Below are 53,630 nucleotides of genomic sequence, written 5' to 3'. Positions count from 1 at the left end.
CGAACCGTCGATGCGATCTTGCGGGCGACGGTCTCGGGGCTGCCGACATACTGGCTGCCGTTGCGAACCTCGCTCAGGAACGCCTCGCGGGTGATCGGCGGCCAGCCGCGTTCGCGCCCGATGCGGTCGTGCAGGGCCTTGTAGCCGGTGAAGGCGGCCTCGCGGGCCTCCTCATCTGTCGCGGCGATAAGCCCCGGCGAATGCACGCCGAGCGGCTTTGCGGTGCGGCCAAGCTGGGTTGCGGCATCGTGATAGAGGTTCACGAAGGGTTTGAACCTCCGCGGATCGCCCCCGATGATCGCCAGCACCATCGGCAGGTCATGGCGCACGGCGCGGACCACGGATTCCGGGCTGCCACCAACGCCGATCCAGGCCTTGACGCCGTGGTCACCTGCGGGGGGATAGACGGCTTCAACCGCCACCGGTTTGCGATGGCTGCCCTGCCAGTTGACCGACCCGCCGCGATTGACGGCGGTAAAGAGGTCGAGCTTTTCCTCGAAAAGCGTCTCGTATTGGTCAAGCTCATAGCCGAAAAGCGGATAGCTTTCGACAAAGGACCCGCGACCGAGGATCACCTCGCCCCGCCCGCCGGAAATGGCGTTGAGGGTCGAAAAGCGCTGGTACAGCCGGATGGGGTCGTCGGTGGACAGAACCGTCACCGCCGTCCCCAGACGGATACGATCCGTCTGGGCTGCGATATTGGCCAGCAGGATCTCGGGCGCCGAGATCGCGAAATCGTCGCGATGGTGTTCGCCAAGGGCGATCACATCCACGCCCACCTGATCGGCCAGCACGGCCTCTGCCACCACGTCGCGCAGGACCTGATCCTGCGGCTTGAGGGCGCCGGTCGCATCGCGCGTCACGTCGCCGAATGTATCGAGACCGAATTCCATGATGTCTCACTCCTGTTGCGTTGCCCCGAAGGTAAGGATTCATGCCGCGTCTGTCGCCCTGCGCGGATGCACAGTCGCCATGCGTTTCAGACATCGCAGCCGGTTCAGCTGTGGCCTTCGTCCTTGAGCAGAAGTCCAAGGGCGCCGATCGTCAGCACGACGCCCACAAGAACCACCGCAGGCGGCACCGGGCGGCCAAGCGCGATCTCCCAGAGCAGAACCCAGCTTGGCACGAGGTAGGTATAGGCCATGACCTTGGCCGCAGGCAGGCGCAGCGTCGCGAATTGCACAAGAACAAAGGACAGGGCGCTGGCCGCGACCGAGACATAGACAAGGCAGATCCAGACGATGGCAGGCAGGTTCGCCCAGTCGGTCGCCATGACCGTGCGCCATCCGTAAAGACAGAGCAGCAGGAACCCCGCGACCATCATGCCGAAGGTAAAGACCACGGCAGGCTCGCCCCGGTTCAGCCGGCGGATCATCGGGGCGTAAAGCGCATGGGCCGCGCAGCCCCAGAAGTAGATCCATTCACCTCGGCCGATTTGCAGGCGCATTGCGCTGGCCAGATCGCCGCGAAAGATCACCCAGACCGCACCCGCCGCCCCGATTGTCAGTGCTAGGGCCATGCGGGCGGTAACCTTCTGGCGCAGGACGACCCAGCCGAACCCCGCCGCCATCAGCGGTGTGAGCGTAAAGACCGCCGCCGCCGAGACCGGGGCCGCGGTCTTCAACCCCTCGAACATCAGCACGAAGTAGATGGCGAGCAGGCCACCCAGAACCAAGTAGCGCCACGGCGCGGCCATTGCCTTGCGGTCGATCTTGCCCGATGCACTGGCCGCCGCCCCGACCAGCGCGCCGGCCAGTGCAAAGCGTGGTACCGTCAGCGCAGCCGGGTCTATCAGGGGGGCCGCCATCGCGCCCAGCGAAAACGACCCCGCGACCAGCGCCGAAAAGGCCAGCATGGCCAGATGCCCGGCCTGCCGGGGCGCGAGCGTCATGCCGATGCCCAACCCGCCGCCGCCGCGCGCAGATGGGTCAGGAAGCTCTGCACCTTGAGCGTCCGGTGCAGATCGACATGGGTCACAATCCACAAGGGTGAATCCCAATCGGACTGCGGGGGCATCACCTCGACCAGACCCGGGTCGGTCGAGCCGATGCGGAATGGCAGGAACCCGATGCCAAGGCCCGCGCGCACGGCCTCATATGCCGCTTCGGATTCGGTGATGCGGAAGGTGATCGCCTCGTCGGGTACATGGGCACGCAGCCAGCGGTAAAAGGGCGCACGGCTTTCAGGGTTGTCATGGCAGATCAGCCTGTGGCGGGCAAGATCCTCGATGCCGGTCGGGGTGCCATGCGCCTCGACATAGGTGCGGCTGGCGTAAAGCGCCGTGCGCAGGCGGGTCAGCGGCTGCACGACATAATCAGGCTCTTGAGGCTGGCTGCCCGCGCGGATGGCCACATGCGCCTCGCCATAGTCAAGACGGAACACCCGCATGTCGGTCAGAAACCGGATCAGGACCTGGGGGTGGGCCGCCTCGAACCCGGCAAAGACCGGGCTGATCAGATCGGCAATCCCGGTGATCGCCGTGACCAGAAGCTCGCCCGAGACAACCTCGCCCTGGCCCTTGATGCGGCTTGCAAGCTGGGCAAACTGATCCTCGGTGGTCTGTGCGACAGAGAGCAGGTCGCGGCCTGCCTCGGTCGGGGTATAGCCGCGGGCATGGCGCTGGAAGAGCTTGGCGCCAAGCCGCTTCTCCAGGGCGTCGATGTGTCGGATCACGGTGGCGTGGTGCACGCCCAGCACCTCTGCCGCGCCCGATACGGTGCCCAGCCGGGCGACCTGAAAAGCGGTACGGATTTCATCCCAGTTGTCCATCGGTCCCTCCGGTCATCGGGTCACCTTAGTCACGTCCGTGGCACAGGCAAGCCGAAGCGGCCAACTCATTGTCGGGAAAGGGTTCGGTCTGGCGGCATTTAGCCGGAGGCGGCGTCACCGTTCCATGCCGCGCAGCAGTGCTGGACAAAGGCATCGACCGTGCGGGAAAGATGTGCATCCTCGGGCAGCAGAAGCCCAAGCCGCATTGCGCGCGCGGGGGCGCTGATCGGCACATGGCACAGCGGCTGGCCATCGGGGGCGCGATCGGCCCAGGGCCTGATATTCGCGATGGAATAGCCAAAGCCCTGCCCGACAAGCCCCAGCATCACGGCCATGTCGCGTGTGCGCTCGGCGATCCGGGGGCGCACGCGCGCCGCCTCGAACAGCGACAGGAAATACTCAGAAGACAAGGGAAGATCGAGCAGCACCATCGGATAGGGCGCAAGCTCGGCCAGCCCGACTTGCGGGTGCGAGGCCAGCGGATGCGCTGCGGGAAAGATGGCATAGGGTGGCAGGTTTGACAGCGGCAGGAACCGCAGGTCTGCAGGCAGGTTCAGATCGTAGCTGAGCGCCACATCGATCGTCGCATTGCGCAATCCGTCGAGGATGGCAGACTGGTCAAGCTCGGTCTGGTTGAACTCGACCTCGGGGTAGCGGTCCGAAAAGCCACGCCGCAGACGGGGCAGGACGACCTGCGCGAAGGTCAGAAGACACCCCACATTCAGCGGCCCGCGCACCTTGCCGGTAATGTCATTGGCCAGATCGTTCAGCCTGGCGGCCTCGGCCAGCACGACATGCGCCTGTTCGACCAGTTGTCGGCCGCCCTGCGTCAGCGAAAGCCCCTGGGCGTGCCGTCGCACGAAGAGGGGCAGGCCGAACTCCTGTTCAAGCTGCGCGATGGCGGCCGAGATCGAAGGCGGCGAGACATTGACCTGTTCGGCCGCACGCGCAACTGACCCGCAAGAGCCCACCGCGACGAGGTATTCAAGTTGTCGCAGTGTAAAGCGCGAGGGCATGGTCGGCTGCATCCTTCTTGCCGGGATGGGGGCAGCCTAGCCCCGTCTTTGAGCCGCGCCAAGCCGCGATCGCGGGGCGGTCATTCGTCGCCCGGCACCCCGTAAGACGGCGCCGCAGTCGGATCCAGTGCCCTCTGCACATAGGCGTCCATCTGCGGTTTGTAGACCTGCCAGGCGGTCTCAATCGCGGCAATCGGGCAATCCTCGGTCCAGTCGCAACGAAGGTCGGCCAGCGGCCAGGAGAGGCGGCCTGCGATCTTCAGGCCCGCCGAATGCACAGGTCCGGCCTCGCCGCCCGCTTCAAGACCCGCCCGCAGGGACGCAAGCAGGCGGTCGCCAAGATGGCCGCTGGCGGCCTCAAATGCGGCGACCATGGCTGCCGGGACACCGGCATTGGCAAGCAGGTTCCCACCCGCCGCGCAATCTCGACCTTGCGCCTCGGCCCAGATCCCGAGGGCCATGGCGCCCGAGTGGATCGCCGTGCGGCCTTCGGGGTCGACAACCATAAGCTGCCGGTAGTCGAGATAGGGGCGGTTCCGGCACACCTCGGCCAATGCGCGTGGCGCGTCGGCACCCCGCCCGAGGGCGTCAAGGATCAGCGGGCCAAGTTCGGGGTCGGTCACGTTCTGGCTTGCGACCGCGCCGACACCCGCCCGGACATGGGCGCAACGTGCGGCAACGGCCGGCGAAGAGGATGAGACCACCATGCCGAACTGGCCGGTCTTGGCGCAGCGCGCGATCAGGGAAAAGGTCATGCGATGCCTTTGGATTGAGAGCGCCGGGGGCTGTCTGCCCCCGGACCCCCGAGGATATTTGTGAAAAGAAGAATGGGCCGGAAACTCGGCCCGGTCTAGTCAGGGATGACGGCGGTTGCGTCAATCTCGACCAGCCATTCGGGACGCGCGAGCGCCACCACCGTCAGGCCCGTGCAGACCGGATGCACGCCGCGGATGTATTCGCCCATGGTGCGGTAGACCGCCTCGCGGTGGCGCACATCAGTGAGGTAGACCACAAGCTTGACCAGATGTTCCATCTTGCCGCCGGCCTCTTCGATCAGCTGGCGGATGTTCTGCATCACTTTGTGGGTCTGCTCGACCGGGTCCGCCGAGGCGAGGTTCTTCGCGGTGTCGAGCTCTTGCGGGCATTGGCCGCGCATCCAGAGCGTCGTGCCGCCGTGGGTTGCGACGACCTGGCAGAGATCGTTGTCGAGCCGCTGTTCGGGGTAGGTCTCACGCGTGTTGAACTTGCGGTAACGGGTATGGGTCATCGAATGGGTCCTTTTATTCTGCGGCGGCGTCGATGGATTGGGCAGGGCCACGATAGGCAAGATAGCCGTTCAGCCTGGCGATGTGATCCGCGATGAACTTTGCATCGTGCCAGACCCCCCAGATGAAGGATGATCCGCGGCGCGACTGGAAGGGCAGGCCCAGAAAGTAGATACCGGGCTCGACCGCGACGCCGCGTTGATGCCGGGGTTTGCCCTGATCATCAAGAGCATCGACCTGCAGCCAGCCAAAGTCCTGTCGGTAGCCGGTGGCCCAGAGGATCGTTGTGATCCCGGCCTTTGCCAGATCGAGGCTGAGGATCGGGTCGGTCATGCAGTCGGGGTCGGGGCCGATCACGCGCGCTTCGGGTTCCGGCGGCAAGGGCAGGCCGTTGCGCTCAACCCAGGCGTCGGCCTCGTCCAGAATTGCCAGGTAGTTTGCATCGCCCTCACGGATGTTGGTGGCAAGATCCGGGGCAAAACTCATGCAGCCGTCCTTGCATTCGGTCGCCCGGCCGACCAACGTCATACCGCGCGCCGCAAGCTTGCGGAAGTCGACCGTATGGCCGCCATTCGCACCGCTGACGGCGATGGTGATATGCTCGGCGCCGGGGGTGGCGTCGGCCTCCCATTTGTTCAGCACGCCCAGCCACCAGACGAAGTCGCGACCGCGATAGGCGCGGGGCGGGCGGCCGTGGGGGCCGACCGAGAGATAGACCTTGCGGCCCGCCTGCATCAACTCTTCGGCGATCTGCGTGCCAGAAGAGCCCGCACCAACCACCAGAACCGCGCCCGGCGGCAGCTGGTCGGGGTTGCGATAGGCGTTCGAATGAAGCTGCATCAGCCCCGGTGTTTCGGGCACGAGCGGGGGGATCACCGGCACCTGAAAGGCGCCTGTTGCCGCAACCACATACTTCGCATCGATGCTGCCCTGCGAGGTCTCTACATGAAAACCCGCAGTGCCGGTCAGGCGGCGCACCGAGCGCACCTCGACCCCGCAGCGGATCGGGGCGTCAAACTTGCGGGCGTAGTCGGCAAAGTAATCAGCCACCGCATCCTTGCCCACGAAGGCATCGGGGTCGCCCGCGAACTCCATTCCCGGAAAGCGGTCGTGCCAGGCCGGGCCGTTTGCCACCAGCGAATCCCAACGGGCGGTGCGCCAGCGTTCAGCGATCCGGTCGCGTTCCAGCACCAGATGGGGGATGCCAAGGCGGGTCAGGTGCTCGCTCATCGCGACGCCGGCCTGTCCTGCGCCGACGACCAGTACCTCAGTCGATTCGTGGGTCATTTCGGGATTCTCCGTATCCGCATCGCCGGACCTTTCGGGCTGACTGCAGGATGGCGAGATTTGAGCCATTCCAAAAGGAAGCAATTCCACATCCCGGATTCAGCATTTCCTAATGCCCGGCGATCACCGGGCTGTGCCGTGATGGTTGAGGTGGTGATAGTTGACTCGGGGCCCGCATAGCCTTATGTGCTGGCCCAAATCCCCGGAGGCCTGTGCTTCCGGTCCCATCGCATTTGCGGGGATCGCCATCCGTCAGCGCGTTGCGCCCACGGGTGCGAAACCGCTTGGAGCCATCAGGGCATCGCGCCCGGCGCAGGAGAAGACGCATGTTCGAATCCCTTTCCGAACGCCTTGGCGGTGTATTCGAGCGCCTGACCCGTCAGGGTGCGCTGTCCGAAGCCGATGTCGAAACCGCGCTGCGCGAAGTGCGGGTGGCGCTGCTTGAGGCGGACGTTTCCTTGCCCGTCGCGCGGGATTTCGTGAAGGCGGTCAAGCAGAAGGCCATGGGACAGGCGGTCACCAAGTCGGTGACGCCGGGCCAGCAGGTGGTCAAGATCGTCCATGACGAGCTGGTGCGCGTGCTGGCGGGTGAGGGGCCTGCCGATGCGCTCAAGATCGACAATCCGCCCGCGACGGTGCTGATGGTCGGTCTGCAGGGCTCGGGCAAGACCACGACGACCGCAAAGCTTGCCAAGCGCCTGAAGGAAAAGAACGGCAAGAAAGTCCTTCTCGCCTCGCTCGACACCCAACGCCCGGCCGCGATGGAGCAGCTGGCGATTCTGGGCACCCAGATCGGCGTGGACAGCCTGCCGATCGTCAAAGGCGAAAGCGCGGTCCAGATCGCAAAGCGCGCCAAGCAGCAGGCGGCCTTTGGCGGCTATGACGTGCTGTTTCTTGACACCGCCGGACGTCTGCATATCGACGAAGTGCTGATGGACGAGGTGCAGGCGGTGCGCGACATCGCCGAACCGCGCGAGACGCTTCTGGTGGTTGATGGTCTGACCGGTCAGGATGCCGTGAATGTCGCCACCGAGTTCAACGCCAAGGTCGGCATCTCGGGCGTCGTGCTGACGCGGATGGACGGTGACGGACGCGGCGGTGCTGCGCTCTCGATGCGCGCCGTGACCGGCAAGCCCATCCGCTTCGTGGGTCTGGGCGAGAAGATGGACGCGATCGACGCGTTCGAGCCGGAACGGGTTGCGGGCCGCATCCTCGGCATGGGCGACATCGTGGCGCTTGTCGAAAAGGCGCGCGAGACGTTTGAGGCCGAACAGGCCGAACGCATGGCCAAGCGCTTTGCCAAGGGTCTGTTCAACATGAACGACCTGAAGTCGCAGCTTGACCAGATGCTGAAGATGGGCGGCATGCAGGGCGTCATGGGCATGCTTCCGGGCATGGGCAAGATGGCCCGCGCCGCGGAAGAGGCGGGCTTTGACGATCGTATGCTGCGCCGCCAGATCGCGCTGATCAACTCGATGACCAAGAAAGAGCGGGCCAACCCCGATCTGCTGCAGGCCAGCCGCAAGAAGCGGATCGCGGCCGGCGCGGGGCTCGAAGTGTCTGAACTGAACCGTCTGCTGAAACAGCACAAGCAGATGGCGGACATGATGAAGAAGATGGGCAAGGGCGGCATGATGAAGCAGGTCGCCAAGGCAATGATGGGCAAGGGCGGCATGCCCGACCTGAAGAACATGGACCCGGCCCAGCTGGAAGACGCCGCCCGCGCGATGAAATCGGGAATGGGCGGGATGCCGGGCATGGGTGGGATGGGCGGTCTGCCACGCGGCATGTCGCTGCCCTCGGGTCTGTCGGGGCTGATGAAGAAGAAATGATGCAAGCCGCCGTCCAGCCCTCGCTGTCAGGTGTGCCGGTTCTCGAAACCGGGCGTCTGATCCTGCGCGCGCCGCAGGCGTCGGACTGGCCGGCCTTCAACGCGATGCTGGCCTCTGACCGGGCGCGCTTCATCCGCAGCGGCGATTATGACCTGTCGAATACCTGGCGTGCCTTTGGCCATATGATCGGCCATTGGGTGCTCAAGGGCTTTGGCATGTTCGTCTTTCAGATGAAGGGCGATGACACGCCGCTTGGAATGACCGGACCCTGGTGTCCCGCCACCTGGCCCGAACCCGAGATCGGCTGGACCGTCTGGAACCCTACGGCCGAGGGTAAGGGCATCGCTTTCGAGGCCGCGCAGGCCGCGCGCGGCTATGCATATGACGTGCTCGGCTGGCCGACTGCCGTGTCCTATGTCGCGCCCGACAACATGCGCTCGCGCGTGCTTGCCGAACGGTTGGGCGCGGCCATTGACACCCAAGCCGCGTCGATCGGCGATCCGCCCTGCCTTGTCTACCGTCACCCCGCGCCGGAGAGTCTGAAATGACCGACGCAACGACCGATCACGTGGGCCGCGCCGCCGCGATCCTGAAGGAACACCGCGAAAGCATCGACCGGCTCGATGCGATCCTCGTCTATACGCTGGCCGAGCGGTTCAAGCACACCCAAGCGGTGGGCCGGCTGAAGGCCAGTCACGATCTTCCCCCCTCGGACCCCGCGCGTGAGGCGCGGCAGATCGAGCGGCTGGAGAGGCTTTCGCAGGAGGCCGATCTCGATCCGGCCTTTGCGAAGAAATTCCTGAACTTCATCATCAGCGAAGTCATCAGGCATCACGAGAAACTGCAGAAGTAAGGCGGCATCCCCGCCCCCAAAGGACACCGAAGGAGAAACCCCATGTCCATGAAAATCCGTCTGGCCCGTGGCGGCTCGAAAAAGCGCCCGTTCTACGCCATCGTCGCAACCGACTCGCGCATGCCGCGTGACGGTCGCTTCCTTGAAAAGCTGGGCACCTACAACCCGCTTCTGGCCAAGGACAGCGAAGACCGCGTCAAGCTGAACGTCGAGCGCGTGCAGTACTGGCTGGGTCAGGGCGCGCAGCCGACCGACCGCGTGGCTCGTTTCCTGGAATCGGCCGGCCTGAAGGAAAAGACCGCCCGCAACAACCCCAAGGCCGCCGTCCCCGGCAAGGCCATGGCCGAGCGTGCCGCCAAGAAAGCCGCCCGCGCGGCCGCTCCGGCGGAAGAGTGATCGGTTCCCCTGCGATGCAGGACAGGTTCAGCCCGGAGTTTCGGGAGAACCTTTGGGAACTGATGCGCTGGCGGCGTGACGTGCGCCGCTTTCGCACCGATCCCGTGGAGGCAGCGGTCCTTGACCGCTGCCTTCGCGCCTTCACGCTTGCCCCCTCGGTGGGCTTGAGCGAACCTTGGCGGCTGATCCGGGTTGAAAGCCCTGATGCCCGTGCCGCCCTGATGCGGAATTTCGAGGCCAGCAACGCGCGTGCCCTTGCCTGCTACGAGGGCGAGCGAGCCGCGCTCTATGCCCGGCTGAAACTTGAGGGCCTGCGCGAGGCACCTGTCCAGATCGCGGTCTTTTGTGACGACACCACCGCCAAGGGTGCGGGGCTTGGTGCGGGCACCATGCCCGAGGCACGGGCCTATTCGGTCGTGGGCGCGATCAACCTCTTCTGGCTCGCGCTGCGGGCCGAGGGGCTTGGCCTCGGCTGGGTGTCGATCCTCGACCCCGATCAATTGACCCGCGATCTGGCCGCCCCCGAAGGCTGGCGCTTCATCGGCCACCTCTGCGTGGGACTTCCCGCCGCCGAATGCGACACGCCCGAGCTTGAGCGTCTGGGCTGGGAAGATCGCGCCGCAACCCTGATCATGGAGAGCCGCTGACATGACCAACCCGGATCGCGTCTGCGTTGGGGCCATCGCCGGTGCCTTTGGCGTGCAGGGCGAAGTGCGTCTGAAAAGCTTTTGTGCCGAACCCGCCGCCATCGCCGATTACGGCCCTCTTTTTACCGAGGACGGCAGCCGCAGCTTCAAGGTCAAGCTGACGCGGCCCCTGTCGGGAGGGCTGGGCGCCCGCCTTTCGGGCGTGGCGACCAAGGAAGAGGCCGATGCCCTGAAGGGCACCAACCTCTATGCTGACCGCGCCCGCCTGCCCAGACTGCCCGATGACGAGTTCTATCACGCCGACCTGATCGGGCTTGAGGTGCGCGACCCCGGCGGGGCAGTCATCGGTCGGGTGCTGGCGGTTCACAATCATGGCGCGGGCGATATCCTCGAGATACACGTCCCGGTGCGAAAAGGCGCGGTTCTGCTGCCCTTCACCTTCGCAAATGTGCCCACGGTTGACCTTTCGGCCGGTATTTTGATCGCCGATCTGCCGGAAGGACTGGACTAAACACCTGAAAAGGTTCACTCTGATCGCCATAGAATGGCAATAAGCCACATCGGGGCAGAGCAATGATTTACCGCTTGCGCATAGTTCAGGGCGCGACGGGTTTACTTTACATCGGACCCTTGCTTGCCGGACTCGGCGGTGCGGGTCTGGCGGTGGTTCCCGTTTTCGTCGCTATCTTTCTTTTGTGGCTGATCGTCCTGCGTCCGCAGGACTGGCCGGGCAACTTGATTGACTGGCAACGCCCGGATGCCTGGTTTGCGCTGGTGGTTCGGGTCATCGTGCAGATCGTGCTGGTTCTGGTGTGCTTTGGCATCGGCCGTGGCTTTGCCGGTGTAACCGACCTGATGCCCGACATCCCCGCATGGTTGCCGGTTGCGCTGTCGATTGGTGCGGTGGCCTTGGGGCGACTTGCCTGGCCTGTCGGGCAGGATGGCGCGATGGAGCTGTTTCTGGATCAGGCGCTGGCCAGTATCCATGCGCTTGATGCAAGCATGATCGACCCCGTCGCCCGCGCGGATCGCCGGATGATGGCCGACCGGATGCTGCAGCCGCTGATGGATCTTCCCGATACCACCGCCATTGAGACGATCTCTGCCCATCTGACGGCTCTGGCGCCCCATGTGGCCCCGGATGATCTGTTCGATTGTCTTCAGGCGCGGCTGCAGGGGGCCGATCCCGCGCCGGGTGTTCTGCGCCGGGCAATCATCCTGCATGCGACGTCCCCCCAGACGGTCGAGGCCTGTGCGGGCCGGGCGGTTCCGGTGGTGGCGCTGCGTGTGGCGGGGCGGGATTCGGCGCTGCTGCGGCTTTTTGCGGAACGCTGCCGCGACCTTCTGGACCAGCATGTCGATGCCTGGGGCGAATGCCCGAACCAGGCGGCGCTGGAAGCCGCGCGTCGTGGCGCTGATGGCCCCGCGGCCGAGGCGCTGGCGCGGCTGATCGCGATGAACCGCTCGCTCGCCCCGCTGGCGGCCGAGGGAACCTGAGGTCCGGCATTTCCAGCTTTGCCTTCGGCAGGGCTTTGTCCTAGAATCCGCGCCATGACACAGACGCCCGACACGCCAAAGGACGCCACGCCAGAGGGCGCCACGCCCGTGGATGCCCCTCCGGCCCCGCCCCGGAAAAGCCATGGCCGGCTGACCATCTCGGCCAGCCTGCAGCCCCGCGACCTGATGGCGCCGCAGCGGGTAAAGGGCGCGTGGTGCGCGCGGATCATCACCCTGTTCCCCGAAGCCTTTCCCGGTGTTCTGGGCCTGTCGCTGACCGGCAAGGCACTGGCGATGGGTCTGTGGTCGCTGGACACCATCGACCTGCGCCCGTTTGGCGAGGGCAAGCATCGTAACGTCGATGACACGCCCGCCGGTGGTGGCGCGGGGATGGTGCTGCGCGCCGATGTTGTTGCGCGCGCCTTGACGCAGGCGGGGCAGGGGGCACCGGCAGACCGGGCACGCTGGCCCGTGGTATTCCTTAGCCCGCGCGGGCGGCCCTTCTCGCAGGAGACGGCGCGCCGCTGGGCGGCGGCTGACGGGGTGACGCTGCTCTGCGGTCGGTTCGAGGGCGTCGATCAGCGCGTGATCGATGCCTATGGGATCGAGGAAGTGTCCTTGGGCGATTTCGTGATGACCGGGGGCGAGATCGCGGCGCAAGCGATGATCGACGCCACCGTGCGGCTGATCCCCGGGGTCTTGGGCAACCACGCCTCGACCGAGGAGGAAAGCTTTTCCGGCACCTTGCTGGAACATCCGCAATACACCCGCCCGCCCGTCTGGGAGGGCCGCGAGATCCCGCCGGTGCTGCTGTCGGGCAACCACGCCGAGATCGCAAAATGGCGCCAGTCCGAGGCCGAACGCCTGACCGCCGAGCGCCGCCCTGATCTTTGGGCGAGGCATCTGGCGGGCAAGGGCTAGGGGAGGGTTGGTTGCCGGGCCAGTGGACGAGGTTTGCCGCTTAACAATGGTTTGGACTTTATTGTGGTGCCGCCAAGAAATCGCCATGAGCTAATGTCATCGCGAATGGGATATCGGATATCCGACCATCACCCGGCATAAGGTGTGGTTCGGGGTGCCTCCGTATCCACTTCAAAAGCCCTTCCAGTTTGCCTTCCGTAACGCCGTCACGCGTCACCTCTAACGTCATGCCCCGAAGGCGCACACCCTCACCAAAAGTCGCGGCGAGGTTGGACGGATCGACCTTGCGTACGGTTTCGGGCTTGGTGATGTCGTCAAAGGTCACCAGCACCGGGTATGCCTCGGGCGGGATTGGCGCGGGCGTGTCCCGTGGCTGCGCGCGCAAGTCGTGCATGTTCGATCTGTAGCTTCTGGTGCCGAGCTCGCGCCCCTCTCCCAATCGAAAGGCGTGGTAGACCAACTGGCCTGCGTTCCCCTTGCCGTCGTCATCCCCCGACAGCAACGCAAACAGCCATCGCCCCGGCAGAACCTCCAGCGCTACCGCCTCGCCGCGAGTCTTACTGCTAACGCCGCGCGCTTCCATAAGGACCAGCGGACCCATCGTTTCGGTCTTGGAAATCTTGACGACCGAAGAGCCGCGCACCTCACCCGCAGGTGTGTCAACGATCACCGTCAGCCGCTGGTTCCAGCTGGTGGTGCTGCCGCCGATCAAACCACGAAAGGTGCAGAAGCCGAGGAAGACGATGATCGCGCAGTAGAGAGCAATTCGCACCAACAGTCTGCCGTCAGGGCTAAGCTGCGTCAGCCAGAGTTCGCGCCCCGTCAAACGAAAGCGCTTCTGGTCCCGCACTATGGATTCGGCACGCTCGCGCTCATCCTCGGGCAGATCGTTCAAGGCACATCCTCGTCGCTGTCGTCGCGCAGTTCGGTTTCAAGGAACCGTTCCAGCGCATCCAGATCGACGGGCTCGAATTGGCCGAATCCCTGCATCCAGACCGATGCCGCCTTCAGCGCGTCGGGCTCAAGCTTGCACCAGATCACGCGCCCGCGCCGCTCGCGGCTGATCAGGCCCGCATCGGCCAGAACCTGCAGGTGCTTGGAGATCGCGGCGAGCGACATCTGGAACGGCTCGGCCACATCGGTCACGGCCATGTCGTCTTCCAGCAGCATCGACAGGATTGCACGACGCGTCGGATCGGCAAGGGCGGCGAAGATGGGGCTCAAGGGGTCGCTCATGCGCCAAGCTTGGCGTGGCGGCCGGCGATCGTCAACCGGATGGTTGAATATGTCTCACACCCGCGTGATGGCGCAAACGCTGTTCGCGGTGCCGCGATAATTTTAAAAAATTGATAATTTTCAATATCTTGACTGACGACGATCAACTTGACTCATCTGGCAGGCTTCCGTAGGTTCGCGGCGACTGTTCAGGGGGCGTAAACCATGGCTCATGAACCCGATCCAGACAGGCTGCGCGCGCTTGAGGCGAAGCTTGAAAAGGTGAAGGACGCCAAGGCGAAACCCGCAGGAACGGGCAAGGATTTTTCGCAGGCCGAAGTTGCCTGGCGGATGGTGATAGAGCTGACCTCGGGCATCATGATCGGGGGCGGCATCGGATACGGGCTGGACTATCTGTTCGGAACGAAACCCATCCTGCTGGTGATCTTCATCCTGTTCGGCTTCGCCGCCGGCATCCGCACCGTCATCGGCACCGCCCGTGACATGCAGGAGCGCCAGTTGCGGGCTCAGTCAAAGACAAAGGCGGACCCGCCCGCCGGAACCGAAGGATGACAGACGTGGCCGAGACCGGTTTTGCAATTCACCCGATGGACCAGTTCATCGTGAAGCCGATCTTCCGCGAGATCGAACCGGGCACATGCGTGCCGGCAGAGGACATCTACGAAGGCTGCATCAAGTGGTATGAAATTACCAATGTGACGGTCTGGATGGCCTTGGCGGTGCTCGCGATCGTCGCGCTGATGGTCTTCGGCTCGGCCGGCCGCGCCACGATTCCCTCGCGCATCCAGTCGGTCTGCGAGATGATCTACGGCTTCATCTACAAGATGGTCGAGGATGTGACCGGCCATGACGGGGTCAAGTACTTCCCCTATGTCATGACCCTGTTCCTTTTCATCCTGTTCTCGAACCTGCTCGGCCTGCTGCCAATGAGCTTCACCACCACGAGCCACGTTGCCGTGACCGTGACCCTTGCGCTGCTGGTGTTCCTCGGCGTCACGATCCTTGGCCTTGTGAAGAACGGCATCGGGTTCCTCGGCATGTTCTGGGTGTCGTCGGCGCCGCTGGCGCTGCGCCCGGTGCTGGCCATCATCGAGGTGATCTCGTACTTCGTGCGCCCGGTCAGCCACTCCATTCGTCTTGCGGGCAACTTGATGGCTGGTCACGCCGTTATGAAAGTGTTCGCAGGCTTTGCCTCGATGGCCGTGATCTCGCCTGTGGCAGTGGGTGCCGTGACCGCGATCTATGGTCTGGAACTGCTGGTGGCCGTCGTTCAGGCCTATGTCTTCACCATTCTGACCTGCGTCTATCTGAAAGACGCGGTGGGCGGCGCCCACCACTAAGGTCCGAACCTCAACCCTCTCAATTCGAATTCCAAAGGAGACGAACAATGGAAGCTGAAGTCGCACAACTCGCGCTCATGGGCAAATACATCGGCGCCGGTCTGGCTGCCATCGGTCTGGGCGGCGCCGGTATCGGCGTGGGCAACATCGCTGGCAACTTCCTGGCTGGCGCACTGCGTAACCCCTCGGCCGCTCCGTCGCAAACCGCGAACCTCTTCGTCGGCATCGCGTTTGCCGAAGCTCTGGGCATCTTCTCGTTCCTGATCGCCCTGCTGCTGATGTTCGCCGTCTGATCCTGACGCGTCTCATCTTCTCGGCCGGGCGGGCGTTTCGCTCCCCGGCCAAGTGCTTGACGAACGTAAGGAAACGAAATGGCGACCGAAGCGCATGAAGCGGCGGCAGGTGCGGCGGCCCATGGGGCCGGGCAGTCTGCAGGCATGCCGCAGCTCGACACCACGACCTATATTAACCAGATCGTCTGGTTGCTGGTCGCGCTTGTCGTGATCTACCTTGTGCTGCGGCTTGTGGCGCTGCCCCGGATCGGGGGAGTGCTGGCCGAGCGTAGCAGCACCATCACCAAAGACCTCGCGGCAGCTGAAGAGCTGAAGCAGAAGGCGGTCGCCGCGGAGAAAGCCTATAACGAGGCGCTGGCCAAAGCCCGCGACGAGGCGGGCAAGATCGTGGCCAAGGCCAAGGCCGAAATCCAGGCGGATCTTGATGCCGCAACCGCCAAGGCGGATGTGGAAATCGGTGCCAAGGTGGCTGAATCCGAGGCCCGTATCGCCGAAATCCGTGCCGGCGCGCTTGACAGCGTGACCGAAGTTGCCAAAGACACCGCGAAAGAAATCATCGCGGCCCTTGGTGGCAAAGCGGATGCCCGCAGCGTGACCGCCGCGGTCAATGCCCGGCTGAAAGGGTGATCATGATGAAGAAAATCAGCCTCATCACCCTCGCGACCCTTCTGGCCAACCCGGCGTTTGCCGCCGAGGGCCCGTTCGTGTCGCTGCGCAACACGAACTTCATCGTGCTGCTGGCCTTCATCGTGTTTGTCGGCATCCTGCTTTACGCAAAGGTTCCGGCCAAGCTGGGCGCCATGCTTGACGCTCGTGCGGCCCAGATCAAGGCAGAGCTGGCCGAAGCACGCACGCTGCGTGAAGAAGCCCAAGCTATCCTCGCTTCTTATGAAAAGAAGTCGAAAGAGATGCTCGAGCAATCGGAGCGTATCGTCGAAGGCGCCAAGGCCGAAGCGCAGGCTGCTGCCGCTGCGGCCAAGGATGATCTGAAGGTTTCGATCGCGCGCCGTCTGGCCGCGGCCGAAGAGCGGATCGCCTCTGCCGAAGCCTCAGCTGTGCGCGAAGTGCGCGAGCGCGCCGTGGACGTGGCGATTGCTGCTGCCGCCGATGTGCTGGCCAAGCAGTCCACCGCCGAAACCGCTGCCGCCTCCATCGACGCGGCGATCGATCAGGTTGCGGCCAAACTGCACTGATCCGGTTGAACGATCCAGAAGGCCCCGATTCAGACCGGGGCTTTCTGCATTTCAGCGGTTACGCTCGTGCTCGATACGCTGGCGGGCGATGGCCTCGTTCCGCTCGGACTTTGCCTGTTCCTGCAGCGCCTCCTCGACATAATCCATGTGGGCGCCGATCGCCGCGCGGGCGCCGGACGGATCGCGCGCCTGGATCGCGCGGTTGATCGCGCGGTGCTGATCCAGAAGCATGTCGCGAGTCATGCGGTTCCGGAACATCATTTGCCGGTTGTAGAACACACCCTGGCGCAGCAGGTCGAACATCGACCGCATCATGTGCAGCATGATGACGTTATGGCTCGCCTCTATGATCGACATGTGGAACTGCGCATCCAGCGCCGCCTCGTCTGACGGATCGCGCTTCTGATGCGCGGCTTCCATCTTGGCAAAGATCGTCGCGATCACTTCGAGGTCGGTGTCCGACCCCACGCGGGCGGCGCGTTCGGCGGCCAACCCCTCAAGGTCGCGGCGAAAGGCGATGTAGTCCTCCACAGCCTCGTCATGGCTGGAGAAGAGTTCGATCAGGGCAGGGGAAAAGGCGTTGCCCAGAACCTCGGCCACAAAGGCCCCTGCACCGGGACGGGTGACAAGCAACCCCTTGGCCTCCAGCACCTCCAGCGCCTCGCGCAGCGAGGGGCGCGACACGCCCAGACGTTCGGCCAGATCGCGCTCTGCCGGAAGCCGCTCACCAGGGCGCAGGATGCCGCGCAGGATCAACAATTCGATCTGGCGGGACACGGATTGAGATAGCTTCTCGGCGCTGATGCGTTGGTAGGGCATGCGTTCCTCCCGCGTTTGGTCAAGAAATATGACCGACGGAAGCGGTTCGCAACGCAAAAGGGGCGCACCTTGCGATGCGCCCCCTGCAATCCTGTGGACGGATCACTGCATCGGGATGATGTTGATCTCGACGCGGCGGTTCTGTGCGCGGCCCTCGGGGGTCATGTTCGTGGCGATCGGCTGCGACTCGCCGCGACCAAAGGCGGTCAGGCGGTTGGGATGCACGCCTCCTGCCGAGATCACATCGCGCACTGCACCAGCGCGACGTTCCGAAAGCGACTGGTTGAACGACGCATCGCCGGTCGAGTCGGTGTGGCCGATGACCTCAACCCGGCTATTCGGGTAGCGTTGCAGGTTCTGTGCCAGCGTGAACAGGTTCTGCTGCTGTGCCGGCAGCACAGTGTAGCTGTTGGTGGCGAACAGCACGTCCTGCGCCATGGTCACCGTCAGGCTGTTGCCGTTGTTCTGCACGGTTGCGCTGCTGCCCATCTGCCGACGCAGTTCAGCCGCCTGGGCATCAAGGGACGAGCCGATTGCGCCGCCGAGCGCGGCGCCAACCGCAGCCCCCGCCAGCCCGCGTGCGAGCTGATTGCTGCCCGAGTTCGCCCCAAGCACACCGCCGACCACAGCACCAGCAAGGGCGCCACCCTTGGTGCGGGCATTTGGGTCTTCAAATTCGGTCGGATTGACGCAGCCTGCAAGCAACGCCATGGCGGCCAGACCGCCGATCAGTTTCGTCTGCAATTTCATTCCATTGCCTCGCCAGAACACATGCGCCTGCCGCGCACCTTGGCGGCCGTTATATCAGGATTTGAGGCTGATGGAATTTGCAACACAGATTCTGGCAGGTTTTTGCGCATCACGAATGGATGAGGGTGGCGTCATTGCTGTCACGGCGCGCGGCTTCCCAGGCAAGGATCGCGCGCTTGACGGGCAGCCCCCAATGGTAGCCAGCCAGAGCGCCCGATTTGCGCAGGGCACGGTGACAGGGGATCAGATAGCTGATCGGGTTGCGCCCGACCGCCGTACCCACCGCGCGCACCGCCGCGGGATGGCCGATGGCCTCGGCGATGTCGGAATAGGTGGTGACATGGCCTGATGGCACGTTGAGCAAGGCCTCCCAGACCTTGATCTGGAAGGGGGCGCCGATCAGCACGAGCGCGGCTTCACCGGTGTCGCCAAAGGCCGCGTTTGCCCAGGGGCGCAGGGTTTCCGGGTCTTCGATGAATTGCGCGGCGGGCCAGCGTCCGGTCAGGTCCTGCATCACCGCGTCTTCGCCCTGTTCGGCGGCAAAACCGATGCCGCAGATGCCCCGATCCGTACCCATGACCAGCGCCGGGCCAAAGGGGCTGTCAAACCAGCCGTGCCGGATCGTCAGGCCTTCGCCTGCCCGGCCGAACTCGCCGGGCGTCATGGCCTCCCACCGCAGGAACAGGTCGTGTAGCCGCCCGCCGCCCGAAAGCCCGGTAGCAAGCGTGGTTTCCAGAACCGAGTGCCGCTCGGCCAGCAGGCGCTTTGCGTGGTCAAGTGTCAGATACTGCTGATAGCGCTTTGGGCTGACCCCCACCCATTGCGAGAAGAGGCGCTGGAAATGCGCCACGCTCATCCCCATGCGCCCAGCGAGGTCATCGAGCGTCAATCCCGCGCCGCCGGCGTCGATCTCGCGCAAGGCGCGGGCGATGACACGGTAGTGGTAGGCTTGGCTCTGGTCGGTCATGGCGGGTCCTGGCAATGGCTTCCACGCAACAATAGGCGCCAAAGGCCTGCAGTTCGACCCGGAACCTGCGGCTTCGCTTGGCAGGCTGCGGGCACCGGGCTAGGAAGCGCCATGGCCCGTCAGCTTGATTATCATACGATCCGCGCGATCTTTACCCGCTTTCAAAAGCAGGAGCCCGAACCGAAGGGTGAGCTTCATCACGTCAATGCCTATACGCTTCTGGTGGCGGTCGCGCTGTCGGCGCAGGCGACCGATGCCGGGGTGAACAAGGCCACGCGTCCCCTGTTTGCCACCGTGGACACCCCGCAAAAGATGCTGGATCTGGGTCTCGAAGGGCTGACCGAGGCCATCAAGACGATCGGGCTTTTTCGCCAGAAGGCGAAGAACGTGATCCGGCTTTCAGAGATTCTGGTCGAGCAGTACGGGGGCGAAGTGCCGTCCAGCCGCGCAGCACTGCAGTCGCTTCCCGGTGTCGGGCGCAAGACTGCGAATGTGGTGCTGAACATGTGGTGGCATGTCCCCGCCCAGGCGGTCGACACCCATATCTTCCGCCTTGGCAACCGAACCGGCATCTGTCCGGGCCGCGACGTCGAGGCCGTCGAGCGCGCGATCGAGGACAATATCCCCGCCGAATTCCAGCAGCACGCGCACCACTGGATGATCCTGCACGGACGATATATCTGCACCGCACGCAAACCCCGTTGCCCGGACTGCCTGATCCGGGACCTATGCCCATTCGAGGATAAGACCGCATGAAGAAGTTCCAGGTTGTCGGCATCGGCAACGCCATGGTCGATGTTCTGGCCCATGCCGAAGATGCGTTCCTTGACGCGAACGGTATCGGCAAGGGCATCATGCAGCTGATCGACATGGATCGTGCGGTCGCTCTTTATGACCGGATCGGCCCCGCGCGCGAGATCTCGGGCGGATCGGCGGCGAACACGATCGCAGGGGTCGCGGCCCTTGGTGGACGCACCGCCTATGTCGGCAAGGTCAAGGATGATCAGTTGGGTCGCATCTTCGCCCACGACCTGCGCGCCCAGGGCGCGGTCTACGAGACGGCCTTCGCGCCCAAGGACAGCGCGCAGGAAACCGGACGCTGCATCGTTCTGGTAACCCCCGATGGCGAACGGTCGATGAACACCTATCTCGGCTGGTCAGAGTTCCTGAGCCCTGCCGATATCGACGACAGCCAGATGGCCGACACCGACTGGATCTATCTCGAAGGCTATCGCTTCGACGGGCCGGAAAGCCATGCAGCCTTCGCGAAAGCGATCGACGCTTGCAAGTCGGCGGGCGGTCGGGCCTCTGTCACGCTGTCGGATCCGTTCTGCGTTGAACGCCACCGTGACGCGTTTCGCCGCATGATCCGCGAGGATCTGGATCTGTTGTTCGCCAATCGGGCTGAGTTGATCTCGATGTACCAGACCGCCGACCTCGACGGTGCCTTGAAGGCCGCCGTGGCCGATGTTGGCATCGTGGTCTGCACCGAAGGGGATCGTGGCGCGCATGTGCTGGCCGAAGGGCAGCACTGGCAGGTGCCGGCGGTGCCTACGAAGATCATCGATGCGACCGGAGCAGGCGACCTGTTCGCCGGGGCCTTCCTCTGGGGGCTGACAAATGGCTATGGCTATGAACGCGCGGCGCGCATGGGCAACCTTGCGGCATCCGAGGTCATCAGCCACATCGGCGCCCGCCCCGAGGCGGACCTTCGCGCGCTGTTCCGGGCCCAAGGACTGATCTGATCCGTCAGGGATTTTTGGGTATTTGACGCCAAGAGGAAGAAGCGCACGACTTGCTGCTTCCTCTTGGCAAAAATACCCATGCCACAGCCCCACCAGGCGGGCGGCCAAAGATCAGCGGACCGGCTCCATCACCGCGTCTTTCAGCCGGCAGTCGCGGATCACATCGGGGCCGCAACGTCGGGGGTCGAGCGCGCGGGTCAGGCAGATCCGCACTTCTTGCACCATGCCCTCATCGCAGGTGACGGTGATCTGATCACGTTCAAGGCCGGGGTTTGCCTCAAGGAATGCGCTTTCCACCACCTCGGCAGGCAACTCCAGCCGTTCTGTGATCTGCGAGAAGACCGGCGGGATCGTAAGGGCCTCATAGGCCTGCCGCATGGTCTTGTAATAGGTCCGCGGGGCAAGTCCTGCGCATCGTCCATGCTTTTTCCACTGATACCAGGCAAGGCCTCCGTCGCCCATGATATCAGCCATGGACGCACTGTCGGCGCGCGAAGGATCGCGCTCAGAGGTGCGGCAGTAAGACGGCCAGCCGCCCTCTTCGAACTGTGGCCACAGACCGTGGAGGGTGAAGGTGCGACCTTCGCCCGCGTCACATTCGGGCGCGCGTCGGGCATCGCCTTCCAGCGCGCACCAGTTGGGTGACCAGCTGAGCGAGAGGACATAGTAGTGAAAGTCACCGGCCCGCTCTCCCTCGGCGTGGGCCGCAGGCGCCAGAAGGGCGATGGCAGCGGCCAAGGCGAATGCACGCATTTTCTCTTTCCCCCGTAGCGATTCCGCTTTATAAGCCGCCCTGACTTCCCCCCAAAAAGCGGAAATCGCAGCCGGACTGGCTGCAGCCGTTTTCCCGGCGCGGGAGAGATTTGTAAAGGAGAGATCCTCATGTCGAAACCGCTGATGGCCAGAGCCACCGCCGTCTGGCTGGTGGACAACACAACGCTCAGCTTCAAGCAGATCGCAGATTTCTGCGGCATGCATGAGCTTGAGGTGCAGGGCATTGCCGACGGCGATGTGGCTGCCGGGGTGAAGGGCTTCGATCCTGTGGGCAACAACCAGTTGGACGCGATCGAAATCGAGCGGGGTCAGAAAGATCCTCTCTACAAGCTGCGTCTGAAGTTCAATGCCGCCGCCGTGGGCGAAGACAAGCGCCGGGGCCCGCGCTACACGCCGCTCTCCAAGCGCCAGGACCGGCCGAACGCAATCCTGTGGCTGGTCAAGTTCCATCCGGAGCTGTCGGACGGCGCCATTGGCAAGCTGGTTGGCACCACCAAGCCGACGATCCAGGCCATTCGTGAGCGCACTCACTGGAACATCCAGAACATGCAGGCCATCGACCCGGTTGCGCTCGGCCTCTGCCGCCAGTCGGAACTCGACGCCGCAGTCCAGGCTGCTGTCCGCAAAAAGGCAGCCGAGGGCGGCGTGATGTCGGATGACGAGCGCCGCAAGCTGGTGAGCACCGAACAGTCGCTCGGCATGTCGACCGAACCGAAGTTGCCGGACAGCCTTGCCGGACTTGACGCCTTTACCGAGGTCGAGAAGGAAGAAAATCCGGCCGATTATTCGGACGCCGAGAGCTTCTTCAATCTGCCGCATGGCGACGACGAGGAAGAGGACGACGATCACCGCTGATCGTTCGCGCCGCGCATTGACAAGCCCCGGACATTCGTCCGGGGTTTTTCGTTTCATGATGTCTTCAGGGTGTGGCCGCGATCCTGCCTGCGATGCACCGATTTGTTTGCGGGCTGAAGCGGACTGTCCGCGGTAGCGATGCCGCTAGGGCTTGTCTTGATCGATGCACATGCCGTGCGGAGGCCGAATGTCCACGGCGACTATGGTACTTTTAGCCATTTCCTCAGGGTCATGGCTTTCGAGGTAATCAAGCAAGTCGAGCTCACATTCACAGAGCTCTTTCTGCAGTAACAGAAGTCGTTCCGAGTCGCTCATGATCGGCACCATTTGGAATTCTTGCAAGATGTCCAGCTTTGAAGGCCGCGTTCCCGCAGGATAGGCGTTTGCCTTTAGGGCATTATACCGACGATCGATGAACCCAGGATTAACAAGATGGGCAAGTTTAAGGGATGTGAATTGTTACCGAAACAAAAATACTTAACATAATGAAAAGAATGAATAAAAGTTCAAACTTTGCTTGCCATGACTGCGCAAGTCGGCCTAGGTTCTCTCATCCCCTGCGTGCAATGATTGAGAAAGGGCCAATGCACTTGACCCCAATTCATTCATTTTATGAGCGTCGGAATATTATTGTCGACCTGTGGGGGCGAATCCAGGATTCTATCCTGAATCCCGATATCAGCTATGCGCAAGCCCTGGAAATGGAAGCCGAGGTCGCGCGTTGGTTCGCTGAGTTCGAGAGCGCTCTCGCCCATCTCGACTGCGGGTTGCGCAGCGCCGAGGAAGCGATGATGCTGACGGTTCTTGGCGAGTTGCTCGAAGGGGTTGAGGCGACGGCGCACGCGTTGCTCAATGCAAAGTTCGATGCGAAGTGATCGCGGAGTTCAGCGGACCCGACTCCGCAATGGTAGGGTGGCCCCGCTCGACTTTTCTTCGGGCAGGTATTGATCCGAAACCCCGCACCGGGCCGGTCTTGGATTTGTTTGAGACACTGGTGACCCCGGAAGGATTCGAACCTTCGACCTGCCGCTTAGGAGGCGGCCGCTCTATCCCCTGAGCTACGAGGCCGGACCAGCGTCCCTTTCATGCTTGGAAACGCCGCGCGGTGCAATAGCAACTCGCATCAACCTTTATCGTGCTGAACGGGGGTTCAGGGGTGAAGGGGGGAGTGAATTTTGGCCCACACTCCCCCCATCGATCCTTCGCGCCAGTTGAGAGCTTAGATGGCGCGCTGGAGTCCTGATAGCGCTAACATTAGCAGTATTTCTGCACTTGGACAAGCCCTTTCTTTGGCGCTAACAATGGGACGTCCGCAAGTGAAAGGCGACCCAGTGACCAAAGCCCCCGCCCCCGATCCCCGACGTACATTGACGCTTCGCGACGTGTCCGAGGCATCGGGTGTCAGCGAGATGACGGTCAGTCGCGTCTTGCGTAACCGGGGCGATGTCTCGGATGCCACGCGCGAAAAGGTGCTGCTGGCAGCGCGTTCCCTTGGCTACGTGCCAAACAAGATCGCAGGCGCCCTTGCCTCGCAGCGGGTGAACCTGGTGGGTGTCATCATCCCCTCGATGTCGAACATGGTGTTCCCTGAGGTGATGATGGGCATTTCCGACACGCTAGAGGATACCGGGCTGCAACCTGTCGTCGGCATCACCAACTATTCGCCCGAACGCGAAGAGGCGGTGCTCTACGAGATGCTGAGTTGGCGCCCATCGGGGATCATCATCGCCGGTCTGGAACATTCGCCTGCTGCGCGGGCCATGCTGGAAAGCGCAGGGATTCCGATTGTCGAGATCATGGACATCGACGGCGATCCGGTGGACAGCGCAGTAGGCATCTCGCACCGACGTGCCGGGTTGCAGATGGCCGAGGCGATCATCACCGCTGGCTATCGCCATATCGGGTTCCTTGGCACCAAGATGCCCGACGACCACCGTGCCCGCAAACGGCTGGAGGGCTTCCGCGAGGGTCTGGCCAAGGCCGGGCTCACCGTCGAGGACGAGGAATACTATCGCGGCGGCTCGGCCCTACTGAAGGGGCGCGAGATGACAGAGGCGATCCTGAAACGCTCGCCCCAACTCGATTTCCTGTATTACTCGAACGACATGATCGGGGCGGGTGGACTTCTGTGGTGCCTTGATCGCGGGATCGATGTGCCGGGCCAGGTGGGCCTTGCCGGGTTCAACGGGGTTGAACTGCTCGATGGTCTGCCCAGAAGGCTTGCCACCATGGACGCCTGCCGGCGCGAGATCGGCATTCATGCGGCCGAGATCATCGCAGGCAAGCGCCCGTCCGGTGTGATCGGAGGGGAGAGGATCGAGTTGTTCCCGATCCTTCAGCCCGGCGACACCATCCGCAAGGTCTGATGCCGCCGGCGCAGGATCAGTAGATCAGGCCGTCAAACACGCCATGGACGCCTGCGGGCGTGGTCAGTTGCGTGCCCTTGCCCTGCGCCGTGGCATACGAGTTGATGGCGTTGTAGGTGCCCGGGCCGAACGAGCCGTCGATGCCGCTGGTGTAGTAGCCCTGCGCCGCCAGCTTCTGTTGGATGCGCTTGCGGTCGGTGCTGCTATAGGCGTTGAAGGCCGTGGCCACCGGCGAGGAATAGATCGGCGAGACATAGGCCGCCTGCGTCGGGCGATAGGTCGGGCGCGGCTGATAGGCGGGCCGGGTCGAGGCATAGACCGGGGCGGGCTGCACGAAGGAATAGCTGGGGGCATAGCCCGTGCCCTGTGCGATCTTGGCCTGACGGTTGGTGTTGATCGACTTGATCACCTGCTGGGCCACGATGGTCGCCGCCACGCCTTTGAGGAAGTTCTTCTCGTTGCGGCCCAGTGCTTGTGCCGGGGCGAGGGTGGACAGCGTGACCCCAAGTGCGACGATGCCGGTGATCCCGGCTTTGGCGAGTTTCGAGGTGCGGAGGTTCGACAGCATGTGATGCCCTTTCGGTTGCGGTTTCGCTGGGAGGACAGATGCGGGTTTTCACGCTGTCAGGCAAAAACCCCGGCTTGATATCTGATAACAGCGGCGATCTGCGGCCCGTTTCCTGACGTTTTCGTGCGGTTCGGGGCTTCCTCCCTATACAGGCGCCGCAGTTTGCGTTAGGCGCGGGGCGAGGCTCCGATGATTCCGGGCAGCGACGGGGTGGGAGACCCGGCTGCGCAGGGGAAGGGTGGGCCGTCATGGGCAAGACGCCCCCACATTGGAACAGACATGACCGAGTTGAATATCGCGGCCCCGCTCGCAGCGGCGCTTGCCGCCAAAGGCTATGAATCGCTTACCCCCGTGCAAGAGGCCGTTCTGGCCCCGGAACTGATCGGCCGCGACGCGCTGGTTTCGGCGCAGACAGGGTCGGGCAAGACCGTGGCCTTTGGCCTCGCCATGGCGCCCGAGGTACTGGGTGGCACGGATATCCTGAAACCTGCCGAGGCCCCGCTGGCCCTGATCATCGCGCCGACGCGCGAGTTGGCCCAGCAGGTCGCGCGCGAACTGGAATGGCTCTACGCCGAGGCCGGTGCCCAGATCGCCACCTGCGTGGGCGGCATGGACTATCGCACCGAACGCCGGGCGCTTTCGTTTGGCGCGCATATCGTGGTCGGAACACCCGGCCGTCTGCGGGACCATATCGAGCGCGGTAGCCTCGATATGTCGCTTCTGCATGTTGCGGTTCTGGACGAGGCGGACGAAATGCTGGATCTGGGCTTTGCCGAGGATCTGGAGTTCATCCTGGGCTCGGCCCCGGCGGAACGTCGCACGCTGATGTTCTCGGCCACCGTGCCGAAAGAGATCGAAAAGCTTGCCGCCACCTTCCAGCGTGATGCCGTGCGCCTGCAGACGCAGGGTGAGGCGCGCCAGCATGGCGACATCGAATACCGCGCGATCAACATCACCCCGCGCGACCGCGAGCACGCCATCTTCAACGTGCTGCGCTTTTACGAGGCGCAGACCGCCATCGTCTTCTGCAAGACGCGGATGAACGTGAACCACCTGCTGGCCCGCATGGGCAACCGCGGCTTCCAGGTCGTGGCGCTGTCGGGCGAGCTGTCGCAGTCGGAACGCATGCATGCGCTGCAGGCGCTGCGTGACGGCCGCGCGCGGGTCTGCATCGCGACCGACGTGGCCGCGCGTGGCATCGACCTGCCGGGGCTGGAACTGGTGATCCATGCCGACCTGCCCTCAAACAGCGAGACACTTCTGCACCGTTCCGGCCGGACGGGGCGCGCAGGCAAGAAGGGCACTTCGGTTCTGATCGTGCCACCGTCGGAGTTCCGCAAGGCGACGCGCCTTCTGCAAGGGGCGAAGGTCGTGGCGGAATGGGGCAAGGCCCCTTCGGCCGAAGAGGTGCAAGAGCGTGATGACGCCCGCCTGATGGAGTTGCCGCTTCTGACGGACCGTCCGGGAGAGGAGGCAGCACTCGCCGCCCAACTCGTCGAACGCTATGGCGCCGATCACATGGCCGCAGCATTTGTGCGCCTTTGGCGCGAAGGGCGTTCTGCCCCCGAGGTTCTGCATGACGCCGTGATGCCGACGCAGGCGGCACCGTCAGCCCCGCGCGACCGCAATGCCTTTGGCGAAGCGGAATGGTTCCTTCTGTCGGTCGGCCATGAAGGTCGGGCCGAGGCGCGTTGGCTTCTGCCCAAGATCTGCGACGCCGTTGGCATCACCAAGGCCGAGATCGGCGCCATCCGCGTGCAGCAGACGGTGACCTTTGTGCAGGTGGCCAAGACCGTCTCCGGCAAGATCGCCGACCGGATCGAACTTGAGCCCGGCCTGACCATGGACCGCGTCGAAGGCGAGCCGCAATTTGGCCGCCCCGAGCGCAGCTTCGACCGTGGGCCACGCCCTGAGCGTGCCGAGCGTGCGCCGCGTCGCGAGGATCGCGGGGATCGTCCGGCATACACCCCCAAACCGTCGCGCTTTGTCGAGGATGAGGGCGCAGCCCCCGCGCCACGCAAACCCTATACCCCGCGTGAAGACGGCGACCGCAAGCCTTACGCCAAGCGTGAAGACGGGGACCGCAAGCCCTATGCCAAGCGCGAAGATGGCGACCGCAAACCCTACGCCAAGCGTGAGGATGCCCCGCGTTCGCCCTATGCCAAGCGCGAGCGGGACTATCCCGCCCGTCCCGAGGGTGCGGAATCCGAAAAGCGCAGCTACAAGCCGCGCGAAGTTGCCCCGATGAAGCGTGCGCCCCGCGACGCGGCAGCCGAGGCCCCGCGCAAGCCCTGGGTCAAACGCGACGAGGCCGCCGAGGCCCCGCGCAAGACCTATGCGCCGCGCGGCGATGGCCCCGAAGGTGGTGATCGCAAACCGCGCTGGAAGGCCGATGACCGCGCCGACAAGGGCGGCAAGCCCGCCTCAAAGTCGGCAGGCTTCAAGTCGCATGGCGGTGGCAAGGACAAGCCGGGTCGCGCTGCCGGGACCAAGTCGCACAAGGCCGAAGGCAAGACCTTTGCGGCCAAGCCCGCGCGCGCCAAACCCGCGCCGCGCCCGGTCGATGCGCGCGACACCTCCAAGCGGTTCACGCCGCCCAAGAAGTGATCGAGCTTAAGGCGTGATCGATTGACATGATGCGAAAAGGGGGCCGCCAGGCCCCCTTTTTCATGTCGGGATCAACGCCTTGATTCCCGCCACGTGGCTTGCACTGGCGGCAAGGCTGTCCTCGGTCAGGGCGCGGACCTCGGCAAGCAGGCTCTCGGGCGGTGCGATGCGGTCGATCAGGCCCCAGGCAAGCGCCTCGGGCGCCTCGATCTTCTGTCCGGCCATCAGGATCATCTTGGCCCGCGCCGGCCCCACGAAGGCCGCGAGGCGGGTGGGATCTGATGGCTGGGGCAGGAAGCCCAGCTTCATCACCGGGTAGAAGAACTTCGCCCCCGGCACGGCAATTCGCAGATCGCAAGCCAGGGCCATGCCCATCGCACCCCCGGCCAGTGTGCCGTTCAACGCGGCCACGGTCAGGCAGGGCAGGGCGGCGATGGCACCCGACAGACGTTCCCAGAGACCCGAGGTTGCAAGCCCGGCCCTTGCCTCATCAAGGTCGGCACCGGCGGAGAAGACCTTGCCCACCCCGGTCAACACCAGCGCCCGAGCACCCTCGGCTCCTGCGCGTTCTGCGATGCCAGCCAGTTCGTCCAGCATGGCGCCGGTCAGCGAATTGGCCTTCTCGGGGCGGTTCAGCGTGACGGTCCAGAGGCCGCCTTCAATCCGAAGTTCGATCATTGCAGTCCCATCCTGCGGCGGATCGCCTCATCCCGCAGGCGGATTTCCTGGCCGCGAAATTCCTCGGCATCGGGGCCGCACATCCACAAAAGCGCCCGTGCCGGCCAGTCGGGCGGGATATGGTCGGCCAGCGTCAGCTGGCTGACCGGGTTGATACCGGATGCCTTGATCCTGACCTGCATCTCGGTCGCGACGGTGCCGGGAGAAAGGCCCATGACACGCAGCCAATGCCCTTCCTCGGCGTGCAGCGACTGCATCAGCATTGCAGCCCCGGCCTTGGACGCGGAATAGGCGCTCCAGCCCTCATAGGGGGTGGTGGCCGCGCCTGACGATACCGTGAGGATCGTGCCTTCGCCCTGGCCTTTCATCACGGGAAGGGCCGCGCGGATGCCATGAAAAACACCGGTCAGGTTGATCTCGATCAGCCTTGCCCAGGCGGTGGGGTCCACTTCGGCGATGCGGGCGATCGGGTCGATGACACCTGCATTGTTCACCAGCACATCAAGCCGACCCCAGGCGACAACCACACGGTCCACCGCCTCGGACACCGACCGCCAGTCGGCGACATCGCAGGGTACCGCAAGCGCTTGCGGCCCGATCTCTGCCGCCAGCGCGGCAATCGCCTCATGGTTGCGCGCCAGAAGCGCCACTTTTGCCCCGGCCCGCGCGAAGATGCGCGCCGTCTCTGCCCCGATGCCCCGGCTTGCGCCAGTGATCGCCACGACCTTGTCCTGCATTCCAGTCCCTGCTTCCCTTGGCCCGGAAAGATTGTTACCTCATTCGGCAACGCTTCGGAAAGCCTTGTGCGCGCGCCTTCAGTATTGGATGCTGCCGCCGGCATTGTACCCAGAAAGGATTGATCATGACCTATATGAAAATGCTGTGCTCGACGGCAGCACTGGCACTGGTGACGGCCAATGTCGCGCTGGCCGAGGTGACGCCCGAGCAGGTCTGGGAAAACTGGAAGTCGCTTTCGACGGCCTATGGCCAGACGGTTACCTCGACCAGCGCCGCGCGCGAGGGCGATGTTCTGGTCGTGCGTGGGCTGAACATCACTTCCAAGAATGCGGATGCCGAGGCCACGGTCACGATCGAGCAGCTGAATTTTGCGGACAAGGGCGATGGCACTGTCGATGTGACGATGTCGGAAACCTCGAACATGGTGATGCGCACCGCTGCGGTCGAAGACGTGCCGGCAACCACGACCACGCTGGATGTTCTGACCCCCGGCTTGCTGGTCAATGCCTCGGGTACGGCCGAGGAGATGCGCTATCAGTTCACCGGCCCCACCATCACGGTGCGGCTTGCCGGAATCGATGCGCCCGACGCGCCGACCGATCTGAAGGTCGAGGGTGTGGTGTCGGGCATGTCCGGCGACTATCTGGTTTCGGGCGCGGCCGACAAGACCATCGCCAGCACCTTCAAGGCGGATGGTCTGTCAGTCGTCATTGCCGGTACCAATCCCGAGGATAGCAGCAAGATTGACGCCAAGGTCGACTTTGCGGGCCTCTCAGGCCAGTCGAACACGGCCACCCGTGGCGACATGAGTGACATGACCGCTGCGTTGAAGGCCGGGGCCGCGATCTCGGGTAGCTTTGCCTATCAAAGCGCCAGCATGGACGTGAAGGCGACAGATGCCACGGGCACCACTTCGCTGACCGGCATCAATGCGGGCGGTGATCTGAACTTCGCGATGGATGCGATGCGTCTGGCCTATGGCGGCACTGCGCGTGAGGCCAGCATGACCGCGAGCGGCCCGCAGATCCCCTTCCCGCAGCTGAATCTGGCCTACAAGGAAGGTGCATTCAACCTTGTGATGCCGGTGTCCAAATCCGACACGCCGGCAGACTTCGGCCTGCTTCTGAAGCTCGTTGACCTGACCGTGTCCAACGAGGTGTGGGATATGCTCGATCCGGGCAAGCAACTGCCGCGCGATCCGGTCTCGGTGGTGCTCGATGCCTCGGGCAAGGCCAAGCTTCTGGTTGATCTGATGGACGAGACGGCGATGACCAACATGGTCGGCACCCCGGGTGAATTGCATGCGCTGACGCTGAACGCCCTGCAAGTGAAGGCCGCAGGGGCCGAGATCACCGGCGATGGCGCGCTGACCTTTGACAACACCGACCTGACCACCTTCAGCGGTGTTCCCGCGCCGACCGGCAACGTGAACCTGAAAGCGGTGGGCCTGAACGGGTTGCTCGACAAGCTGATGGCGATGGGTCTCATTCCGGAAGATCAGATGATGGGCGCGCGGATGATGCTGGGCATGTTCGCCAAGATGGTCGAGGGTGAGCCCGACACCATGACCTCGGCGGTGGAGTTCAAGGACAAGCACCTGTTCGTGAACGGCATGCAGCTGCAATAATCCTGCCCCCTGGCAAGGAACAGGCCGCCCCACGGGGCGGCCTTTCGCATTGGCGCGCGCCATGAGGCTTGCGTATCGTGGGGATGCGACTTAGCTCACGTTCCGCATCAGGCCCGCTTCAGGAAGGACAAACCATGACCGATCTTGCCCGAATGACCGAGGCCCTGCTGGATGCCGCCTTGAAGGCCGGGGCCGAAGCCGCCGATGCGCTTGCAGTGGCAGGCACGTCGCTTGCCATCGACATCCGGCAAGGCAAGCTTGAACAGGCCGAACGCGCCGAGGCGACCGAGCTTGGCCTGCGTGTGCTGATCGGCGGGCGGCAGGCTTGTGTCTCTGTCTCGGACACATCGGCCCGCACGATTGCCGAGGTGGCCGAACGGGCCGTTGCAATGGCCCGCGAAGCTCCGATTGATCCCTTTGCCGGACTGGCGGATTCCGGCCAGATTGCGCGCGGATGGGATCTGGCCGCACTTGAGCTTTGCGATCCGGGCGCCGAGCCAACCGCCGCCGCTCTGGAAGAGGCCGCCCGCGCGGTTGAGGCGGCTGCACTGTCCCGGCCCGGCATCCGGCAGGTCGAGGCGTCAGCCGGTTATGCGCGCCGCCTGATGCATCTGGCCGCGACCAATGGTTTCGCTGGTGGCTATGAGCGCAGCTCGCTGTCGCATTCCGCCGTAGCCTTCACCGGTGAGGGCACCGCGATGGAGCGTGACTATGCGGGCGAGTCGCGCATCCATGCCGCCGACATGCCCTCGGCCGAAAGCATCGGCCAGCTGGCGGCGGACCGCGCGCTGGCGCGGGTGGGCGCACGCAAGCCAAAGACCGGCAGCTATCCGGTGCTTTTTGACGAACGCATCGCGCAAAGCCTGATCGGTCATCTGCTGTCGGCCATCAACGGCGCCTCGATCGCGCGCGGATCAAGCTGGCTGCGTGACGCGCTTGGGGAACAGGTGTTGCCCAAAGGCTTTTCGCTGATCGAGGACCCGCATCGCCCGCGCATCTCTGGTTCGCGCCCCTTTGATGCCGAGGGCTTGCCAACGCAGCGCCGGGCCATCGTCGAGAACGGTATCCTGACCGGCTGGACGCTGGACCTTGCCACGGGGCGCAAGCTTGGCATGCCCTCGACTGCGAATGCCGCGCGCGGCACAACCTCGCCGCCATCGCCCGCCACGTCGAACATCGACCTGACGCCCGGCACAGCGACCCGCAAGCAGTTGATCGGACAGATGGGCACGGGTCTCCTGGTCACCTCGCTGATCGGCTCGACCATCAACCCGACCACGGGCGACTATTCGCGTGGCGCCTCGGGCTTCTGGGTCGAAGATGGCGAGATCACCCATCCGGTGAACGAATGCACCATCGCGGGAAATCTGCGCGCCATGCTGGGATCGCTGATCGCCGCCAACGACGCGCGCGCCCATCTGTCGACCCGCGTGCCGAGCCTTCTGGTGGAAGGGATGATGCTTGCCGGAAGCTGACCTCGCCCTGATCACCGAGGCGGCGCGCGGCGCAGGCCAGATTGCCCTGCGCTACTGGCGGCAGGCGCCGAAGGCATGGGAGAAACCCGGCCTTGGTCCGGTGACCGAGGCCGATCTTGCGGTGAATGACCATCTTCGCACGCTGCTGCTGGCGGCCCGGCCCGATTACGGCTGGCTCTCGGAGGAAGACACGGACAGTGCCGCGCGCCTTTCTGCCAGACGCCTGTTCGTGCTGGACCCGATCGACGGCACCCGTGCTTTCATGGCGGGCGAAGAGACGTTCGCGGTGTCGCTGGCGGTCGTCGAAGCGGGGCGGGCAGTGGCGGGTGCTGTCTACCTTCCAGCGCTGGATCGTCTCTATACGGCGGCGCACAACGGTCCCGCGCTCTTTAACGGAGTGCCGATCAGATGCAGCACTCAGCCGGGGATCGATGGCGCGCGGCTTCTGACGACCGCAGCCGCGCTTGCGCCCGAACATTGGCCCGGCGGGGTCCCCGACCTGAAGCGCAGCTTTCGCGCCTCGCTGGCCTATCGACTGTGCCTTGTGGCCGAAGGGCGCCATGACGGCATGTTGACGCTGCGCCCTGCCTGGGAGTGGGATATCGCGGCAGGCAGCCTGATTGCGGAACGCGCGGGTGCCCAGGTGACGGACCGCCACGGAACTGCGCTGCGGTTCAACCTGGCCCATCCGCAGGCCGAGGGCGTGCTCGCCGCCGCACCGGGCCTGCATGCGGCGCTGATGTCGCGCCTGATCGCGAAATGAAAAGGGCGGCCTTGCGGCCGCCCCGCTGGGTCAATGCGCGGGCAATCAGATCGCGGTCTTGATCCAGTTTTCCAGCGCAGCCTTGGGGGCGGCGCCCACCTTGTTCGACACCACCTGCCCGTCCTTGAACAGGAACAGTGCCGGGATGCCGCGCACGCCCAGAACGGCCGGGCTGTCGGGGTTTTCGTCTACGTTTACTTTCACGATCTTGACCTGACCTGCATATTGCGCGGCCAGTTCTTCCAGGGCCGGGCCGATCTGGCGGCACGGGCCGCACCACTCGGCCCAGAAGTCAACCACGACCGGGATCGGCGACTGGCGGACTTCAGTGTCAAAGGTGGCATCGGTGACGGCAACGGTTGCGGCGCCCATGATCATTCTCCAAGGGAATCTGTCAGGCAGTGAACGTAGGGATGCGACCGGCCCGCGTCAAGCAGTTGCGGCCAACGCATAGCGGACCCCAGCATATCGCATCACTCGGCGGCACCGATCATGGTCGGGGTCTCGGGCGCCAGTTCCTCGAAATCGAAATTGTCCAGCCGCCGCGCGCGTTTGCCTGCCTTCTCGGCGCTGATGCGGATCTCGTCCAGATCGCGCGCGGCCAGTCCGAAATGCCGGTCGAGGTTCGATACGCGGTCGCCAAGCCGTTCGACATCCTTGTAAAGTTCGGCAAGCTCCTTGCGGATCGCCCCGGCCTGCTCCCGCATCCGGGCGTCTTTCAGCACGGCCCGCATGGTATTGAGCACCGCCATGCAGGTGGTGGGCGATACGATCCAGACCTTGGCGGAAAATCCCTCGCGCACCAGATCGGGGAAGTTGGCGTGCAGCTCGGCATAGACCGCCTCTGAGGGCAGAAACATCAGCGCCCCGTCGGCGGTCTCGCCTTCCAGAATATACCGTTCGGCAATGGCGCGGATATGGCCGCGCACCGACTGGCGCAGCAGGCGCGCAGCCATATCGAGGTCGGGCTGGGTTTGCGCCCGGCGCAGTGCCTCATATGCCTCAAGCGGGAACTTGGAATCGACGACGATAGGCCCCGGCGGGTTCGGCAGGTGGATCAGGCAATCCGCCCGCCGCCCGTTCGAGAGCGTGGCCTGCATCGTGTAACTGTCAGACGGCAGGGCCTTTAGCACAATGTCATGCAGTTGGATCTCGCCAAAGGCGCCGCGTGTCTGCTTGTTCGACAGGATATCCTGCAACGACAGCACATTGCCCGAGAGTTTCTCGATGTTGGCCTGTGCGCGGTCGATGGTTTCCAGCCGCTGGTGCAGATCGCCAAGGGATCGCGCGGTGCGCAGGGCTGAACCTTGCAGGCTTTCGCCCATCTGTCGCTGAACCTCGGCCAGCCGCTGTTCCATCACCTGTAGCATTGCGGTCTGGGAGTGGGCCTGCGCCTCGGACACATGATGCAGACCACCGGCGAGCCGCTCTTGCCCATCGGCCAATGCCTGCACCCGCTGGCCAAGCCAGCCCATCTCTTGCGCAAGCGGCAATGCAGCTCGACCTGCCGCGCGCAGGATCATCACAAGCAGAAGCAGGATCAACGCGATGACGCCAGCGACGGCCAGCACCGCAGGGTCATTCCACGCAAGGTCCAGGCTGCCGATCCGGATCATCGCCGACCGAAAAGCCGCTCGATGTCGGCAAGGCTCAGCTCGACATAGGTGGGACGGCCGTGGTTGCACTGGCCCGACAGCGGCGTGGCCTCCATCTCGCGCAGCAATGCGTTCATTTCCTCCGCGCGCATCTGCCGGCCAGACCGGACCGAGCCATGACAGGCCATCCGGCTGAGAACCGCGTCGATGCGCCCGCGCAGCCGGTCAGAGGCGCCCAGATCTGCCAGATCGTCAACGATGTCGCGGATCAGCGCGCCCGCGTCGATCTGGCCCAGCACGGCAGGCACCTCTCGCACGGCAATGGCGCCGCCGCCGAATGGCTCGATCACCAGACCAAGCCCGGCCAGATCGTCGGCAAGGTCCAGAAGGCGCGCGGCATCGGGTGGAGAAAGCTCGACAATATCAGGGATCAGCAGGGCCTGTGCGGCGATGCCAGACCCTGCGGCCTGCGCCTTCAGACGCTCATAGACCAGACGTTCGTGCGCGGCATGCTGATCGACAAGGACAATGCCCTTGGCGGTTTGCGCGATGATGTAATTCTCATGCACCTGTGCGCGGGCCGCGCCCAACGGGCGGTCTGTCAGATCGGGTGCAGGTTCGGCAACCGCCTCGACCCGCACTGACGGGGCCTCGGCAAAGCCGAAATCCGGGGCAGGGGCCTGCAGGGCGTATGCGCGGGCAAAGCTTGCCTGCGAGGGGCGGTCCATCTGATAGACACGCGGCTGGAGCGGCGCAGGTTCGGCACGGGTGGGTTCGGCACGGGTGGGTACTGGGCGAAACGCCTCCAGCGTCTCGGACGCAACGGTGGTCGAGGCGCGGTGACCCGCGCCTGTGATTGCCAGCCGCAGCCCCGAAACGATCAGCCCGCGCACGAGTGCCGGTTCGCGGAAGCGGACCTCGGCCTTGGCCGGGTGGACGTTGACGTCTACGCGTTCGGGATCGCACTGGATGTTCAGCACCGCCGCAGGGTGCCGGTCGCGCGACAGCACATCCATATAGGCTGCGCGCAGGGCACCAAACAGTTGCTTGTCGAGCACCGGGCGGCCATTGACGAACAGAAACTGCGCCACACTTGACCCACGCGAGTAGGTGGGCAGGGCGGCGTAGCCGACCAGCCGCAGCCCGTCGCGGTCAAGGTCGATGCGCAGCGCATTGTCGGTGAAGTCGGCGCCGATCACACGCGACAATCGCCCGTGCAACGCGTCGAAAAAGTCGCCATTCTCGGGGTCAGCCCGAAAGACCACGCGCCCGTCGCCACCCCCCGAGACATCCCGCAGGGTGAAGCCCACATGCGGCTCTGCCAGTGCCAGACGCTTGACCACATCGGCGATCGCGCCCATCTCGACCCGGTCAGAGCGCATGAATTTAAGCCGCGCGGGCGTCGCGAAGAACAGATCGCGCAGCTCCACCACAGTGCCCCGGTTCAGCGCCGCGGGCCGAAGCGCGCCCATGCGCCCGCCCTCGACCGACAGACTGACCCCGTCATGCCCCTCGGCGCGCGAGGTGATGGTGAGCCGCCCCACCGCGCCCAGACTGGGCAGCGCCTCGCCCCGAAAACCGAAGCTGCGGATGTTGAGAAGGTCAGACCCGTCGATCTTGGATGTGGCATGGCGGGATAGGGCCAGCGGCAGGTCATCGCCGGTCATGCCGCAGCCATCATCGGTCACACGGATCAGCGTCTTGCCGCCGTCAGCATAATCAACCGTGATGCGCCGCGCCCCGGCATCGAGTGCATTCTCCACCAACTCCTTCACGGCAGAGGCAGGGCGTTCCACCACCTCGCCCGCAGCGATGCGGTTGATGGCGGTTTCATCCAGTTGGCGGATGACCGGGCGCTTGATCTTGGGGGTGTCCAGTATCATACCCCCAGAACTAGCATGGCCGCAGCGATTCCGCCACGGAAATTGGGGGATAACGTGAACGCTATCCCCCGATCCAATCAGGGGGCCAACCCTTCGGGCTGACCGACGACGACGATACGAAGCTGATCGGGCTGGATCAGCCGCGCGGCCACGCGCTTGACGTCGTCCAGCGTCACGGCCTCGACCTTGGCATTGCGGGTGGCAATGTAATCGAGCGGCAGGCCAACCATCTGCATGCCCACCAGAAGGTTGGCGATGGGGGCATTGCCATCAAAGCGCAGTGGATAGGCACCGGTCAGGAAGGTCTTGGTCTTGTTGAGTTCTGCCTCGGTCACGCCCTGCACCATCCTTGCCCATTCGGCCTTGAGGATATCCACCGCCTCGGCCGCGGTGCGGTTGTCGGTAGCGAACTGACCGGCCAGCAGATCGGCCTGATCATAGTCGGCAAGCCATGTGTAGGCGCCATAGGTCAGACCACGCTTTTCGCGCAATTCGGTCATCAGGCGCGAGCCGAAGCCTTCGCCCCCCAGAACCTCGTTCAGGACATAGGCGGCGAAGTAGTCGGGATCGTTGCGGTCGATCCCCGCCTGGCCAAACATCACCACCGCCTGCGGCGTCGGAAAATCGACCACGGTGACGCCAGCCGAAAGCCCGACGGTGGCCGGACCCGGAAGTGGGGCACCCGTCTCAGGCAGGCCGCCCAGAACGTGATCAAGCAGCGCGCCCAGATCCTCGGCGGTGATATCGCCGACAGCCGCCACATAGATGCGGTCACGGGCGAGGGCCATCCGATGCGCGGCAACGATGTCATCCCGGGTCAGAGAGGTCACGCTTGCAACCGTGCCGTCGCCCGAGGTGCCATAGGGGTGATCGCCAAAGGCGAGCGCGTTGAAGCTCTGCCCGGCAATCTCGCCGGGGTCCTTTTCTGCCGCGCGCAGGTTCGACAGCACCTGACCGCGCACGCGTTCCACGGCATCGGCGTCAAAGCGGGGCTGGGTCAGGGCAAGCCGCAAAAGCTCGGCCGCCTGCGACCGATTTTCGGTCAGCATCCGCGCCGAAACCGAGACCGTATCGACAGAGGCACCGAAGCGTAGCTCGGCAGCCAGACCATCGCGCGTCTCTGCAAACTTCTGGGCGTTCATGTCGGCCGCGCCTTCCTCGATCAGCGCGGTCATCAGGTTCACGGCGCCGCGTTTGTCGGGCGCATCAAGGGCGGTACCGCCGCGAAAGCGGATCTCCAGCGCAGTGAAGGGGATCGAGTGTTCCTCGACCAGCCAGGCCTTGATCCCGCCGGGCGAGATCACCTCTACCGGCTTGATTTCGGCCAGAGCGGGCGAGGCCAGAAGGAAGAACAGCGTGACAAACCGCTTGATCATTGGGCGCCCTCCTCGGTCAGAAGCCAGCCGGTGACGGCATTGCGGCGATCGAGCACCTTGCGGGCAGCCTCGATCACGTCATCGGGCGTGACCGATTGCAGAACGGCGGGCCAGTCCTCGATATCCTTGAGTGTAAGGCCCGTGGCCAAAGCCTCGCCATAGCGGCGGGCGAGGCCCTCGACATCGTCGCGGGCATAGATTTCCGCCGCGCGGAGCTGCGTCTTGATACGTTCAAAGGCGACCGGATCAGGGCCAGCGGCCAGAAAATCGGCAATGATCTTGTCCATTGCAGCCTCGGCCTCCTCGGGCTTTACGCCGGGCAGGGGCATCAGGCCAAGACCAAAGGTCCCGCTATCCAGCGCCGTGCCATCATAGAAGGCATAGGAATAGACCGCCTTGGGGTCATCAAACTGCAACCCGCGGGCGAACAGGCTGGTGGTGCCCGACCCGCCCAGAAGCTCCGCCAGATAGAGCAGCGCAGCGGCCTCTTTCTGGTTGCCGCTTTCGCGGTTGGGGGCAAGGTAGGTCCGCATCATATAGGGCTCTGACACGCGCGGGTCCGACATCGAAAGGCGGCGTTCGGCCAGTTGCGGCGGCTCGGACGGGCGGGCGCGCGGTGGCAGGTCAACCGTCGGCTCAAGCGGGCCATAGTGCTTTTCGGCCATGGCGCGTACCGCCTCGGGCTCTACATCGCCTGCCACGATCAGGATCGCGTTGTTTGGCGCATAATAGGTGCGGTAAAACGCCTCGGCATCGGCGCGATCCAGCGCCTCGATCTCGTGCCGCCAGCCGATGACCGGGATTCCGTAGGGGTGATTGAGGAACTGCGCGGCGCGGGCCTGTTCGGAAAACAGGCTGCCCGGGTCGCTGTCGACGCGCTGGTTGCGCTCTTCCAGAATGACGTTCCGTTCGGTTGCCACAGCCTCGTCCGTCAGCTGAAGGTCGCGCATCCGCTCGGCCTCAAGCTGCATCATCAGATCCAGCCGGTCGGCCGCGACACGTTCATAATAGGCGGTGTAATCCCAGCTGGTGAAGGCATTGTCATTGCCGCCCTGCGCCTTGACGGTGGCCGAAAACTCGCCCGGCGCCAGATCGTCGGTCGCCTTGAACATCAGATGCTCGAAGAAATGCGCGATGCCCGAATGGCCCGGAGGTTCGTCCGCAGCGCCGATCCGGTACCACAGCATCTGCACCGCAACAGGGGCGCGGTGATCCTCGATCACCACGACCTGAAGGCCGTTCTCCAGCGTGAAATCCGTCACCTCGGCCGCCAGCGCCACGGGGGCGCAAGCCACCCAGAAGGCCACGCCGGTCAATAGCTTGCGCATCAGAAGCCTCCGTTTGTGCTGCGCCATAGCTACGCGAATGCGGGCGACGGTCAAGCGGGGCTGACGGCAAGTTTACTCGGATTGGGGTGGGGGTGCCGAAGGCGTGAGCAGGCCTTGGGCGCGCCAGCGCTCAAGCTCGGCGTGCTGGTCAAGCGACATCGGCTCGTAGGCGTCGAAATAGACGTTCACGTTGAACACGCGCTCCAGCAGCCGTCCGTCATTCTTGCGGCGATACTCAAGATCCTCGGCCGCGAGGGTCCCGCGGATGCCGGATTCGACACCACCACGGGCGGCATAGGCGACCAGTGCGGTATCGTTGGTGCCGGCACCCGGGCGACCGCCCATGGCGACGATGGCATCAGCCTCGGGCGTGGGGTCGGTGATATTGGTCCCGCCCGGCGTCGGCGTTGGCAGCGAGGCCAGACTTTTCGGCATCTGCAAGGGTTTGGGCGGCAGAATCGCAAACTCGTCCGGCCCGTCCGAGGGGGAGCGCAGGTTCATCAACTGCGGATCTTCGGACCCGCCGCAGGCCGAAAGGGCCAGCATCAGCGTTGCCGCCAGAACTCCGCCTTTTGCTGCCTGCATTCCGTCACTCTCCATCCAGACCACCCCGTCTTTAGCGCAAAGCCAAGGCGAGGTCACGGGGTCTTTCGGCGCGATGAGCGACGTTTGTCCTTGCCCCCGTCCTTCGAAGCCCCGTCCTGCGGCCCGGCAAACAGCACGATGCCCAGGGCGCCCGCGAAGATGGCGATATCGGCCACATTGAACGCGTAGGGGTTCTCAAATCCGCAGCAGGACATGTTCAGGAAGTCGGCCACCGCGCCATAAGCGACGCGATCGACCACATTGCCAAGCGCGCCACCGATCAGAACCCCGGCCGAAAGGCGCAGCCATTTTCCATGCTTGCCGCGCGCGACCCAGACCCAGACCCATCCGACGATCAGCAACGAAAGAACCACAAGCCCCCAGCGGACCAGTTCGGTTCCGCTGGCAAATAGGCCGAAGTTCACTCCCTGATTCCACGCCATGCGGAAGTTCAGAAGGGGCGGCAGCACGTCGATCTCGCCGCGGCTCTTCAGATCCAGTCCGAAGACAACGGCGACCTTGGTGATCTGGTCCAGCACGAAGATCGCGGCCGCCGTCAGGGCCACGGGGCGCATACCTTTGAACACGGACGCGGCCATGGCGTGTCAGTGCCGGAAGTGGCGCATGCCGGTAAACACCATGGCAAGGCCACGTTCATCGGCTGCGGCGATCACCTCGTCATCGCGCATCGATCCGCCGGGCTGAATGATTGCGGTCGCACCGGCCTCGGCCGCGGTGATCAGACCGTCGGCAAAGGGGAAGAAGGCGTCAGACGCCACGACCGAGCCCTTCGTCAGCGGGGCGGCAAGGCCAAGCGCCTCGGCCATGTCGAGGCTCTTGCGTGCGGCGATTCGGGTGCTGTCCACGCGGCTCATCTGGCCTGCGCCGACGCCGACGGTCGCCCCGTCCTTCACATAGATGATGGCGTTCGACTTCACATGCTTGGCCACGGTCCAGGCAAACAGCAGGTCGCGCAGTTCGGCATCGGTCGGCGCGCGCTTGGTCACAACCTTCAGATCGTCAAGCGCCAGCGCACCGTTGTCGCGGTCTTGCACCAGGAACCCGCCCGCAACCTGTTTCCAGGCCAGCCCCTTTGCCTTGGGGTCGGGCAGACGGTCGGTGGTCAGAAGGCGCAGGTTCTTCTTGGCGGCAAAGATCGCGCGGGCCTCGGCCGAAGCGCCGGGGGCGATAACCACCTCGGTGAAGATCCCGGTGATTTCGCGTGCGGTCGCCTCATCCAGCGGCTGGTTCAGTGCGATGATCCCGCCAAAGGCCGATGTGCGGTCGCAGTCAAAGGCGCGGGCATAGGCCTCGGCCATGGTGGCGCCACGGGCGACGCCGCAGGGGTTGGCATGTTTGATGATCGCGCAGGCCGGTCCCTGTTCGGGGTTGAATTCGGCCACCAGTTCGAACGCGGCGTCAGTGTCGTTGATGTTGTTGTAGGACAGCTCTTTCCCCTGCCACTGCTGGGCTGTGGCGACGCCGGGGCGTTGCGTGCCGTCAGTGTAGAAGGCGGCCTTCTGATGCGGGTTTTCGCCGTAGCGCAGGGTTTGGGCCAGCTGGCCCGCAAAGGCCCGGCGACGCGGAGCCTCAACCTTCAGCGCGCCTGCCATCCAGGCCGAGACGGCCGCGTCATAGGCCGCGGTCCGGCTATAGGCGGTCAGCGCCAGTTTCTGCCGGAAGGCATAGGTGGTCGCACCGCCATTGGCCTTCAGCTCGGTCAGAAGCTGCTCATAATCCTGCGGGTCGGTCACGACGTTGACGAACTTGTGGTTCTTGGCCGCCGCCCGGATCATCGCGGGGCCGCCGATGTCGATGTTTTCGATGCAGTCGGCGTAAGAGGCGCCGCGCGCCACGGTCTGTTCGAACGGATAGAGGTTCACGACCAGCAGGTCGATCGGCTCGATCCCATGGGCGGCCATGGCGGCCAGATGCTCGGCATCATCGCGCAGGGCCAGCAGCCCGCCATGCACCATCGGGTTCAGCGTCTTGACGCGGCCGTCCATCATCTCGGGAAACCCCGTCACCTCGGAGACGTCACGCACCTTCAGGCCCGCGGTCCGCAGCGTGGCGGCGGTGCCGCCGGTCGAGATCAGCTCGATCCCCTGCGCATAAAGGGCTCGGGCAAGGTCGAGAAGGCCTGTCTTGTCAGAAACCGAAATCAGCGCGCGCCCGACATGGACGAGGTTCACGGGGGCAGAAGGGGCGGCGGTGTGCATGGATCACTCCTGATCAGGGGCGGAACGGCGGCTAACCCCGGTCGGTTTCAGGCCGGTCAAGGTCGCGGATGGCCAGCGGAGTATCCTGAGCCTTCGCCAAGGTCCAGCCGATACGGGCCTCCAATTCCTGCAAATGTGCGGTGAGAAGGATCTGTTTTGTCGCACGCGGCAGCAATCTGCCCTTTTCCAGGTAGACCGAGGGCTCCAGCGAGAGCCTTGCCTGACCATCATGCCGGAACACCCACAACTCACCCGAGCGTAGCGCGATCGAGACTGCGGCGCCGCCCATGTCCAGCGCGGCATCGGCATCGGGATGCAGGTGGAAGCGGATCGAAAAGCCAGGGTCGCCAGTGCGCTTTCGCAGGGCGGCAAGGCGCGCGCGGTCCGCAGAGCCTTCCGCCACCAGCATATCCACCCCGGCCAGATGGCGTCCGTCGGGCGACAGCGACAGGTCGCGCAGATGCACCAGCCCATGTGTGCTCCGCCAGCCGTCATGCCCGGCGAGGATCTGATGGCCTTCGGCGGTGTCGCTTTGCTGCAGGGTGGTGATCGTGGCGCGGTCGGTCAGGACTTCGCGCCCGTCACCGGCAAAGCGCGACGAAGAAATGCCGTCGATGCTCAGCGTCGAGTGGCTTTGGGTCGCGCGGCTGGCGCGGTGCCAGTCGGCGCCAAAGGGCGCGCCCGAGCCGCAGCCCACGACCATCGGTCGCCGCCCCGAGGTCAGCTCGAATGCAAGGGTCGAGGCATGGGCCGAGGCGCCTGCCATCCCCTCTGGCGGGGCGGCGGCGTCCACGATCACTGTGGTCCGGCCGCCGGCGAGCCGCGCAAACCCCATCGCAACCCCGTGCCGGGTTATGGCCTTGCCACCTGCGCTGGCCAGCGCGTGATCGAGCCTGCCCTCCAGCCCGCGCCCGCCACCATGAAACCGCGCAAGCCCGCCATCGGCATGGCGCAGGCAGCGGAGGGTGGGCGCAATCCGCTCGATCGCCGCCAGATGGGCAGTGGGGACCACATGGCCCGCATCAGTCAGCGCCTGCGCGGCCCATGTGAGCAGAGTGAACACTTCCAGCAATTCTTCGGGGTTGCGGGTCGGGATACCACCTTCGCTGTCAACCTCGCGCGCACACTCGCGGGCAAGTGCCGCCGCAGCGGGGTCGACCTGCCCCTCCATTCCCACAAGCGCAAGGCCCGCGTAGATGAGGCCGGTCAGCGCCTCGAACCGGGGCAGTCCGGGGGCAGCGGCTTGCCAGCGGTCAACCAGAAACACCGTCTGCTGGGATAGCGCCCGGTAGTAGACCAGCGACTGTTCGCGGTCCTTTCCGGCCAGCAGCAGAACGGCGTGGTTGATCCAGCGGATCAATCGTCGTCCGGTCAGATCCGGGGTCCAGCCGGCACCATGGCCTCGGCCAAAACGCTCGATCCAGCCAAAGGTCCATTCCTGCGCGCGCCGGCGTGCTGTGGCATCACCGACGGCCGCGAGATCATCCAGCCATGCGAATCCCTGCAATTCGGCCTCGAAGGCGGGGGACGGGGTCGGGACATCCCAGATCAGGGTGCCCGGCGCTTCGACCAGGTGGCCCGCGAAGAGGAAGTTTCCGGCGACGAGCTGTTTTCCGCGCCCATAAAGGCCAATCGTGCGCGGTTCAGGCTGCGAGACGAATCCGGTGGCCGGGGCCAGACGTGCGGCACGACGTGCGGCGCGACGGTTCATCGCCTGCACCCAAGCCTCTGCCCACCATGCGCCGTGCGCCATGCCTGCCATGAGTTCCGCCGATTGCCTGTCTGCCCGTTCCGGGTCGCCTTGGACGTGTACCATAGCCGCAGCGCCGGAGCCTGTCACCGCAAAAGCCGGTGTACAGACCGATCCGGTCTGGACGCTGGCGGGACTTCGCGGCAGGGTCGCCTCAACAGGAGGCCACATGAAACCCGCCGTGATCTTTGACCTCGATGGCACGCTGATCGACAGCGCGCCCGATATCCACGCCAGCGCGAATCGTGCGTTTGCGCCGCTTGGGCAGAGCTTTAGTCGCGCAGAGGTGCAGGGCTTTGTCGGCCGGGGCGCACCGAACCTGATCTCGCGCCTTGCGCAGTCGCGTGGCCTGCCGGGTACCGGTGCGGCATTTGACGATCTGCTGGCGCGGTTTCTTGAGATCTACGAACAGTCGCATGGCTTGACCGCGCTCTATCCTGGTGTGCTGACCGCGCTTGATGATCTGGCGCGAACGGGCGCGCGCCTTGGGGTCTGCACGAACAAACCGATTGGACCCACGCGGGCCGTGCTTGGGCATTTCAGGTTGGGCTGCTTTGCTGCGGTCGTGGGGGGCGACAGCCTTCCGGTCAAGAAACCCGATCCTGCGCCGCTGCTTCACGCGCTGGATTTGCTGGGCGGCGGGCCGATGATCTTTGTCGGCGACAGCGAGGTGGACGCAGAGACCGCGCAGGCCGCGCGGGTGCCCTTCCTTCTGTTCACCGAAGGTTATCGCAAGACCCCTGTCGAGGCGCTGACGCATCAGGCGGCCTTTGCCGACTTCGCCGATCTGCCCGGGCTGGTGGCGGGGATCAGCGCGACAGCCGCGCCATGAAGAAGCCGTCCATGCCGCCACGCCCGGCCCAGTGATCGGGACGCAGGCGCAGACCGCCGTCTTCGGTGATCCAGCCGGGCTCTAGCCACTCCATCGCGGGGCGCTCGACGCGCAGGCCGGGGTGGCGGGCAAGCGCCGCCGCCAGCTGTGCCTCGCCTTCTTCGGGCAAGAGCGAGCAGGTGCAATAGATCAGCCGCCCGCCGGGCTTCAGCCAGCCAAGCGCACGGTCGAGCAAGGCCGCCTGCAGCGCGGTCAGCTCTGCCAGTTCGGTTCCATCCTTGACATAGGGCAGGTCGGGATGGCGCCGGATCGTACCCGTGGCCGAGCAAGGCGCATCGAGCAGAATCGCGTCAAACGCCTCAGGCGGTGACCAGTGCAGGGCGTCGGCGACAACGATCTCGGCCGTCAGCCTGGTACGCGCAAGGTTTTCGTGCAGACGCTCAAGACGCCGCTCGTTGACATCAAGCGCCAGAACGCTTGCGCCTGCGGCGGCCAGCTGCAGCGTCTTTCCGCCCGGTGCCGCGCAAAGATCGAGCACCCGCTCGCCCGGACGTGGATCGAGCAGCGCGACGGCCATGGCGGCGGCGGCGTCCTGCACCCACCAGTTGCCTTCGGCGAAGCCTTCAAGTGCCGAAACCTGCGTCCCGGCGGGCAGGCGAAGGCTGCCACTGGGCAAGAGATCGGCTCCTTCAGGCACCGGGCGACCTGCGCGTATGGTAAGGTCAATCGGGGCGGGCTGCGCCTGAACGGACTCTATCGCAGAAACCACCTCGCGCCCGTAAGTGTCGACCAGTGGCTTGCGCAGCCAGTAGGGTAGACGCTGGGGCGGAAGCTTGGCGAAGGGGGCGGGAAGTGCTGCAACCTTGCGCAGCACAGCATTGACCAGACCTGACAGCGCCGCATGATGGCGGTCGGCGCGGACCATGCCCACGGCCTCGTTCACCACGCCATGCGCGGCCTCACCCATCGCAAGCTCGACGACCGACAGGCGCAGGACATTGAGCACCTCTGGCGGCGGAGCCTTGCGAAGCAGAGGCTTGAGCACGCGGTCGGCTTGCTCCAGATGGCGCAGGGTTTGGGCGCAAAGGCGCTGCGCGCGGGCGCGATCGGCAGGTGCCAGCCCTGACAGCATGCCGTCGGTCTGCGACAGCAGTTGCCGCCCGTCCAGCACCTCGCCCAGCAAACGCACCGCAGCCTTCCGTGCTGTTCCCGCCATTTCCGTCCAACCTTGTCCCGATACCTTGTGGGCCGTATATCATGGCAGGCATCGCTGCAAGGAACTGACCATGTCTGACGAGAAACCTGAGCTGCCGCCCGAGGCCCTGCGCGCACTGGCCGAGGCCGAAGAGCGCCGCAAGGCTGCACAGACTGCGGAGCTGCCGACCGAACTTGGCGGGCGCGAAGGGCCTGAGCCCGTTCGCTACGGTGATTGGGAAAAGAAAGGCATCGCGATCGATTTCTGATCGCTAGCGCAGGCGAAAAAGCGCTGACCTGCCAGCCCCCTGATCGACGGTAAAGCGCATGGAATCGCCGCGCGCCTCGACCAGTTGGCAGTTCCAGGGAATGGGCTTGCCGCTCCAGTCAAGCTCGCGGCAGAAGTACCCCTCTTGCCAGACCCAGCGACCGGTGACGGGCCAGCCCAAGGCCTCGCCCTTGATCTCACCGTCCGGCAAGACTTCAAGTGCGATGCGGAAGGCACCCATATGCAGGGCGCGGCCCTGCACAAGGTCCAGAAACCGGGCTTTGTCCTTGACCTGATCGAAAGGTTCGGCTGCAGCCGTGGTGGCCATCAGCGCAAGACAGGCAGCAATGCGGAACATCTGATCCCCCCGAAAACCCGTTGTGCGAATGTTACGCAAGACAGGGCCGGGCGGATCAGTTGGTCAAAGGCCCAGAACGTCGATCATGTCATATTCGCCGGGTGACTTGTTCTGCCCCCAGATCGCCGCGCGCAGTGCGCCACGTGCAAAGATGCCCCGGTCGGTCGCGACATGGCGCAGGATCACCCGCTCGCCAGCGCCAGCAAAGATCACATCATGCTCGCCCACGATGTCACCGCCACGAATCGCGGAAAAGCCGATGGCCCCATGGGCGCGGGCACCCGTTATGCCGTCGCGCCCCGACTCGCGCATTTGTGCCAACGAGACGCCACGCCCCTCGGCCGCGGCCTCACCCAGCATCAGCGCGGTGCCTGATGGCGCGTCGATCTTCTTGTTGTGATGGGCCTCGACAATTTCGACATCCCAGTCGGCGTCCAAAGCCTCGGCCACTTTCTGCGTCAGTTTGACCAGAAGATTGACGCCGAGGCTCATGTTTCCCGCCCGGACGATCACCGCGTGGCGGGCGGCGGCGGCGATCTTCGCCAGATGCTCGGCCTCCAGCCCCGTTGTGCCGATGACGTGAACGGCGCGCGCCTGTGCGGCCAGGGCCGCAAACTCGACCGTGGCTGCAGGGGCCGTGAAATCGATCACGGCCTGCGCCTTGGCAAAAGCCTCCAGCGCGTCATCCGTCACCGTCACGCCGACGTGCTGGCCGCCCAGCATCTCGCCCACGTCGCGCCCGACCCACGGGTTGCCTGTGCGTTCCACCGCACCTGCGAGGCGGCATTTGTCACTGGCAAGGACGGTACGCAGAAGCATCTGCCCCATCCGCCCTGATGCGCCCGTGATGACAATGCCCGGCAGGTTGCCCATGATCCGTCTCCTTGCTGCTACCTCGCCTTTAGCGCGGGTGGGCGCGCACGAAAAGCCTGCCGTTGCGGGGGAGGGGCAAAAGGCATAGATACGTGCCATGTCGAAAAACCGCTTCTCTTCGGGCGATGGCCCATCGCAGCGCCAGCTTCGCGTCGGCGAACTGATCCGGCGCACCCTGTCTGACGTTTTGAACCGGGCCGAGATTCACGACCCCGAGCTGAACCGCATGTCGATCACCGTGGGTGAGGTGCGCTGCTCGCCCGATCTCAAGGTGGCCACTGCCTATGTGATGCCGCTGATGGGATCGGTGCCGGTCGAGGATGCGATCGCGGCGCTTGCGCGCAACAAGGCAGAGCTGCGCCACCGTATCGGTGGGGCGCTGACGCTGAAGTACACGCCCGATCTGCGCTTTCGGCCCGACGGCACCTTCGATCAGCTTGATGAAACCCGCAGGCTCTTTTCGGACGAGCGGGTGCAGCGCGACGTGGCGCGGCGCGAAGATGAAGACGAAGCTGATACTTAAGGCGCTGGCGGCGCTGCTTTTGCTGGCGTCCCCCGTTGCTGCCGCCCCCTGTGCCGAAACGGAATTCGAAGGCGTGACCTTTACCCTGTGCGAGGTGCGCGCGGGCGAGGATCTGCGCCTGTTCCACTCCGATCCGGCGGGCGATCTGCTGGGCAGCTTTGGCGCGGTGAACGATCTTCTGTCGACCGAGGGGAAAACGCTCGCCTTCGCGATGAACGCCGGGATGTATCACCCCGACCGCCGCCCGGTGGGACTATACATCGAGCGTGGGCAGCAACTGACGCCGGTCATCACCGGCGGTTCTGCCGGGAACTTCGGGATGCTGCCCAACGGGGTGTTCTGCATCGCGGAAGATGGCTTCCACATCACCGATTCGCGCGACTTTGCCGCGAACCCGCGCCGCTGCCAGTACGCGACGCAATCCGGCCCGCTGATGGTCAAACAGGGCCAGTTGCACCCGCGCTTCATTCCAGGAGGTGACAGCCGCTACATCCGGAACGGTGTGGGGGTTTCGGCGGACGGGACGCGCGCCGTCTTTGCGATTTCCGAGGATTCGGTGAACTTCGACACCTTTGGCCGGATGTATCGCGATCATCTGGGTATGCCCGATGCGCTCTACTTTGACGGCAAGGTCTCGCGGCTCTTTTCGCCCGCGCTGGGGCGGTCCGATCTGGGGCTGCCGATGGGTCCGATCGTGGGTCTTGCCGTTCCCGCCCCCTGAGAGCGCTGCTTGACGCGCCTTGGGTGTGGGGCTAGCAGGCGGGCTTCTTCACGCAGGAGTTGGCAATGGCGCGCAGCAAGAAGGGTCGGGCAGTATCGGGCTGGGTCGTGATCGACAAGCCTGCAGGCATCACCTCGACTGCCGTTGTCAACAAGGTGAAATGGGCGTTTGGGGCGCAGAAGGCGGGTCATGCCGGCACGCTCGATCCGGCGGCAACCGGGGTTCTGGCCGTCGCACTGGGCGAGGCGACCAAGACCGTCCCCTATATCACCGACGCCTTGAAGTGCTACCGTTTCATGGTGCGCCTTGGTGCCGCGACGACCACGGACGATGCCGAAGGCGCAGTGATCGAGACGCGCGCCGAGCGGCCGAGCGATGCGCAGATCGTAGATGCTTTGCCCGCCTTTCGCGGCGAGATCATGCAGGTGCCGCCCCAATTCTCGGCTGTGAAGGTGGATGGCGAACGCGCCTATGATCTTGCGCGCGACGGCGTCGAAATGGAGCTTGCGGCCCGCGCCCTCTGGGTTGAAAGCCTTGAGGTGATCGCCCGGCCCGATGCCGACCATGTGGAACTGGAGATGGTCTGCGGCAAGGGCGGATACGTCCGGTCCATCGCGCGCGACCTGGGGCAGGCACTTGGCTGCCTCGGCCATGTTCAATGGTTGCGGCGGGTCTGGTCGGGGCCGTTTGACGCCGCAAAGGGCGCGTCACTGGACGACATCGACCGTCTGGCCCGTAGCCCCGAGATCGACGCCTTGCTGCAGCCTCTGGAACTGGGCCTTGCCGATCTGCCGCGCTGCGAGGCGACGGCCGAAGGTGCGGCGCGCCTGCGCAACGGCAACCCCGGCATGGTCATCGTGAACGGTCTGGCCTACGGCGACGAGGCCTGGGCCAGCCATCAGGGCCGCCCTGTTGCCGTTGGCATATATCGCGGGGGCGAGCTGCACCCGACCCGCGTTTTCAATCTTTGAAGCCGCGCAGGTCTTGGTCCTGATCGCGCTCGGCGGTGAGACGAATGGCCTCGGCCGTCAATGCCGCACCATTCTGCACGACGGCGAGAGGGCGGCCATCCAGCTTCAGATGCGCGGCGCCGGTGCGGGGATCGTGTTCGATAGTCAACTCTGCATCGGGATGGGCATCCGGGTCATAGACAACCTCGATCTGGTCCTGATCGGGGTCAAAGTCGGTAACGAGAGCAGCCTCGCCCGCCGCAATCCAGCCACCCAGCCTGAAGAGATCGCGACCCTCGCCCCCGTTTGCGTAGTCACCGCTGCCGGGTTCGATCACGTCATTGCCCGCGCCGCCGTTCAGGAAATCGGCTTTGTCGTCGGATTGCCCGTCGTGATGGCTGTTCAGATGATCATCCCCGAAATCGCCGTCGAGCGTGTCAGAGCCCTCGCCGCCAACCAGCCGGTCGTTGCCGAAGCCGCCATTGAGCCAGTCGTCGCCTTGCTGGCCAGTTAGCTTATCATCGCCGCTTCCGCCGAGGAGCGAGTCGTTTCCGGCCCCGCCTGACAGGGTATCTCGGCCGTTCTCGCCCGAAAGTTGATCATCGCCCGCGTTTCCCGCGATCCGGTCAGCACCGCCCTCGCCGCGCAGGTTGTCATCCCCGGTCCCGCCCGCCAGATCGTCCCGCCCGCTGCCACCCCAGAGGTGGTCGCCGCCCCGCCCGCCTGCGAGGCTGTCATTCCCCTCGCGTCCGAGGATCTGGTCCAGCCCGCCGCGTCCGTCGATTTGGTTGTCGAGCGCGTCACCGGCGAGCTTGTCATTCTCCTCGGTCCCTACAGCGTCTGGCGGGGGGGCTGCGACATCGCTGCCGACCGTTTGCAGCAGATCGCCCACCGTCGCACGCGGTGCTTGCTCATCCGGTACGGGCGCGTCATCTTCGGCATCGTCCGACGCCTCGTTGCGCGCCAGAAATGCATCGAAGAGAAACCCCGCGCCGGCGATTCCCAGAAAACCGATCAATGCGAGCATGTGCGACACCCTGACCCGACCACCCGCCGATGGGTGGTATCCGGAACAGGCTGGCCTGCCAAAGTTGACAAACGATGAACTCAGCCGCCCATGCGCGGTCAATGCAGGCTTTTCTTTTTGGACAGTTTGCAGTATCCGCCCACATCCGAGCAAATTCCGTGCGAATCTGCCGGTGCAAGGGCCCTGCTGGACGACATCCCGGCTTGTGCCGTCACCTTCAACCCTGAAAAGGAGATCCCGATGTCGATCACCGTGGAAGAAAAAGCCCGTCTGATCAAGGAATACGCGACCAAGGAAGGCGACACCGGTTCGCCCGAAGTTCAGGTTGCGATCCTCAGCTCGCGCATCGCGACGCTGACCGAGCACTTCAAAACCCACAAGAAGGACAACCACTCGCGTCGTGGCCTTCTGATGCTGGTGGCTCAGCGCCGCAAGCTGCTGGACTACCTGAAGGGCAAGGATGAAGGCCGTTATGCGTCGCTGATCGCCCGCTTGGGCCTGCGCCGCTAAGCCTTTCAACAGGTTTGCAAGAGCGCCCGTGCCGAAAGGCGCGGGCGTTTCGCCATCAAGGGGTTGCTCCGCCGGGTGGCAACAGGGGGGAAGCCGGATGTCCACACTGACTAGGCGCCTGTTGCGCGCATTCGGGCCCGCGATCCCGTCAGGGCACTTGGCCGAGGCGCTGCGGGCAGCCCTTGGGGCCATCGCGGCGCTGGCTATCCTTGGGGCGCTGGTGCATTTCGGTGGCGTTGACCTGCGGTTCGGGCTTTATCTGATTGCGCCGTTCGGGGCCTCATCGGTGCTGCTTTTCGCGGTGCCGAACAGCCCGCTGGCGCAACCCTGGTCGGCCGTTGTCGGCAACGGCTCGGCAGCCGTGATGGGCGTGCTGGCCTGCCTGCTGGTTGATGACCCGACCCTGCGCGTGGCGCTGGCCGTTGGCGCAGCGATCGCTGCGATGATCCTGTTGCGCGCTGTGCATCCCCCGGCGGGTGCAGTCGCCATGACGGCGGCGCTGAACCCCGATCAGATGGCTGAGCAGGGCCTTTGGTTCTCGGTGTCGCCGGTGATGCTGGGCACGGCGCTTCTGGTGGGGCTTGCCATGGCCTATGCGCGGCTTTCCGGCCGGCGCTATCCTTTCCGCCAGTTTGACGCGCCGAATGCTTTCGGCACCGATGACCCCGTGCCTGCCGAACGCCTTGGCCTCAGCGAGGCCGAACTGCAGGACATCCTTGATCGCTACCGCCAGTCGCTGAACCTCGGGGTCGAAGATCTGGCACGCCTGATCGGCGCGGCCGAGCTGCAGGCGGCAAGCCATCGCAGCGGGGCGGCCACTGCGGGCGAGATCATGTCGCGCAATCTGGTAACTGTCGGCCCCGATGCGCCGCTGTCAGAGGTAGCCGATCTGTTCCGCCGCCATGGGTTCACCTCCCTGCCGGTGGTGCAAGAGGGGGACAAGTTCCTTGGCGTGATCTTTCAGCTGCACCTGATCCGGCGCGCGCATGACGATGCCTTTCGGCTGGAACGCGGCTTCGGCCCCGCGATGGCACGGATGCTCGATCCCCGCCGCAGCACGCCGGTCCGCGCCGGAGAGGTGATGTCGGTCGCCATGCCGCGTGTGACACCCGATACGCCGGTTGCCGCGCTGCTGCCGATGATGGCCGAGGGAAGCTGCGATGCCGTGCCCGTGCTCACGCGCGGCCGGATCGTCGGCATCGTCACCCGCACCGATCTGATCGCAGCCCTCGCACGCCAAAGCCTGCGCGCGACGGACTGAGGGTGGGCCGACTGCGGCCACATGACAAGCCGCTTTCCATTTGGCCCGTTTTCGTGTATGCGCGCCCAATCTGTGACGTGAGGCCAGCCCCCGGCCGCATGCAAAGGATAGGGGGCGGCGGCAATGGGGCCGCAGACCAGGGGAGACACGGGATGGGCCCGTGGGTGCTCTCAGATAGGATGCTAGATGTTCAATATCACGAAAAAGTCGATCCAGTGGGGCAATGAGACGCTCACGCTGGAAACCGGCAAGGTTGCGCGCCAGGCGGATGGCTCGGTCATCGCCACGGTCGGCGAAACCTCGGTCATGGCCAACGTGACTTTTGCCAAGAAGGCAAAGCCGGGCCAGGACTTCTTCCCGCTGACCGTTCACTACCAAGAGAAATACTATGCCGCCGGCAAGATTCCGGGCGGCTTCTTCAAGCGCGAGGCGCGCCCCTCGGAAAAGGAAACGCTGGTTTCCCGTCTGATCGACCGTCCGTGCCGCCCGCTGTTCGTCGATGGCTTCAAGAACGAAGTTCTGGTCATGGCCACCGTTCTGTCCTGCGACCTCGTCAACGATCCCGATATCGTCGCGATGATCGCGGCCTCAGCCGCGCTGACCATCTCGGGTGTGCCCTTCATGGGGCCGATCGGGGCTGCGCGCGTGGGCTTTGCCAACGGCCAATATGTGCTGAACCCCAGCATGGATGACATGACGCAGCTGCGCATGAACCCCGAGCAGCGTCTGGATCTGGTCATCGCCGGCACCAAGACCGCCGTGATGATGGTGGAATCCGAGGCCTATGAGCTGACCGAAGAGGAAATGCTGGGCGCGGTCAAGTTCGGCCATGACGCGATGCAGCCGGTGATCGATCTGATCATCGACTTCGCCGAGGAATCGGCCAAGGAGCCCTTCGATTTCAGCGCGCCCGACATCTCGGACCTCTATGCCAAGGTGAAAGCCGCCGGTGAGGCGCAGATGCGTGCCGCTTTCGCCCTGCGCGACAAGCAAGAGCGCTCGAACGCGATCAGTGCTGCATCGGCTGCGATCGTAGCCTCGCTTTCCGAAGAAGATCAGGCCGACATCAACCTCGGCTCGGCGATCAAGAAGCTGGAAAG

General features: G+C 64.7%; 59 protein-coding genes and 1 tRNA gene (2 of these 60 running past the window's edge). 30 read left to right on the top strand and 30 right to left on the bottom strand.

Annotation, left to right across the window (positions count from 1 at the left end; genetic code table 11):
- The 7 genes from FQU74_RS16345 to FQU74_RS16315 form a co-directional block, all read right to left on the bottom strand.
- A protein-coding gene (locus FQU74_RS16345) for an LLM class flavin-dependent oxidoreductase (protein WP_146287548.1) crosses the window boundary here: on the bottom strand, positions 1–893 show its 5' portion. 145 nt of this gene lie to the left of the window's left edge; the window shows 893 of its 1,038 coding nt (coding positions 1–893); the start codon lies at positions 891–893; its stop codon lies off the left edge, out of view.
- Between the two features lie 104 nt (positions 894–997).
- Positions 998–1,891, bottom strand: a complete 894-nt coding sequence (locus FQU74_RS16340; protein WP_146287547.1) for a DMT family transporter — start codon at positions 1,889–1,891, stop codon at positions 998–1,000.
- Positions 1,888–2,769 carry a LysR family transcriptional regulator gene (locus tag FQU74_RS16335; RefSeq protein WP_146287546.1) on the bottom strand — a complete coding sequence of 294 codons (882 nt, stop codon included), beginning with the start codon at positions 2,767–2,769 and terminating at the stop codon, positions 1,888–1,890. Before FQU74_RS16335 ends, FQU74_RS16340 begins: the two co-directional genes overlap by 4 nt.
- Positions 2,770–2,867: 98 nt before the next feature.
- The gene (locus FQU74_RS16330; protein WP_229704413.1) at positions 2,868–3,797 is read right to left on the bottom strand and encodes a LysR family transcriptional regulator; all 930 of its coding nucleotides are present in this window, start codon (positions 3,795–3,797) and stop codon (positions 2,868–2,870) included.
- 68 nt (positions 3,798–3,865) lie between these two features.
- On the bottom strand, positions 3,866–4,540 hold the full coding sequence (locus tag FQU74_RS16325) for a DUF1028 domain-containing protein (protein ID WP_146287544.1): 675 nt from the start codon (positions 4,538–4,540) through the stop codon (positions 3,866–3,868).
- Between the two features lie 95 nt (positions 4,541–4,635).
- Positions 4,636–5,052 carry a RidA family protein gene (locus FQU74_RS16320; RefSeq protein WP_146287543.1) on the bottom strand — a complete coding sequence of 139 codons (417 nt, stop codon included), beginning with the start codon at positions 5,050–5,052 and terminating at the stop codon, positions 4,636–4,638.
- A 13-nt stretch (positions 5,053–5,065) separates the two neighbouring features.
- A complete protein-coding gene (locus tag FQU74_RS16315) occupies positions 5,066–6,337 on the bottom strand; it encodes a flavin-containing monooxygenase (protein ID WP_146287542.1) in 1,272 nt (423 codons plus the stop codon).
- Between the two features lie 326 nt (positions 6,338–6,663).
- Between FQU74_RS16315 and ffh the strand changes: the two genes are divergently transcribed.
- The 8 genes from ffh (at position 6,664) to trmD (ending at position 12,483) form a co-directional block, all read left to right on the top strand.
- On the top strand, positions 6,664–8,169 hold the full coding sequence (gene ffh, locus FQU74_RS16310) for a signal recognition particle protein (RefSeq protein ID WP_146287541.1): 1,506 nt from the start codon (positions 6,664–6,666) through the stop codon (positions 8,167–8,169).
- The gene (locus tag FQU74_RS16305; protein WP_170246254.1) at positions 8,166–8,717 is read left to right on the top strand and encodes a GNAT family N-acetyltransferase; all 552 of its coding nucleotides are present in this window, start codon (positions 8,166–8,168) and stop codon (positions 8,715–8,717) included. Before ffh ends, FQU74_RS16305 begins: the two co-directional genes overlap by 4 nt.
- Positions 8,714–9,022 (top strand): chorismate mutase, encoded by a 309-nt coding sequence (locus FQU74_RS16300; RefSeq protein WP_146287540.1) that lies wholly within the window; start codon positions 8,714–8,716, stop codon positions 9,020–9,022. The genes FQU74_RS16305 and FQU74_RS16300 overlap by 4 nt, the downstream gene beginning before the upstream one ends.
- 42 nt (positions 9,023–9,064) lie before the next feature.
- Entirely contained in the window at positions 9,065–9,418 is a 354-nt protein-coding gene (rpsP, locus tag FQU74_RS16295) for a 30S ribosomal protein S16 (RefSeq protein ID WP_146287539.1), read from the top strand.
- A gap of 14 nt (positions 9,419–9,432) precedes the next feature.
- Positions 9,433–10,065, top strand: a complete 633-nt coding sequence (gene bluB, locus FQU74_RS16290; protein ID WP_146287654.1) for a 5,6-dimethylbenzimidazole synthase — start codon at positions 9,433–9,435, stop codon at positions 10,063–10,065.
- Position 10,066: 1 nt separating this feature from the next.
- Entirely contained in the window at positions 10,067–10,576 is a 510-nt protein-coding gene (gene rimM, locus FQU74_RS16285; protein ID WP_146287538.1) for a ribosome maturation factor RimM, read from the top strand.
- A 62-nt stretch (positions 10,577–10,638) separates the two neighbouring features.
- On the top strand, positions 10,639–11,562 hold the full coding sequence (locus FQU74_RS16280; protein WP_146287537.1) for a hypothetical protein: 924 nt from the start codon (positions 10,639–10,641) through the stop codon (positions 11,560–11,562).
- Between the two features lie 54 nt (positions 11,563–11,616).
- Positions 11,617–12,483 carry a tRNA (guanosine(37)-N1)-methyltransferase TrmD gene (trmD, locus tag FQU74_RS16275; RefSeq protein ID WP_146287536.1) on the top strand — a complete coding sequence of 289 codons (867 nt, stop codon included), beginning with the start codon at positions 11,617–11,619 and terminating at the stop codon, positions 12,481–12,483.
- Between the two features lie 58 nt (positions 12,484–12,541).
- Here trmD and FQU74_RS16270 read toward each other — a convergent pair whose 3' ends face one another.
- Together FQU74_RS16270 and FQU74_RS16265 are read right to left on the bottom strand one after the other, a co-directional pair.
- A complete protein-coding gene (locus FQU74_RS16270; protein ID WP_146287535.1) occupies positions 12,542–13,378 on the bottom strand; it encodes a hypothetical protein in 837 nt (278 codons plus the stop codon).
- Entirely contained in the window at positions 13,375–13,719 is a 345-nt protein-coding gene (locus tag FQU74_RS16265) for an ArsR/SmtB family transcription factor (protein ID WP_146287534.1), read from the bottom strand. The genes FQU74_RS16270 and FQU74_RS16265 overlap by 4 nt, the downstream gene beginning before the upstream one ends.
- Positions 13,720–13,923: 204 nt before the next feature.
- Between FQU74_RS16265 and FQU74_RS16260 the strand changes: the two genes are divergently transcribed.
- From FQU74_RS16260 to FQU74_RS16240, 5 genes are all read left to right on the top strand, one after another.
- The gene (locus FQU74_RS16260; RefSeq protein WP_146287533.1) at positions 13,924–14,271 is read left to right on the top strand and encodes an AtpZ/AtpI family protein; all 348 of its coding nucleotides are present in this window, start codon (positions 13,924–13,926) and stop codon (positions 14,269–14,271) included.
- Positions 14,268–15,059 carry a F0F1 ATP synthase subunit A gene (locus tag FQU74_RS16255; RefSeq protein WP_229704414.1) on the top strand — a complete coding sequence of 264 codons (792 nt, stop codon included), beginning with the start codon at positions 14,268–14,270 and terminating at the stop codon, positions 15,057–15,059. The genes FQU74_RS16260 and FQU74_RS16255 overlap by 4 nt, the downstream gene beginning before the upstream one ends.
- A 77-nt stretch (positions 15,060–15,136) precedes the next feature.
- A complete protein-coding gene (locus FQU74_RS16250) occupies positions 15,137–15,352 on the top strand; it encodes a F0F1 ATP synthase subunit C (RefSeq protein ID WP_373289043.1) in 216 nt (71 codons plus the stop codon).
- A 78-nt stretch (positions 15,353–15,430) separates the two neighbouring features.
- On the top strand, positions 15,431–15,979 hold the full coding sequence (locus tag FQU74_RS16245; protein WP_146287531.1) for a F0F1 ATP synthase subunit B': 549 nt from the start codon (positions 15,431–15,433) through the stop codon (positions 15,977–15,979).
- A gap of 5 nt (positions 15,980–15,984) precedes the next feature.
- A complete protein-coding gene (locus tag FQU74_RS16240) occupies positions 15,985–16,545 on the top strand; it encodes a F0F1 ATP synthase subunit B (protein ID WP_146287652.1) in 561 nt (186 codons plus the stop codon).
- Between the two features lie 51 nt (positions 16,546–16,596).
- Here FQU74_RS16240 and FQU74_RS16235 read toward each other — a convergent pair whose 3' ends face one another.
- The 3 genes from FQU74_RS16235 to FQU74_RS16225 form a co-directional block, all read right to left on the bottom strand.
- On the bottom strand, positions 16,597–17,364 hold the full coding sequence (locus tag FQU74_RS16235; protein WP_146287530.1) for an FCD domain-containing protein: 768 nt from the start codon (positions 17,362–17,364) through the stop codon (positions 16,597–16,599).
- 102 nt (positions 17,365–17,466) lie between these two features.
- The gene (locus tag FQU74_RS16230; protein WP_146287529.1) at positions 17,467–18,114 is read right to left on the bottom strand and encodes a YiaD family glycine zipper/OmpA-like lipoprotein; all 648 of its coding nucleotides are present in this window, start codon (positions 18,112–18,114) and stop codon (positions 17,467–17,469) included.
- Positions 18,115–18,223: 109 nt separating this feature from the next.
- The gene (locus FQU74_RS16225; protein ID WP_146287528.1) at positions 18,224–19,081 is read right to left on the bottom strand and encodes a methylated-DNA--[protein]-cysteine S-methyltransferase; all 858 of its coding nucleotides are present in this window, start codon (positions 19,079–19,081) and stop codon (positions 18,224–18,226) included.
- A 111-nt stretch (positions 19,082–19,192) separates the two neighbouring features.
- Here FQU74_RS16225 and nth point away from each other — a divergent pair, with 111 nt between their 5' ends.
- Both nth and FQU74_RS16215 read left to right on the top strand, forming a co-directional pair.
- Complete coding sequence (nth, locus tag FQU74_RS16220; RefSeq protein WP_146287527.1) at positions 19,193–19,837, top strand: endonuclease III; 645 nt, start codon at positions 19,193–19,195, stop codon at positions 19,835–19,837.
- On the top strand, positions 19,834–20,826 hold the full coding sequence (locus FQU74_RS16215; protein ID WP_146287526.1) for an adenosine kinase: 993 nt from the start codon (positions 19,834–19,836) through the stop codon (positions 20,824–20,826). Before nth ends, FQU74_RS16215 begins: the two co-directional genes overlap by 4 nt.
- A gap of 111 nt (positions 20,827–20,937) precedes the next feature.
- Here FQU74_RS16215 and FQU74_RS16210 read toward each other — a convergent pair whose 3' ends face one another.
- Positions 20,938–21,579, bottom strand: a complete 642-nt coding sequence (locus FQU74_RS16210) for a ribonuclease T2 family protein (RefSeq protein WP_146287525.1) — start codon at positions 21,577–21,579, stop codon at positions 20,938–20,940.
- Between the two features lie 129 nt (positions 21,580–21,708).
- On the opposite strand from FQU74_RS16210, the gene FQU74_RS16205 reads away from it, so the two are divergent.
- The gene (locus tag FQU74_RS16205) at positions 21,709–22,455 is read left to right on the top strand and encodes a DUF1013 domain-containing protein (protein ID WP_146287524.1); all 747 of its coding nucleotides are present in this window, start codon (positions 21,709–21,711) and stop codon (positions 22,453–22,455) included.
- A gap of 584 nt (positions 22,456–23,039) precedes the next feature.
- The gene (locus FQU74_RS16200; protein WP_146287523.1) at positions 23,040–23,330 is read left to right on the top strand and encodes a hypothetical protein; all 291 of its coding nucleotides are present in this window, start codon (positions 23,040–23,042) and stop codon (positions 23,328–23,330) included.
- A gap of 117 nt (positions 23,331–23,447) precedes the next feature.
- Here FQU74_RS16200 and FQU74_RS16195 read toward each other — a convergent pair.
- Positions 23,448–23,523 (bottom strand) — tRNA-Arg (locus FQU74_RS16195).
- A gap of 233 nt (positions 23,524–23,756) precedes the next feature.
- On the opposite strand from FQU74_RS16195, the gene FQU74_RS16190 reads away from it, so the two are divergent.
- A complete protein-coding gene (locus FQU74_RS16190) occupies positions 23,757–24,821 on the top strand; it encodes a LacI family DNA-binding transcriptional regulator (protein ID WP_146287522.1) in 1,065 nt (354 codons plus the stop codon).
- A 16-nt stretch (positions 24,822–24,837) separates the two neighbouring features.
- On the opposite strand, the gene FQU74_RS16185 is transcribed toward FQU74_RS16190, so the two are convergent.
- A complete protein-coding gene (locus tag FQU74_RS16185) occupies positions 24,838–25,389 on the bottom strand; it encodes a peptidoglycan-binding protein (protein WP_146287521.1) in 552 nt (183 codons plus the stop codon).
- Between the two features lie 279 nt (positions 25,390–25,668).
- Here FQU74_RS16185 and FQU74_RS16180 point away from each other — a divergent pair, with 279 nt between their 5' ends.
- Positions 25,669–27,996, top strand: coding sequence for a DEAD/DEAH box helicase (locus FQU74_RS16180; RefSeq protein WP_146287520.1), 2,328 nt, complete (start codon positions 25,669–25,671; stop codon positions 27,994–27,996).
- Between the two features lie 60 nt (positions 27,997–28,056).
- Here the strand turns inward: FQU74_RS16180 and FQU74_RS16175 are convergent, their stop codons facing one another.
- Positions 28,057–28,674 carry an enoyl-CoA hydratase/isomerase family protein gene (locus tag FQU74_RS16175; protein WP_146287519.1) on the bottom strand — a complete coding sequence of 206 codons (618 nt, stop codon included), beginning with the start codon at positions 28,672–28,674 and terminating at the stop codon, positions 28,057–28,059.
- Entirely contained in the window at positions 28,671–29,411 is a 741-nt protein-coding gene (locus FQU74_RS16170; protein ID WP_146287518.1) for an SDR family oxidoreductase, read from the bottom strand. The genes FQU74_RS16175 and FQU74_RS16170 overlap by 4 nt, the downstream gene beginning before the upstream one ends.
- Positions 29,412–29,536: 125 nt before the next feature.
- Here FQU74_RS16170 and FQU74_RS16165 point away from each other — a divergent pair, with 125 nt between their 5' ends.
- The 3 genes from FQU74_RS16165 (at position 29,537) to FQU74_RS16155 (ending at position 33,277) form a co-directional block, all read left to right on the top strand.
- Positions 29,537–31,039: a DUF2125 domain-containing protein gene (locus FQU74_RS16165; protein WP_146287517.1), complete on the top strand. Its 1,503-nt coding sequence runs from the start codon at positions 29,537–29,539 to the stop codon at positions 31,037–31,039.
- Positions 31,040–31,173: 134 nt separating this feature from the next.
- Positions 31,174–32,514, top strand: coding sequence for a TldD/PmbA family protein (locus tag FQU74_RS16160; protein WP_146287516.1), 1,341 nt, complete (start codon positions 31,174–31,176; stop codon positions 32,512–32,514).
- Entirely contained in the window at positions 32,501–33,277 is a 777-nt protein-coding gene (locus FQU74_RS16155) for a 3'(2'),5'-bisphosphate nucleotidase CysQ (RefSeq protein WP_146287515.1), read from the top strand. The genes FQU74_RS16160 and FQU74_RS16155 overlap by 14 nt, the downstream gene beginning before the upstream one ends.
- 45 nt (positions 33,278–33,322) lie before the next feature.
- Here FQU74_RS16155 and trxA read toward each other — a convergent pair whose 3' ends face one another.
- From trxA to FQU74_RS16110, 9 genes are all read right to left on the bottom strand, one after another.
- Positions 33,323–33,649, bottom strand: a complete 327-nt coding sequence (trxA, locus tag FQU74_RS16150; RefSeq protein WP_146287514.1) for a thioredoxin — start codon at positions 33,647–33,649, stop codon at positions 33,323–33,325.
- A gap of 101 nt (positions 33,650–33,750) precedes the next feature.
- Positions 33,751–34,893, bottom strand: coding sequence for a DNA recombination protein RmuC (locus FQU74_RS16145; RefSeq protein ID WP_146287513.1), 1,143 nt, complete (start codon positions 34,891–34,893; stop codon positions 33,751–33,753).
- Entirely contained in the window at positions 34,890–36,755 is a 1,866-nt protein-coding gene (gene mutL / locus FQU74_RS16140) for a DNA mismatch repair endonuclease MutL (protein ID WP_146287512.1), read from the bottom strand. The genes FQU74_RS16145 and mutL overlap by 4 nt, the downstream gene beginning before the upstream one ends.
- Positions 36,756–36,832: 77 nt before the next feature.
- Positions 36,833–38,131 (bottom strand): M16 family metallopeptidase, encoded by a 1,299-nt coding sequence (locus tag FQU74_RS16135; RefSeq protein WP_146287511.1) that lies wholly within the window; start codon positions 38,129–38,131, stop codon positions 36,833–36,835.
- Complete coding sequence (locus tag FQU74_RS16130) at positions 38,128–39,459, bottom strand: M16 family metallopeptidase (RefSeq protein ID WP_146287510.1); 1,332 nt, start codon at positions 39,457–39,459, stop codon at positions 38,128–38,130. The genes FQU74_RS16135 and FQU74_RS16130 overlap by 4 nt, the downstream gene beginning before the upstream one ends.
- A gap of 72 nt (positions 39,460–39,531) precedes the next feature.
- Positions 39,532–40,044, bottom strand: a complete 513-nt coding sequence (locus FQU74_RS16125; protein ID WP_146287509.1) for a DUF3035 domain-containing protein — start codon at positions 40,042–40,044, stop codon at positions 39,532–39,534.
- Between the two features lie 53 nt (positions 40,045–40,097).
- Complete coding sequence (gene lspA, locus FQU74_RS16120; RefSeq protein ID WP_146287651.1) at positions 40,098–40,619, bottom strand: signal peptidase II; 522 nt, start codon at positions 40,617–40,619, stop codon at positions 40,098–40,100.
- A 30-nt stretch (positions 40,620–40,649) separates the two neighbouring features.
- Positions 40,650–42,263: a bifunctional phosphoribosylaminoimidazolecarboxamide formyltransferase/IMP cyclohydrolase gene (gene purH / locus FQU74_RS16115; RefSeq protein WP_146287508.1), complete on the bottom strand. Its 1,614-nt coding sequence runs from the start codon at positions 42,261–42,263 to the stop codon at positions 40,650–40,652.
- A gap of 31 nt (positions 42,264–42,294) precedes the next feature.
- Positions 42,295–44,016, bottom strand: coding sequence for a heparinase II/III family protein (locus tag FQU74_RS16110; protein WP_479680592.1), 1,722 nt, complete (start codon positions 44,014–44,016; stop codon positions 42,295–42,297).
- A gap of 166 nt (positions 44,017–44,182) precedes the next feature.
- On the opposite strand from FQU74_RS16110, the gene gph reads away from it, so the two are divergent.
- Entirely contained in the window at positions 44,183–44,845 is a 663-nt protein-coding gene (gene gph / locus FQU74_RS16105; RefSeq protein ID WP_146287507.1) for a phosphoglycolate phosphatase, read from the top strand.
- On the opposite strand, the gene FQU74_RS16100 is transcribed toward gph, so the two are convergent.
- Entirely contained in the window at positions 44,823–46,061 is a 1,239-nt protein-coding gene (locus tag FQU74_RS16100) for an RsmB/NOP family class I SAM-dependent RNA methyltransferase (protein ID WP_146287506.1), read from the bottom strand. The two genes, gph and FQU74_RS16100, sit on opposite strands and share 23 nt — an antisense overlap.
- A 70-nt stretch (positions 46,062–46,131) precedes the next feature.
- Between FQU74_RS16100 and FQU74_RS16095 the strand changes: the two genes are divergently transcribed.
- Positions 46,132–46,308: a DUF1674 domain-containing protein gene (locus FQU74_RS16095; protein WP_146287505.1), complete on the top strand. Its 177-nt coding sequence runs from the start codon at positions 46,132–46,134 to the stop codon at positions 46,306–46,308.
- Between the two features lie 3 nt (positions 46,309–46,311).
- Here the strand turns inward: FQU74_RS16095 and FQU74_RS16090 are convergent, their stop codons facing one another.
- Both FQU74_RS16090 and dapB read right to left on the bottom strand, forming a co-directional pair.
- Positions 46,312–46,665: a dihydrodipicolinate reductase gene (locus FQU74_RS16090; protein WP_146287504.1), complete on the bottom strand. Its 354-nt coding sequence runs from the start codon at positions 46,663–46,665 to the stop codon at positions 46,312–46,314.
- Positions 46,666–46,728: 63 nt separating this feature from the next.
- A complete protein-coding gene (gene dapB / locus FQU74_RS16085) occupies positions 46,729–47,538 on the bottom strand; it encodes a 4-hydroxy-tetrahydrodipicolinate reductase (protein ID WP_146287503.1) in 810 nt (269 codons plus the stop codon).
- Positions 47,539–47,635: 97 nt separating this feature from the next.
- Between dapB and rbfA the strand changes: the two genes are divergently transcribed.
- The 3 genes from rbfA to truB all read left to right on the top strand — a co-directional run bounded on the left by rbfA (position 47,636) and on the right by truB (position 49,753).
- Entirely contained in the window at positions 47,636–48,061 is a 426-nt protein-coding gene (gene rbfA, locus FQU74_RS16080) for a 30S ribosome-binding factor RbfA (RefSeq protein ID WP_146287502.1), read from the top strand.
- Positions 48,039–48,782 (top strand): phosphodiester glycosidase family protein, encoded by a 744-nt coding sequence (locus FQU74_RS16075; RefSeq protein ID WP_146287501.1) that lies wholly within the window; start codon positions 48,039–48,041, stop codon positions 48,780–48,782. Before rbfA ends, FQU74_RS16075 begins: the two co-directional genes overlap by 23 nt.
- Before the next feature lie 65 nt (positions 48,783–48,847).
- Positions 48,848–49,753, top strand: a complete 906-nt coding sequence (gene truB / locus FQU74_RS16070) for a tRNA pseudouridine(55) synthase TruB (protein ID WP_146287500.1) — start codon at positions 48,848–48,850, stop codon at positions 49,751–49,753.
- Here truB and FQU74_RS16065 read toward each other — a convergent pair.
- Positions 49,743–50,759: a calcium-binding protein gene (locus tag FQU74_RS16065; RefSeq protein ID WP_146287499.1), complete on the bottom strand. Its 1,017-nt coding sequence runs from the start codon at positions 50,757–50,759 to the stop codon at positions 49,743–49,745. The two genes, truB and FQU74_RS16065, sit on opposite strands and share 11 nt — an antisense overlap.
- A 240-nt stretch (positions 50,760–50,999) precedes the next feature.
- Between FQU74_RS16065 and rpsO the strand changes: the two genes are divergently transcribed.
- The 3 genes from rpsO to pnp all read left to right on the top strand — a co-directional run.
- Positions 51,000–51,269 carry a 30S ribosomal protein S15 gene (rpsO, locus tag FQU74_RS16060; RefSeq protein ID WP_146287649.1) on the top strand — a complete coding sequence of 90 codons (270 nt, stop codon included), beginning with the start codon at positions 51,000–51,002 and terminating at the stop codon, positions 51,267–51,269.
- 97 nt (positions 51,270–51,366) lie between these two features.
- Positions 51,367–52,530: an HPP family protein gene (locus tag FQU74_RS16055; RefSeq protein WP_146287498.1), complete on the top strand. Its 1,164-nt coding sequence runs from the start codon at positions 51,367–51,369 to the stop codon at positions 52,528–52,530.
- A gap of 186 nt (positions 52,531–52,716) precedes the next feature.
- Positions 52,717–53,630, top strand: partial view of a polyribonucleotide nucleotidyltransferase gene (gene pnp / locus FQU74_RS16050; protein WP_146287497.1) — the 5' end (the start) only. The gene runs 1,237 nt beyond the window's last position; the window shows 914 of its 2,151 coding nt (coding positions 1–914); it begins with the start codon at positions 52,717–52,719; the stop codon falls past the right edge of the window.

Origin of the sequence: Gemmobacter aquaticus, from assembly GCF_007859075.1 — a bacterium.
Lineage (GTDB): Bacteria > Pseudomonadota > Alphaproteobacteria > Rhodobacterales > Rhodobacteraceae > Gemmobacter > Gemmobacter aquaticus.
This window is presented reverse-complemented; position numbering and strand designations above follow the sequence as displayed.

What these genes read in the sequence shown, in the direction of transcription:
- rpsP (WP_146287539.1), top strand. Translation starts at nt 9,065, where the DNA reads ATGTCCATGAAAATCCGTCTGGCCCGTGGCGGCTCGAAAAAGCGCCCG.
- FQU74_RS16320 (WP_146287543.1), bottom strand. Translation starts at nt 5,052, where the DNA reads ATGACCCATACCCGTTACCGCAAGTTCAACACGCGTGAGACCTACCCC.
- FQU74_RS16325 (WP_146287544.1), bottom strand. Translation starts at nt 4,540, where the DNA reads ATGACCTTTTCCCTGATCGCGCGCTGCGCCAAGACCGGCCAGTTCGGC.
- FQU74_RS16330 (WP_229704413.1), bottom strand. Translation starts at nt 3,797, where the DNA reads ATGCAGCCGACCATGCCCTCGCGCTTTACACTGCGACAACTTGAATAC.
- FQU74_RS16315 (WP_146287542.1), bottom strand. Translation starts at nt 6,337, where the DNA reads ATGACCCACGAATCGACTGAGGTACTGGTCGTCGGCGCAGGACAGGCC.
- FQU74_RS16075 (WP_146287501.1), top strand. Translation starts at nt 48,039, where the DNA reads ATGAAGACGAAGCTGATACTTAAGGCGCTGGCGGCGCTGCTTTTGCTG.
- trxA (WP_146287514.1), bottom strand. Translation starts at nt 33,649, where the DNA reads ATGGGCGCCGCAACCGTTGCCGTCACCGATGCCACCTTTGACACTGAA.
- mutL (WP_146287512.1), bottom strand. Translation starts at nt 36,755, where the DNA reads ATGATACTGGACACCCCCAAGATCAAGCGCCCGGTCATCCGCCAACTG.
- FQU74_RS16160 (WP_146287516.1), top strand. Translation starts at nt 31,174, where the DNA reads ATGACCGATCTTGCCCGAATGACCGAGGCCCTGCTGGATGCCGCCTTG.
- FQU74_RS16210 (WP_146287525.1), bottom strand. Translation starts at nt 21,579, where the DNA reads ATGCGTGCATTCGCCTTGGCCGCTGCCATCGCCCTTCTGGCGCCTGCG.
- FQU74_RS16065 (WP_146287499.1), bottom strand. Translation starts at nt 50,759, where the DNA reads ATGCTCGCATTGATCGGTTTTCTGGGAATCGCCGGCGCGGGGTTTCTC.
- nth (WP_146287527.1), top strand. Translation starts at nt 19,193, where the DNA reads ATGGCCCGTCAGCTTGATTATCATACGATCCGCGCGATCTTTACCCGC.
- FQU74_RS16250 (WP_373289043.1), top strand. Translation starts at nt 15,137, where the DNA reads ATGGGCAAATACATCGGCGCCGGTCTGGCTGCCATCGGTCTGGGCGGC.
- FQU74_RS16180 (WP_146287520.1), top strand. Translation starts at nt 25,669, where the DNA reads ATGACCGAGTTGAATATCGCGGCCCCGCTCGCAGCGGCGCTTGCCGCC.
- lspA (WP_146287651.1), bottom strand. Translation starts at nt 40,619, where the DNA reads ATGCGCCCCGTGGCCCTGACGGCGGCCGCGATCTTCGTGCTGGACCAG.
- FQU74_RS16245 (WP_146287531.1), top strand. Translation starts at nt 15,431, where the DNA reads ATGGCGACCGAAGCGCATGAAGCGGCGGCAGGTGCGGCGGCCCATGGG.
- FQU74_RS16340 (WP_146287547.1), bottom strand. Translation starts at nt 1,891, where the DNA reads ATGACGCTCGCGCCCCGGCAGGCCGGGCATCTGGCCATGCTGGCCTTT.
- dapB (WP_146287503.1), bottom strand. Translation starts at nt 47,538, where the DNA reads ATGGGCAACCTGCCGGGCATTGTCATCACGGGCGCATCAGGGCGGATG.
- rimM (WP_146287538.1), top strand. Translation starts at nt 10,067, where the DNA reads ATGACCAACCCGGATCGCGTCTGCGTTGGGGCCATCGCCGGTGCCTTT.
- FQU74_RS16190 (WP_146287522.1), top strand. Translation starts at nt 23,757, where the DNA reads ATGGGACGTCCGCAAGTGAAAGGCGACCCAGTGACCAAAGCCCCCGCC.
- gph (WP_146287507.1), top strand. Translation starts at nt 44,183, where the DNA reads ATGAAACCCGCCGTGATCTTTGACCTCGATGGCACGCTGATCGACAGC.
- rpsO (WP_146287649.1), top strand. Translation starts at nt 51,000, where the DNA reads ATGTCGATCACCGTGGAAGAAAAAGCCCGTCTGATCAAGGAATACGCG.
- FQU74_RS16240 (WP_146287652.1), top strand. Translation starts at nt 15,985, where the DNA reads ATGAAGAAAATCAGCCTCATCACCCTCGCGACCCTTCTGGCCAACCCG.
- FQU74_RS16235 (WP_146287530.1), bottom strand. Translation starts at nt 17,364, where the DNA reads ATGCCCTACCAACGCATCAGCGCCGAGAAGCTATCTCAATCCGTGTCC.
- FQU74_RS16145 (WP_146287513.1), bottom strand. Translation starts at nt 34,893, where the DNA reads ATGATCCGGATCGGCAGCCTGGACCTTGCGTGGAATGACCCTGCGGTG.
- truB (WP_146287500.1), top strand. Translation starts at nt 48,848, where the DNA reads ATGGCGCGCAGCAAGAAGGGTCGGGCAGTATCGGGCTGGGTCGTGATC.
- purH (WP_146287508.1), bottom strand. Translation starts at nt 42,263, where the DNA reads ATGCACACCGCCGCCCCTTCTGCCCCCGTGAACCTCGTCCATGTCGGG.
- FQU74_RS16215 (WP_146287526.1), top strand. Translation starts at nt 19,834, where the DNA reads ATGAAGAAGTTCCAGGTTGTCGGCATCGGCAACGCCATGGTCGATGTT.
- FQU74_RS16300 (WP_146287540.1), top strand. Translation starts at nt 8,714, where the DNA reads ATGACCGACGCAACGACCGATCACGTGGGCCGCGCCGCCGCGATCCTG.
- FQU74_RS16090 (WP_146287504.1), bottom strand. Translation starts at nt 46,665, where the DNA reads ATGTTCCGCATTGCTGCCTGTCTTGCGCTGATGGCCACCACGGCTGCA.
- FQU74_RS16225 (WP_146287528.1), bottom strand. Translation starts at nt 19,081, where the DNA reads ATGACCGACCAGAGCCAAGCCTACCACTACCGTGTCATCGCCCGCGCC.
- FQU74_RS16230 (WP_146287529.1), bottom strand. Translation starts at nt 18,114, where the DNA reads ATGAAATTGCAGACGAAACTGATCGGCGGTCTGGCCGCCATGGCGTTG.
- FQU74_RS16055 (WP_146287498.1), top strand. Translation starts at nt 51,367, where the DNA reads ATGTCCACACTGACTAGGCGCCTGTTGCGCGCATTCGGGCCCGCGATC.
- FQU74_RS16130 (WP_146287510.1), bottom strand. Translation starts at nt 39,459, where the DNA reads ATGCGCAAGCTATTGACCGGCGTGGCCTTCTGGGTGGCTTGCGCCCCC.
- FQU74_RS16260 (WP_146287533.1), top strand. Translation starts at nt 13,924, where the DNA reads ATGGCTCATGAACCCGATCCAGACAGGCTGCGCGCGCTTGAGGCGAAG.
- bluB (WP_146287654.1), top strand. Translation starts at nt 9,433, where the DNA reads ATGCAGGACAGGTTCAGCCCGGAGTTTCGGGAGAACCTTTGGGAACTG.
- trmD (WP_146287536.1), top strand. Translation starts at nt 11,617, where the DNA reads ATGACACAGACGCCCGACACGCCAAAGGACGCCACGCCAGAGGGCGCC.
- FQU74_RS16135 (WP_146287511.1), bottom strand. Translation starts at nt 38,131, where the DNA reads ATGATCAAGCGGTTTGTCACGCTGTTCTTCCTTCTGGCCTCGCCCGCT.
- rbfA (WP_146287502.1), top strand. Translation starts at nt 47,636, where the DNA reads ATGTCGAAAAACCGCTTCTCTTCGGGCGATGGCCCATCGCAGCGCCAG.
- FQU74_RS16335 (WP_146287546.1), bottom strand. Translation starts at nt 2,769, where the DNA reads ATGGACAACTGGGATGAAATCCGTACCGCTTTTCAGGTCGCCCGGCTG.
- FQU74_RS16305 (WP_170246254.1), top strand. Translation starts at nt 8,166, where the DNA reads ATGATGCAAGCCGCCGTCCAGCCCTCGCTGTCAGGTGTGCCGGTTCTC.
- FQU74_RS16200 (WP_146287523.1), top strand. Translation starts at nt 23,040, where the DNA reads ATGCACTTGACCCCAATTCATTCATTTTATGAGCGTCGGAATATTATT.
- FQU74_RS16100 (WP_146287506.1), bottom strand. Translation starts at nt 46,061, where the DNA reads ATGGCGGGAACAGCACGGAAGGCTGCGGTGCGTTTGCTGGGCGAGGTG.
- FQU74_RS16125 (WP_146287509.1), bottom strand. Translation starts at nt 40,044, where the DNA reads ATGCAGGCAGCAAAAGGCGGAGTTCTGGCGGCAACGCTGATGCTGGCC.
- FQU74_RS16205 (WP_146287524.1), top strand. Translation starts at nt 21,709, where the DNA reads ATGTCGAAACCGCTGATGGCCAGAGCCACCGCCGTCTGGCTGGTGGAC.
- ffh (WP_146287541.1), top strand. Translation starts at nt 6,664, where the DNA reads ATGTTCGAATCCCTTTCCGAACGCCTTGGCGGTGTATTCGAGCGCCTG.
- FQU74_RS16255 (WP_229704414.1), top strand. Translation starts at nt 14,268, where the DNA reads ATGACAGACGTGGCCGAGACCGGTTTTGCAATTCACCCGATGGACCAG.
- FQU74_RS16265 (WP_146287534.1), bottom strand. Translation starts at nt 13,719, where the DNA reads ATGAGCGACCCCTTGAGCCCCATCTTCGCCGCCCTTGCCGATCCGACG.
- FQU74_RS16165 (WP_146287517.1), top strand. Translation starts at nt 29,537, where the DNA reads ATGACCTATATGAAAATGCTGTGCTCGACGGCAGCACTGGCACTGGTG.
- FQU74_RS16110 (WP_479680592.1), bottom strand. Translation starts at nt 44,016, where the DNA reads ATGGCGCACGGCGCATGGTGGGCAGAGGCTTGGGTGCAGGCGATGAAC.
- FQU74_RS16280 (WP_146287537.1), top strand. Translation starts at nt 10,639, where the DNA reads ATGATTTACCGCTTGCGCATAGTTCAGGGCGCGACGGGTTTACTTTAC.
- FQU74_RS16175 (WP_146287519.1), bottom strand. Translation starts at nt 28,674, where the DNA reads ATGATCGAACTTCGGATTGAAGGCGGCCTCTGGACCGTCACGCTGAAC.
- FQU74_RS16170 (WP_146287518.1), bottom strand. Translation starts at nt 29,411, where the DNA reads ATGCAGGACAAGGTCGTGGCGATCACTGGCGCAAGCCGGGGCATCGGG.
- FQU74_RS16095 (WP_146287505.1), top strand. Translation starts at nt 46,132, where the DNA reads ATGTCTGACGAGAAACCTGAGCTGCCGCCCGAGGCCCTGCGCGCACTG.
- FQU74_RS16185 (WP_146287521.1), bottom strand. Translation starts at nt 25,389, where the DNA reads ATGCTGTCGAACCTCCGCACCTCGAAACTCGCCAAAGCCGGGATCACC.